Raw genomic sequence first — 57671 nt, 5'->3', positions numbered from 1 at the left:
TTTAACAAAAAATTATTATTTTCGTCTTTGGATTTGGCTTAATATTGGTGAGTCAGAGATGTGAACAATTTTTAACTAAAAAAAACATTACAATGAAAAAATTATTCTTATTAGTTGCTGTATTTGCTTTCGTAGGCATCAGCAGCGCTCAGGAAAAATCAAAAACGAAAGAATCTTCTGCTGTAAAAGTTGATAAAAAGAACAACTTAGATGAGTGGAGCAAAGAGTTAAATCTTACAGAAGCTCAGAAAGTTCAGGTACAGAAAATCAACGATGATTACAAAACCAAAAAACAAGCCATAAGAGCAAATGGAACAGCTACAGATTTCAAAAAACTGAATGACGAAAAACAAGCTGCCATTGATGCGGTTCTTACACCGGAACAAAGAGCAAAACAAGATAAGCTCCATCAGCAAAAAGTAGATGAAAAAAACAAAAAAGCTGACTTGAAAGCTTCAAAATAATAATCATCTGATTATAAACACACTAATCAAATGCCTTATACACATAAGGCATTTTTCTTGAAAAAAAACACCAATAGTACAAAAATCAAAATGTTTACAAAATCCATTTACACGTTCATCATTTCCTTCTTAGCCATTCAATCGATTGCACAAAATGTAAACCTTACAGGAAAAGTAACCGATAATGCCAACGCTCCGTTGGAATACGTTACCGTTTCTATACAAGAACCCGGAACCTACGCAGAATTATTCGCAGGCATCACCGACAGCACAGGCGTATTTTCTATAGAAGTTACTCCCGGAGATTACATTCTTTATTTAGAATCTTTCGGTGGCAGCAAATACGAGCAGCCCATTTCAATTACCCAGACCATGAGTGTCGGGAACATCAAATTAGGTGAAAATTCAGTCGTTGCTTTGGAAGGTGCCAATATCGTCGGAACCAATCAAACTTATAAAATGGAACTCGACAAAAAGGTATATGATCTCTCACAAGACGCATTGGCAAAAGGAGCTTCCATGTCAGACGCATTACAAAACGTACCTTCTGTACAAGTCGACGGCGAAGGAAATGTAAGTCTTCGTGGAAATGAAAACGTAAGGATTTTGATTGACGGAAAACCATCGAGCATGGTTGGGATTTCAGATCCTGCAACCGCATTACAAAATTTACCTGCTGATGCTGTGCAGCGAATCGAAATTGTAACCAATCCATCTGCAAGATACGAAGCAGAAGGAACTGCAGGTATCATCAACATCATCCTCAAAAAAGGAAAATTGCAGGGAATGAATGGTTCCGTAAGCGTTTTCGGAGGAATTCCTGAAACCGCTGGAGCATCCGCAACCATCAATTACCGCACAGGCAAGTGGAATTTATTTACCACTTTAGGGTACAGATACCAGGAAAGAGAAGGAGAAAATAAATCCAACACAACCCGTTTCGACTCCAATGGTACGGCGCGTTATGAAAACATGATTGGAGAATCAAACCGTATAAACAACGGCTATAACATCAATTTAGGAACTGAATATTACCTCGACGACAGAAACACTTTTACAGTTTCAGGTAACTACAGAGATGGTAAAAACGAAAATATTTCAAGCATTGCTTACAATATGTTTGACTCAAACTTCTCACCAACAGGGAATTCCATTCGTACAGAAAACGAAGAGGAAGATGACTACAGCGGAGAAATTAATTTCAATTTCAAGCATGAATTCAACGAACCCGGACACGAATTCACGGTAGATGCAAGGGCTTCATACAGCAAAGAAACAGAAGATGCATTTTTGAGAGAGATCGGCGATGCCGTTAATTCTACAGAAAGATCATTCAGCTATGAGCGTCAGCGCAGAGTATTGATTTCAGCAGATTATATTTATCCATTCGGAGAAAAAGGAAGATTTGAATTGGGTGCAAGAGGAGAAATGGAAGGTACATTGACCAATTTCAGCGTGGACAGTTTAGGCACAGAGGGCTGGATATCAAAACCTGATTTCTCAAACAATACCGACTATTTACAAAACGTATATGCAGCTTATGCACAGTACGGAAACGCTTTTGGTAAATTCTCATTCTTTGCAGGATTGAGAATGGAAAACTCAGACATCACCGTCAATTCCATTTTAAACCAAAGCAAAACCAAGAAAAACTACGTAGATTTCTTCCCGAGTTTATTCCTGAACTACCAATTCGAAAGCGAAGACCAGCTACAGTTAAGTTACAGCCGCCGCATAAGGAGACCGCGCGGATGGGATCTGATTCCGTTTACGTCTTATTCCAACAACAGGATTATCTTCATGGGTAACCCTGATTTAGATCCGCAATACACAGATTCGTATGAACTTTCTTACATCACCAAAATCGGAAAGCTGATGTTGACACCCAATGTTTATTACTCCAATACTACCGACAACATTCAGCGTTACCAGTCCACATTAGACGATATGTCATTAGTTACACGGCCAGTCAACGTAGGTACGGAACAGCGTTACGGGGGAGATTTGACCTTCACTTACCGTCCTTGGAAATGGTGGAACATCATGGGGAATGTAAACGTATTTGGTTACAAAACCGATGGTGAGATTACCGATACACGCACCAATCCCGACACAGGCGAAACCATCACAAGAATCACAAGCTTCGATGGAGAAGGAACCAGCTGGTTCGGACGCTTGAGCAGTACATTTACATTGCCGGCAAGCTTCTCTGCACAGATTGCAGGAAATTACAGAGGAGGACAAAAAACTGCACAGATGGACAGAAAAGCCAACTACAGTGTTGACTTATCACTCAGCAAAGACCTCTTCAATGACCGTGCAACCATCACATTTAATGTACGTGACGTATTCGACACCAGAGGATTTGAGGTAGATTCATGGGGAGAGGATTTCGTTGTCAGCAGTGAAAACCGTTGGGGCGTGCGTACATTCAACCTCAACTTCACTTACCGTTTTAACCAGTCTAAAAGAGACCAGAGAAGACAAGACAGACAAGGCGGTATGGAAGATGAAATGGGTGGCGAAATGTAATTCTTTAGACTTTATAAATTTCATATAATAAACCTCTCCGGCAGATTGTCGGGGAGGTTTTTATTTCTATTAATTTATATTTATTGGTTGAATTATCTGAATTCAGATATACCTCTCTTATAATTAAAAGTCAATTTTTCATATTCCCTGAAACCTTTTCAGGCTTTTAGTCGTCTTATAAAAAAACCAAAAATGCATAAATATTTATATCTGACAATTTCATTAGTTGCAGTTCTCACTTATTCACAAACAACCATCAACGGAATAATCAAAAATCAGGATAATGAACCTCTGGCATATTGTTCTGTCGGAATAAAAGACTCCGATTTGGGAACAATTTCAGATGAAAACGGAATTTACAAAATTATAATCCCTGACAGCATTCACACTCAAATCGTTTTCAGCGCTACCGGCTATTTTGATCAGATTCAAAACAAAAATGATTTGGCAGCCAACGGCAATGTTACTCTGGAATACAATTCTATAGTTTTGGAAACTGCAGTGCTAAGCAATAACAAGATGAAAGACAAAATAATAGGTCAGAAATCTAAGCCGATGCTTACCTTCTCTAAAATGTTTGACGAAAATTTACCTACCGTAGAACAGGGAAATATTTTCAACATTTACCGGAAAACCAAATTGAAAGATTACAATTTCCATATCATTCCAAGTTCGAAATACGAGGAAATCACTTTGAAAATTAATATTTATGATGTAAAAGATAATCTTCCCGGAAAATTAATTCTTGACGAAAACATCATTTATAAAACAACTACTACAGGCTGGCAGAAAATAGACCTGTCACAATATGGGCTTGTATTCAATGATTTAAATCAAATTGCAGTCACATTACAACTTGTAGATTACAAATCATTGGAAAACCATGATTTTGTATTTGGTGTCTCTGCAAAAAATTCACTCTCAAAAAATCTTTTGTTTCGTCGCCAGAGTCAGAGTGAATGGGAGAAAAACGGCGGCATATTTATAGCTAGTTTAGAAATTGCATACCTCAAACAAAAAGGTGAGAAAGATGTGGTTCAGGATGAGCCTGAATAATTCACAGATAAATAATTTACATATTACAAACCCTCCGAGGCAGATTGTCGGGGAGGGTTTTTTGTTTATGAATTACTTACTTCAACCATCCTAATAGATTTTTCAAGTTTTGCATCTGAAAGAACAAATTTCCGCCGTAGATATTTACAATTTCACCCTCTTTATTCAATAAAAAGGTTATCGGATAAGATTCAACTTTTAACTTATTGATTGGTTTTTGGGAGTCAGGAATATGATAGAAGTTAAAAAAAGGTTTTTTCTCTAAAAATTTGTTCACTTTTTTCCTGCTTTCAAAAGTAATGGCTATAAAATTTACAGAATCGTCATACTCTTTTTTCAATTTATATAAATCAGGTATTTCTTCTATGCAAGGCGGACAATTTGTAAACCAGAAATTTACAACCGTCGGTTTTCCTTTTAAAAAATCAGTATCGTAATAGTTATCATTTTCGTCCCGGAATAACTCTATAGGAAAATGGCTCCCGATTAATTTCCTTTGCTCAGCATAAGGATCATAAAACTTTTGATTTTTACCAATTGCAAAAGTTATTTTTTCAAATTTAATTGTCTTAATGATTGTATCGTTCCCATGGTCAGATTTTATGAGGATTTCCTGATACTTACCTACAAGATCTTTTCTCTCATTCATTTCTTTTTTGATCTGGAGGTAATTTTCCTCTGTCATCTTTATACTATCTGTTGTGATATAATAAGTAACCTGCGCATTTAAGATACTACGGAAAATAAAAAAGAATAGCAGTAAAATTGATTTTTTCATTATTAATTAAACTAAAACAGCATCCTTTCAGATGCTGTTATATACATATATTTTATTTACAAACCTCCAAACCCCTGCTTGGTAAGCACCATATTCCAGGGCAAGGTCATATTGTCATAAAAATGGTCGTCATTGGACTGAGGGCAGTCATATTCGGGGTCTATGCTCAGCAAAGTCGGCATCATGTCCCAATGGAGCTTACCGTTCTCTATCCATATCTTAGCTTCTCCCCATATCTCACATTTCAGGTCATCTACAAAAGTAACCAAGTACTTATCTCCCTGAAATATTCCTCCGGAAATCATACTTGTGCCTACAATATTATAAGCTTCATTCAGGTTATCAAAAATAACCATATTATTTACCTCTACTTTATATTTTGCCTCCAGAATATCTTTATAATAGCTGGGATAGCTCATATCAAGATGTAATTTTACTCTTTGAAATTTCAAAGTTACCTTAGTATTTCCGTTTTGGTATACCCAGGTTCCGGTAAAGGGCAAGAGCTCATTCTGGCTGTCTTTTAGATAACAGCCGTTTGTAATGTAATCTCCGTGTGAACGCAGGGGAAGCACAGGGCTTTGAGCATTGGCTATCATACCGGATAAGGATATCATTAATATAATAAATACATTTTTCATAATTCTATTTTTTTAGTTGCAATTGGTTGGTTGGACTTGTCCGCTGGCATTGAGCTGAAGCTTATCCCATCCGGTCAGGTTATCATTGGCTCTGTAAACCCCGATGCCTGTATCAAATTTAATGGTATTCAGAAACTTAAGCAATGCTTTTTCATTATTTGGACGGTCGTTTTCACTTAAAGGACGGTTCTTTACTTTATCGTAATAATTATTTTCGAACCTCTGTACAAAATCTTTCATCAGCTCCCTGCTGAAGCTTCCGTAGCCCGATATGAAATCATCTATATTATCTATTGTGATGGCATATACACCATGGTTACCGACTACGATACTATAAGTATTATTGGTCGGCAATCCCGATTGATAACGGTATTTTACCATTCTCAAAAATTCTATTATGTCTTCCATGGAAGGAATGCCTGCCGTTGATTCGTTGTTAGGATGCGTGTGCATGTAGCCAAATATGTGAGGCCCGGAAATATCTAACTTTACTGCTTTCCTTCCGTCTGGTATCGTTGTTGCTTTTGCAGGATTATACTGGTTGGTTGCACCGCTGCTTACATTTGGGTCTTCACTCGGATTTTGGTTTATGTAGCCCCATTCATCGGGAGAGTTAAATACTTTAGGCTTTAGTTCCTGCAGCCTTGTCTTGAAATTTTGACCATTTTGCAAAGGCTCTGTGAGCTTATTCTTGAGAAACTGGCAGGAATTATGTGCACCATTGTTATTACCCCCGCCGCCTCCTTCAGATGGGTCATAGCCTCCCGGATTTGGGTCTGTAGGATTACCATCGCCTGGGTCTGAGCCACCACCACCACAAGAAATCTGTACATAAATTGTCTGACCATTTCCATCGGTACATGGACAAGAACCTCCATAGCAGGCAATCTGGATTTCCAGCATACAACCGGCTCCTCCCGTTCCTCTTGCTTCTCCATTGATATCCGTTACAGTCAGATCCCCTTCATACGGCAGTCTTTCTCCTCTATTATAGGCTGTCTGCCAATCTGCTGTGGGATTGTAATGCAGTATGGATTCTGTAATTTTACCTTCTTCCAATCTTATAACTAGATTTGAATAGGCATAAAGTTCATCATCCAGCGTATTGACATGCAAAGTAAATGTTGTGATATCCCCACTCACGATCTGGACTATACTGGTAGTATCCACTGCTGTGACAAAAGCATCATTTCCTCTGCTGTAAGCAGGCTCAAAATAAGCGGGTAGTGAGGAATCAGTGTGATACAAAAGGTAGCTTTTCATTTTTTGAAAGCTAACTTTATTCTTTTTCATTGAATGTTCTGCATGTTCATGACCTCTTGTTTCCAGATCATCTTCCTTACAGGAAAACATCACAAACAGCCAGCTGAACAGCAATAGCGGCAGCACTTTTTTCATAGGCGTTGATTTTTAGGTTAAATAAAATTAATTAAATTTTTGATTTTTACAAATTTTTAAGAATTTTCTAGGTTTACCAATCGGAAAATTGATAATTTTAACCGGAAAACCGATAAAATTATGGGAGTAGGAATCAAAATCAAACGTTTACGCGAAGAGAGAAAAATCTCACAACCTGAGCTGGCAGAGCTTTTGAACATTTCACAAAGTACACTCAGCAATATAGAAAGTGAGGCTTCCAAAAAGATCGATTTTCTGCTCATGGACAAAGTCTGTAAAATATTTGACAAGGATTTTGAATATTTTGTTGATGAGAAAACGATAAATAATGTAGATAAAAATGAAGGAGGCGTCGTTGGAATTAATCATGGAACAATAAATAATTTTCCAGAAAATATCATCGAACAAATCAAGAGCCTAATAGAATCCAGTAAAGCCAAAGATTCCCAAATAGAAGAACTGACCAAACGTATTTCAGAGCTGGAGAAAAAGTAATTTTTTCTCCCCATTCATTATATTAAAATAAAAAATCCCCGCCACAAACACATGACAGGGATTTCACTATATATTTTACCGGAAATCTTCAAAAGAATATCCCGTACTCTGTATTAATTTTATCTGATCTTCACATTGAAAGGCATGCGTACCTGTATTCCCTGATGCTCACGGATGGCTTTGAGCTCTGTATAAAGATTGTAATAATCTTCACCCAGTTCTTCCTTTACAAATGCTTCCGATTTCACACCCTGAAACTGCGCCATAAATTCCTCAATACCTCCCTTACGGAACGGATAATCAACGATCGAATATTTATCCAGCTTTGCTTTTTTCGCCGCAGCATCTATTGCATCATTCAATCCCCCGAAAGCATCTATCAGTCCTATTTTCTTAGCCTGTACACCCGACCAGACACGGCCTCCGCCTATCGTATCCACCTGCTCGTAAGTCATCTTACGTGCTTTCATCACATGATTCACAAAGATAGAATAAACACTCTCTGTCATATTGGTCATCGCTTTCAGGCCGCTTGGCGTAAGCGGTTTAAACGGAGTTTTCAAAAAGTCAGAATTTGCATTGGTATTCACATAATCTGTCGTGACACCCAGATTATTTGCCAGTTTCTTAAAATTGGGCATCATCCCAAATACACCTATAGAACCTGTAATCGTTGACGGATGCGCAAAAATAGAATCCGCTTCCATCGCCATATAATATCCACCTGACGCAGCCACATCACCAAAAGAAACAATGATTGGTTTCTTCTTTCTCAATTCTCTCAATTCAAACAAGATCTCTTCAGACGCATCAGCGCTTCCCCCCGGAGAATTAATTCTCAAAACAACTGCCTTTACATTGTCATCTTCTTTCAGATCACGTATGGTCTGCTTGTAAGTCTCAGACTGAATCCCGCTAAAACCTTCGCCAGGCAAGATGGTTCCCGACGCATATAGTATAGCAACCTGGTCTTTCCCACTCTCTGGCTTCAGATTCTCAGCATACTTCTCTATAGTAATAGTGTACTCATCCAGTTTCTCATGCAAACTCTCATCTTCTTTGATCTTAAGTTCTAATTTATTTGCCAGCGCCTGCTCATATTCAGGTTCAAGCGCAATTTTATCAACCAGTTTATACTGAACTGCTTTTTCAGGATTGAAACTGTACAAACTATCTACAGCAGTATTCCATTCTTCCGAAGTCAATTTTCTAGAAGCCATCACTTTGTCTGACATATTTTTCCAGATATCATTTAAAATTAATGACAATTGCTCACGGTTTTCCTCTGACATATCTTCTCTCAGATAAGGTTCTACAGCAGATTTATACTGACCATGACGTATAACCTGAAAGTCAATTCCAAATTTATCTCCTAGATTTTTAAAGAACATCACCTCTGCACTCATACCCTGCACCAACACCATTCCCATAGGATTCTGAAAAACCGAATCTGCTACCGAATTCAAAATATAACCTCCCTGAGAAGAATTGTGTGAATAAGCATATATGAATTTACCGCTTTCTTTGAAATCTTCCAATGCAGTTCTTACATCAGCAAGCTGAGTCGCGCCACCGTTAAAGGTACCTATACGCAGACTGATTCCTTTTATTTTATCGTCTTCTTTCGCTTCTTCAATCGAACGAAGAATGTCTCTCAGGTAAGTACTTGTGCCGGGAGGAGGACCAAACAAAGTAGCCTCATCGTCCATACTGCTTTCTTTGATAGGAGAATTAAGCGTGATTTCAAGTACAGAACCGTCTTTAGGTCCTTTCCCTTTAAAAAATGAAGGTAGAGACGAAACTAAAACAATACCACCGATTACGAGAGCAATCACAGCAAATGTCACGAAATTTCCTACTACAACTGCAGATACATTTCCGAAGAATTTTTTCATTAGTTTAATTTATATAATTTATTACTTTGCAACATATGTCGCACAATCAAGTCATTTTGTTACTCGGAACAAATTTAGGAGATAAAAATTTAAACCTGCAAACTGCGCAGGAGCTTATCGGCAGCAAGATAGGTGAAATCACAAGAATGTCAGAAATTATCGAAACAGAACCTGTGGGTTTTGATTCTGAAAATAATTTTCTCAATCAGACACTATGGATTTCAACTGAATTCTCCCCTATGAAATTACTCACTGAGATTAAACTCATAGAAAATGATATGGGAAGGATTTATACAAGAAACAGAGCCGAAGGAAAATATGAAGACAGGATTATTGACATCGACATACTCATTTTTAACAGTATAAATTTTGAATCTAAGACCTTAAAATTACCTCATAATCAAATATTTTCAAGAAATTTTGTGAAAAAGCTCCTATGATATTTATTAAATAGATAATTTTTCTAAATTTGCAGTTCAAACTTTTAGAAATAATTGTTTGAAAAACAACAACCACCAAAAAACAAATCTATGAAGAAAGAACTACGATTGATTAGTGTTCTGTCCTTACTTATCTTTTCAGGAAACTTATTTTCCCAAAGCACTGAGTTGACAGAGACTAATTTTGAGTCTAGCGCTCAAAATTCGAACAAAAAAAAATTCACCCAAGCAGACAAAAAATTCAACGACTGGTCTATAGCAGTTTATGGAGGAACTAGTCTCTTGCAGGGAGCAGATCTAATGAGTTGGGGTGCAGTAGGATTTTACCCAGGCTATGATGTACAATTACAGCTTACCAAGCAGATGACCCATGCCGTAGGCATAGGAGTTATGTACCAAATGGGACAAACACGTCAGGCAAACGAGGGAACTAGTCATTATGACAGTTACATTCCTTGGGAAGCAAAAACCAAATATCAGGCAATCACGCTTATAGGGGACTTGAATTTAAGTTCCTTATTAAGAAGAACAGACAATCACTCACCATATAGGTGGTCACAACATTTATATGGAGGAGTTGGTATTTTGGCCTATGAAGCAAGTAGAATTGCACCTGGTGCTCCAGAAGGTCATAAATATCATGACTGGTTAGTAGTTGACAAACAAGATCTATCATCTTTTTCTGTATTTTGGCAGATTGGAACGGGTTTAATGTATAAAATCAACAATAGATTTGACATGGAACTTAGAGCTATGTATGTACTTACAGGTGATGAAGAGTTTGACGGATCAGGAAGACCAGATCCAGGCATAGAAACATTGGCTGATTTTGAAGAAGGCCGTGATGATAATATGATAACATTTTCATTAGGTATTCATTACAAATTAGGAAAACACAAAGAACACTTGAGATGGCATGATCCATTAAAAGACCTTGTTACAACAGGGGGTGGTGAATACAAGCCTTGTGTTGACAGTGACAATGATGGTGTCTGTGACGAGCAAGACAAATGTCCGGATACGCCAGAGGGAATCAAAGTTGACGGTGCTGGCTGTCCACTAGATGCAGATGGTGACGGAACTCCGGATTCTAACGATGAATGTCCTACCATCCCGGGTCCTCCGACAAATAACGGTTGTCCACTTCCGGTTGTAGAAGTTAGTATCGAAAACATCATTGACAACTTAAATCAATTGCTTGAAGGAATTGAATTTGACTATGACAAAGATGTAATCAGAACTGTATCATACTCTAAATTGAATGCTGCATTTGACGTATTGGAAGCTCACCCTAACTACAGATTCTACGTAGAAGGTCATACTGACGCTGCTGGTAGTGCACAATACAACCAGAATTTATCTGAAAGAAGAGCTGCTTCAGTAGTACGTTATTTAGTTAACAAAGGAGTCCCTGCAAACCAATTATACCCTGTAGGAAAAGGAGAGTCTGACTTGAAGCACCCAGAGTGTGACCCAATAAGCAACTGTCCACCTTGGAAAAACTTAGAAAACCGTAGAGTTATCTTCAAAGAATATGGCGCTAAGATTGATAACTTAGAAATCAAAAACTAATAAAATAAATTAATCATATAAGCGGCATCTTAATCGGTGCCGCTTTTTTTGTTCTATATCTTAATCTCATTTTCAATAAAATCACTCAATATGAGAGTTGCGAAAAGAACGAAATTAATTGACATAGCAAACGGGTAGAAATATGATTACATTGACTATTGATTAAGTTTTTATTTCTCTCAGACTTAAATAATTTGCTTTTCCAATTTCAAAAACAAAAAAAGCCCATCCAAAGATGAGCTTTTTACTTTTATAGAATCCTTAATTAATTCTTCTCTTTCAGTAAATCTCTGATTTCTGTTAAAAGAACTTCTTCTTTTGTCGGAGCAGGAGGTGCAGCTGGTTCTGCGGCTTTTTTCTTTTGAAGCTGATTAATTCCTTTAATAATCAAAAACAAAGCAAAAGCAATGATCATGAAAGAAATTACATTCGAAATAAAATTACCGTATTTAATTGCCGTTCCAGGAATCACCAATTGACTTAAATTGTCAAGATTGGCAGCATTGAGTGCTGGAGTCAAAATCGCAGGTGTGATGACATCATCCACCAACGAAGTAACGATCTTACCAAATGCACCACCAATAACCACACCCACTGCCAGGTCGATTACATTTCCGCGCATTGCAAACTCTTTGAATTCTTTCAACATTCCCATATTTATGAATTTTTAGTTAAGGTTTAAATTTATGAATTATTTTTAATTCACTGTATTCCAGCGGATTTTTGTTTCTCCTTCTTTGATTCCCCAAACATCAGCCAAACCACCATTGATTTCAACTACAAATTTCGAATCAGAAGCTGCTCCGGCAACCGTTCCGCCTCCTTGTTCAGAGTCCGCGCCGGGTTGTGCGTTCCTTGCAATATTTATCAAAACGGAATCTTTTGAGAAATACATAATGTCCAAAGGAATTCTTGTATTTTTCATGTAAAAAGTATGCGGTCTGATTTCATCATCTCCGAAAATGAAGATCATTCCATTGTTTTCTTCCATTTTTGAGCGATCCATCAAACCACGCGCACGCTCGTTGTTTGTTTCTGCAATTTCGATGTCTATTTTTTTGAAAGCTTCGCCCTTTGCGTTGATGAATTCCAATTCGCCTTCTTTCTTGAATGGGATCTCTACAACCTCATTAGCCCCATCAGAAACTGCAGCATCTTTTTTCTCGCAAGAAATTACCAATGAGATGATGCCTAACGCAAAAAATATCTTTTTCATTTATGTTAAATTTTTAATCTTTATAAATTCTGTTTTTGGAAGTAATCATGATAATTAATCCCAATAAAATAAAAGGAATGCTCAGGATCTGTCCGTTATTCAATCCAATATCAATCGTTTTAGCAACAAATTCACCCGAAGATTTATTCTGGCTTTCTTTGAAAAATTCTACAAAAAATCTAACCGACCAAAGTAAAACGAAGAACAATCCGAAGATAAATCCAAGCTGAAATTTTTTGTTTGTCCTTTTATAAAAATGCCAAATAATAAAGAAAATAATTACATATCCAATTGCTTCATATAATTGAGATGGATGGCGACCTACGATTTCCCCATATTCTGCACTTTGATTTTTAAATTCAACAGCCCAGGGTAAATTGGTAGGAGTCCCCACAATTTCGCCATTGATAAAATTCCCCACACGAATAGCAGCACCACCCAACGGAACTGTAAGCGCAACCCTGTCAAGCAACCACAACAAATTCTTTTTCAAATATTTTCGGTTGAACAAATAAGCGGTAATCAAAAACCCACAGGCCGCACCATGACTAGCCAACCCTCTGAAACCGGAAAATTCATAGCCTTGCAACAATCCAAACATCGTCGATGCTTCCGGATTTTTCTGAACCGGTAAGAAAACTTCAATCAAAACTTGTCCGATGGGCTGTCCCCAGTATGAGTCTATATTGTAAAATAATTCTCCTAACCTTGCTCCAATAACTACTCCCAAGAAAGCATAAAGAAACAAAGGATCAAGGATTTTGATATCCACTTTGTCTGTTTCAAATATATGTTTCATCACATACCAACCCATGACAAATGCCAAAATCCACATCAAACTGTAATAATGGATTTTGATGAATCCAATGTCAAATAAAACCGGGTTGATATCCCAGACAATTGCTAAAAAATTACTCATATTTTTTCTTTTTTCGGTACCGGATCATAGCCGCTTCCGCCCCACGGATGGCATCTGAAAATCCTTTTCGTCCCCAAATATAAACCTTTTATCAATCCGTGCGTTTTCAAAGCTTCAATCATATAATGCGAACAAGTCGGGCTGAACCTGCAATTGCTTCCCATCCACGGAGATATCGCAAGTTGGTAAAACCTTACCAAGCCGATAAAAGGATAAATTAAAATTTTCTGAATTAAATTCATTTCTACGCAAAAGTAAGAAATATCAGTTTCGGATGGATTTAACTTCCGCAACTTTGAAGAAGAATTTATATTTGCACATGCAAATTTACAATCCAAAAGAATGGTTTCACTCGGTTTTGTTCGTTCACAAATCCGATACTTTACGCAAACTCTATCCATATCTTATTTTGACTGCGGCATTTTCTGCAGGAGTCGCCTATCTTGAATTGGAATACCTGAAAATGGCTCAAAAAAGCTGGGTAGGAAACATTACCGTAGTGCACAGTTTGCTCGGTTTTGCATTGTCATTATTGCTTGTTTTCAGGACAAATACTGCTTATGACCGTTGGTGGGAAGCACGAAAGCAATGGGGAAGTCTGACTAATATCAGCCGCACATTTGCCATCAAGATGAATGCTATGCTCGATGAAAATGATAAAAATAACCGTCATTTTTTCAGAAAAATAGTCCCGATGTTTGCCAGTTCTTTGTTTACTTATCTGCGTTCAGATTATACAACTTTTATGCTGGACGATTCTGAAGAATTGGAGCACAAATTTGAATCGCAAAAACATGGTCCGAATCAAATCGCTGCTTTGATGTACAAAAAAATAAATAATCTATATCAGGAAGGAAAAATTTCAGGTGATCAATTGATTACACTAAATAACGAAATTCAGGATTTTACCAATATTTGCGGTGCTTGTGAAAGAATTAAAAACACACCCATCCCGCAATCTTACACTTCCTTTTTGAAAAAATTCATCGTGATTTACGTTGCTACTTTACCAGTCGGATATGTATTTTCCATCGGTTATTTTGTGATCTTGGCGGTTCCCTTTATTTTTTATGTTTTGGCTTCGCTTGAATTAATCGCCGAATCCATTGAAGATCCATTTGGAACGGATTCAGATGATTTACCAATTGAGAAAATTTCAGAAAACATTAAAAAACATGTGCAGGAGATTTTGCATGCATGATATTAGGCGGGATGATGGATGTTTATTTTTTTTCTAATTTAACAAAAAACTCCCACAAAACAATTCCTGCACAAACACTTACGTTAAGCGAATGTTTCGTTCCGCCCTGCGGAATTTCCAAACAGAAATCGCTTTGGTTAATTACCGATTGCTGTACGCCATCGACTTCATTTCCAAAAATGACCGCATATTTTTCATTTGGGTTTAATTTAAAATCAGAGAGATTTGTGCTTCCTTCAGTTTGTTCAATCGATAAAATTTTAAATCCATACGATTTCAATTGAGGAATTAATTCATTAATTTCTTGTACATATTCCCAATCTACACTCTCTGTCGCTCCCAGAGCTGTTTTGCGAATTTCTTTGTTAGGCGGTGTTGCCGTAATTCCGCACAAATAAATTTTTTCGATGAGAAAAGCATCACTCGTTCTGAAGACTGAACCGATGTTATGCATACTTCTGATGTTATCCAAAATAACCACAACCGGGATTTTTTCCACACTCTTGAAATCATCCACCGAAATCCGTCCTAATTCTTCTAACTTTAGTTTTCTCATTTTGCAAAATTCGTTAATTAATCGCATTTCACAATCAATCTTCTTTTTATAATTTTATAAACACTCAAAGGTTAAACGCTATAATTTGGTTAAATTAGCAACCTCAAAATCAAAAAAAATTGGCAAAGCAAGAAACCCCACTAATGAAGCAATACAATGGTATCAAAGCAAAATATCCAGACGCTTTGCTCCTATTTCGTGTGGGTGATTTCTACGAAACTTTTGGTGAAGATGCCATTCGTGCATCGCGGATTCTTGATATAGTTTTGACTAAAAGAAACAACGGTTCAGAACAAAAGGAACTCGCGGGATTTCCGCATCATTCCTTAGATACTTATTTGCCGAAATTGGTTCGTGCCGGATTGCGCGTCGCTATTTGCGACCAATTGGAAGACCCGAAAATGACCAAAACCATCGTCAAACGTGGCGTTACGGAATTAGTTACGCCCGGAGTTGCACTAAATGATGAAGTTCTTTCTGCCAAAACCAATAATTTTTTGATGGCTATCCATACAGAAAATGAACTGTATGGAATTGCGCTTTTAGACATTTCAACCGGAGAATTTTTGGTTTCTGAAGGAAATTTGGAACATCTGAAAAAACTGATGCAAAGTTTTCGTCCGAGCGAAGTGATTTACCAAAAAAGAAAAAAAATCGATGTTTCTGACATCAAAAGTTCGTTTCAGATTGAAGATTGGGCATTTCAGTATGATTATGCTTTGGACAAATTGACACAACATTTCAAAGTAAAATCCTTGAAAGGATTCGGAATTGAAAATCAGTTATTGGGAACAATTGCTGCAGGTGCAGTTTTTTCTTATTTAGATGAAACGCATCATTTTGAAATTCAGCATATCACACAAATCCAACGATTGGATGCCAACAGTTTTGTGTGGATGGATCCGTTTACGATTCGAAATTTGGAATTGATCCATTCACCACATCTCAACGCCACGACGTTGCTTCATATTTTAGACAAAACATGCACGCCGATGGGCGGGCGTTTGCTCAACCGATGGATGGTAATGGTTTTGAAAGATTTAGAAAAAATTAAATTGAGGCAAACCATCGTTGAATTTTTCCTGAAAAATGATGAAAAAAGAAATTTCGTCAGAGAAAACTTGGGCAAATTATCTGATTTGGAACGGATGGCAGCCAAGATTTCTACTGGGAAAATAACACCAAGACAATTACTTTTGGTGGGTCAAAGTTTAGAATTTATCCAAGAAATTAAATCCAAATTAAATAAAGACAAAAAAATCAGTTTTCTAATTGATGCTTTGAAGGATTGGGAAGATGTTTACAGAAATTTATTTCAAACGCTTTCTGCCGAGCCTCCACACCAGCTGGTCAAAGGAAATGTAATCGCAGAAGGAGTTTCAGAGGAATTAGACAAACTCAGAAATTTACAAACCAAAGGGAAAGATTACCTCGAAGATTTACGCATTCGTGAAACAAATCGAACGGGAATTCCAAGTATAAAAGTTTCATTTAACAACGTTTTTGGGTATTACATAGAAATCCGAAATACGCATAAAGACAAAATTCCGGAGGACTGGATCCGCAAGCAAACTTTGGTAAATGCAGAGCGATACATCACCGAAGAATTGAAAGAATACGAAACACAAATTCTCGGTGCAGAAGAGAAAATCCTGAGTTTGGAAACACAATTATTTCAGAATTTATTGGCAGAAATGCTGGAACATTTAGATGAATTGCAGAAATCTGCACAGGTCATCGCGCAGTTGGATGTACTTTCTTCTTTTGCTGAATTGGCGGAACAAAATCATTACATAAAACCCGAAATCAATGAAAGTTCAGATTTGATCATCGAAGACGGTCGTCATCCGGTCATCGAAAAACAATTGAAAATCGGTGATACTTATATTGCAAATTCTGTTTCATTACTTCCAAATGAACAGCAAATCATCATGATTACCGGACCGAATATGTCAGGTAAATCCGCTTTATTGCGACAAACTGCTTTGATTGTTTTGATGGCGCAAATGGGAAGTTTCGTTCCGGCAAAAAATGCAAAAATCGGGTTAGTTGATAAAATTTTTACACGTGTCGGTGCCTCGGATAACATTTCTTCGGGCGAATCAACTTTCATGGTGGAAATGAATGAAACAGCGAGCATCCTCAATAATTTATCAGATAAAAGTTTAATTCTTTTGGATGAAATCGGGCGTGGAACCAGTACCTATGATGGGATTTCGATTGCGTGGGCGATTTCAGAATTCATCCATGAACATAAATTTAAACCGAAAACATTATTCGCCACGCATTACCATGAATTGAATGAAATGACGAAATCATTTCCACGAATTAAAAATTTCAATGTGAGCGTCAAAGAAATGCAAAATACGATTTTGTTTTTGCGCAAATTGGTTCCGGGCGGAAGCGAACACAGCTTTGGAATCCACGTTGCAAAACTGGCTGGAATGCCCGAAAAGGTTTTGAAAAGAGCAAATGAAGTTTTGGGAACATTGGAAAATTCTCATTCGAATGAAAAAATTTCAGACAAGACAAAAAAAATTACGGAAGAAAATATGCAATTGAGTTTTTTTCAATTAGATGACCCGATTCTGGAAACGATTCGCGAAGAACTTTTAGGAATTGACATTAATACACTTACACCTGTTGAAGCATTGATGAAACTAAACGAAATCAAACGTAAATTAGGCCGTTAGTTTTGGAACAATAATTGTAATTTTGACACTATAATAAAAACCTAATAAGATGAAAAAAATTGCAATTTTACCTTTAATGATTCTTCTGATCTGGAGTTGCGCGACCAATCCTTTGACAGGAAGACAATCACTTTCTTTGGTATCAAACGCACAACTTTTCCCACAAGCATTTGCTCAATATGATCAGGTTTTAGGAGAAAGTAAAATAGATAAAACTTCTGCCGATGCAAAAATGATCAACAATGTAGGGCAAAGAATCAAATACGCAGCAGAAAAATTTTATAAAGAACAAGGACTTTCACAATCGTTACAAGGCTACGAGTGGGAATTTACTTTAATCCAAAACAATCAATTGAATGCCTGGTGTATGCCAGGGGGAAAAGTTGCTTTCTATTCAGGAATTCTACCTGTTTGTAAAAATGAGACGGGGGTTGCTGTGGTAATGGGGCATGAAGTTTCGCATGCATTGGCAGGTCACAGTGCAGAGCAAATGAGCCAAGCGGTAGTTGCTCAATACGGCGGCCAAATTGCCAGCGGTGCGATTTCAAATGATCAATGGGCAAATATTTTCAATCAGTATTACCCAGCCGTTGCACAAGTTGGTTTGTTACGCTATGGAAGAAAAATGGAATTGGATGCTGATGAAGCAGGGCTTTATTTGATGGCTATGGCTGGATACAATCCGCAGGAAGCTACGGCTTTTTGGGAAAGAATGCAACAAGCATCGGGAAGTTCAGGAACTCCTGAATTTTTGAGCACGCACCCAAATCCGGGAAATAGAATTGCACAGATTCAGGCTATCATGCCAAAAGCCTTGGCATATTACAACGCGAGCCCATACAAAGGAAAATAATCAAAAAATATAATATTAGTTTGAAAGATTCTCTCAAAAGGGGAATCTTTTTTATTTTGATAAAATTTAAACAATTGCATTTTCAAATGCCTGCCTTACAAGATCAGAAGTATTTCTTGCATTTAATTTTTGAAGTAAATTTTTACGATGTGTACGCGTGGTATGCTCAGAAATATTGAGAATGTTTGAAATTTCTTTTCCTGTGAAGCCTTTTGCGAGAAAAGTAAGTATCTCAAGTTCTCTTTTGGTTAATTTTTTATGAATACCTGAGGTAATAGTTTTATTGGCTTGGTAATTCATCTGATGAAAATCGTTCCTCTCTCCTATTCCGGAAATCAAAACGGTGTACGAATTTTCCTGCGTAATATGCTGAATATTTGTGTGAATGTTAATTGCCTGCAACAATCTGTCATTTTCATCTTTGAGAGTGTGCAATGCCTGATGGTAAAAAAGTTCATAATTTCCTTTTCCGGTTTTCATGCGGAAACAATAAGAACTTTTCAAATTTAACTGATGCTCGAAACCAATTTCCATCATTTTTTCAATTGCCATTCTTTCTGCTTCGATTACAAATGGAATATCGTCAGGATGAATCAAATCAATTATATCTTTCAAATGCCTAGGATACTCTTCCAATCCATGCATTTTCAAAATGTTTTCATGGTGGTGGGAAAGCGAACTATCACCGATGCTGAGCACGTAGAAATAAAATTCTCCTGCCGCAAATATTTCTGCGATGTAACGTTGAATAGAAGGTGACTTAATCGACTTATTTTCATAGTTCATCACATTCGGATAATTGCTCCAAACTTTATTCAAAACATGTTCCTTACTTTCAGAAATAAAATTGTCTTCGTTTTCCATTCTTGATAATCCCACAAAACTAACAAAAAAATCCCCCTTTTGAGGTATTTTTTGATGTTATCAATTTACTGAGATTTGCAAAAAAATTAATGTCATGAAAACTCAACTACCTTTTGTTTGAGGCAAAAACATAAGATTTTTTACATTAATTATGATTTGAAATATTTTTAACCCACTATTATACTTGAATCTAAGAAAACCTTGTCGGAAACCCTAACCCGTACAAGGTTTTTTACTTTAAGAATAAACAACTATACAAATGCTAAATTAAAAATCCAATTTCTACAAACTAAACGTTTTGGCTATTTTTAATTAATTTAGCAATAACTTAAAATCATAAAATAGTGTCAATTACAAATGAATCTGAATTAACTGGAATGCAAGAAGCCTGCAGAGCTGTTGCTTACACTCTGAAGCAGATGATGAATTATGCCCAGCCAGGGATGGATACAAAAGAGCTGGATGAATACGGCGCAAAAATTCTGGAAGAATTCGGAGCGAAATCCGCGCCTCATCTCACTTATGGATTTCCGGGATGGACTTGTATCAGTGTGGAGAATGAATTTTGCCACGGAATTCCTTCTAATAAAAGAATTTTTAAAGAAGGTGACCTCATCAACATCGATGTTTCTGCTGAATTGAATGGTTTTTGGGCTGATAATGGTGCTTCGTTTGTGCTTGGAAATGACATCCATCAACATCAGAAACTGGTAGATGCATCCAAAGAAATTTTAAAGAAAACGCTGAACAACATAAAAGGTGGCGTAAAAATTTCAGACATTGGTCACATCATGGAAACCGAAGCCAAAAAGAAAGGTTTCAAAGTCATCAAAAATCTGGGTGGACATGGCATCGGCAGAAGCCTACATGAACAACCGGATGAATTAATGAATTATAAAAATAGAAATGACCAAAGGCGTTTTAGAAAAAATTCGGTTGTAGCGATTGAAACTTTCATTTCGACTTCTTCCACTTATGCGGTAGAACTCAATGACGGCTGGACTATGGTAGGTGATAAAGGCGGATACATGGCACAACATGAGCATACAATTGTCGTTACGGATGGAAAACCAATCATATTGACTGAAATGAATGAAATTTTGAATTAAAATTCTTTTTTCACGTTATATATCTGAATCATTTCCATCTCGAGATTAATTTTAAGATATATGAAAACAAATATCGCAATCCTATTCGTCGTCTTTTCATTCATTTTTTCCTGCCAAAAAGATGATGACAATAGTTCCGGAAGTGAAAATGAAACAGAATACAAACAAGAAATGCGTGAGTTTGTAATTGGCATCAGCCAATATGCAAAATCCATCAATCCCAACTTCAGCATCATTCCTCAAAATGGAATTGAGCTCGTTTCTGGCAATGGTGATATTTCGGGACAGCCGCATCAGTCTTATCTGAATGCGATTGACGCCAACGGTCAGGAGGATTTGTTTTTCGGATATGATGAGGATGATGTCGCGACACATACCCGGGATAATAATTATTTGCGTGAATTATTGGATGTCTCGAAAAATGCGGGAAAGGTGATTTTGGTTACAGATTATTGTTCTACGCAATCAAAAGTTGAAAGTTCATATAATCAAAACTTAAATGCTGGTTTTATTTCATTTGCTGCGAATGAAAGAGAATTAAATGTTATTCCAACGTTCCCAAATCCAATTCATCAGGAAAATGCAAATGTTGTTACGCAGATTTCTCAGGTAAAGAATTTTCTTTATCTGATTAATACTTCTAATTTCAATACAAAAAATGAATTCATCAATGCAGTAGTCTCTACAAATTACGACCTTTTGATTATGGACTTATATTTCAAAGATGGAACATCTTTTACACAAAATGAGATTAATTACCTAAAAAGTAAGTCCAACGGCGGAAAAAGATTGGTTATTTCTTATATGTCCATCGGTGAAGCTGAAAATTACAGGTACTATTGGCTAAGCAGTTGGAACAATAATCCACCCGAATGGTTAGACGCAGAAAATCCAGATTGGGCAGGCAATTTCAAGGTTAAGTATTGGAATACTGATTGGCAAAGCATCATTTACGGAAATGAAAATTCTTACCTGAAAAAAATTATTGACGCAAATTTTGATGGTGTATATTTAGATATCATTGATGCTTTTGAGTATTATGAGAATTAAAATCTATAAATTCACTCAACAACAAACCCTTACCTCCACATAAATAAGGGTTTGTTGTTATTTTATCTATCCAAAATAGTTTTCAAATCTGCAGGCGAATAATTGATGGATTTCAAAGTTTTGTGATCTCCTTTTCTGAATACCAAAAACAATCCGTCCACTTCTTTATAATAACTTTCTGTTCCGTCCTTTTGAAGATAATGTTGCATCGTTGCCTCTGCTTCTTCGACCGTTTTACAGGCTTTGCTCATGTTGGAACGCTGAACTTCGTCAAATAAATCGGAGAATTTATCTTTCAATCCAAATTCCAGAATCGCGCCGGAAAGTACATATTGGATGTCGCAAAGAGCATCTGCAATTTCTACGATGTTGTTGTCAGCGATGGCTTCTTCGAGTTCTTTTAATTCTTCTTCGATGAGGGAAACGCGTAGGTTGCAACGGGCTTCAGAAGGAATTTGAGGTGTATCTAATATAGGGTGCTGAAATGTTTTGTGAAATTCGGCTACGGAAGTTAAACTTTTTGGGTCTTGCATCTTGTTATTTGAATTTAGTTTTACAAATATAATGGTCTTTGGTCTGCTTTATTTATAATGTTCATAAAACTTATTGCTGAAAATTTCTTGTGAATCGTATTTCTTTTTTTGTTCAAAAAATATATCTGCTTGCGGATAAACTTTTCTCATCTTTTCCTTGTCAATGTGCAATCTGTAAGGCAAATAAAATGTTCCCTGATTCTTTATCGCTGCATCTGCCAAGTGATTTGTAAGGATTTTCATTTCACTTTCTTGTTCCGATGTTTTCTTTTGGTTGAATAAAAACACAAAACCGAAAACGTCTTCTCTTGCAAAATTCATAAAAGCATCTTCATCTTTATGAACACGACGGATTGTGATGTTGAGTAAATCAAGTTTAGATTTTTGGAGAATGGGTTTAATATCTTGAATGAATTGCACAAAATTTCTTTCCGGGATGAAGTATTCCTGAAGTAAATCTGTAGAATTTGAATCTTTATTTTCAATTAATGATACATGGTCATTGAGCAATTCATTTCTAGAGTAAATACTATTTTTCGTTATTTTATTCATTCCTGTTTCCAAATCCCAACGTAATCTTTTTCCATATTCACTATCTACACTGCCTCTGAATACCAGTCGCTTTGCTTCAAAATTTTTAGCATTTTGCTCAACTATTGGTAACGGTTTATCATATGTTTTTTCAAAAAAATTGATTGTTGCCTCCTCTAAAAAATGTTTATCTGAAATACGGAGCCTTCCAAAAACGAGATTTACATCAGGATTTTGCGAAACAAACTTATGATAATGAGCCACGTAATTTTCAGGACTTAAACGAATATATTTGTATTTCAACGCAACATTGTCTACAACTTTTAATTTGATATCCAAGATAATTCCAAAAAGCCCATAACCTCCCACCACAAGCTTGAATAATTCAGGATTTTCTTCTCTGCTACAATTCAATATTTCGCCTTGAGCATTCATCAAAGTAAATGAAAGAACACTTGAGGAAACCGGCGGTAAATCTTTTTGCCAGCCATGTCCGTTTACGCTTATGGAACCACCTACGGAAAATGAACTAAAAGCCTGCATGACCATAATGGACTTCCCATATTGATCCAAATATTTTATGGCGTCTTCCCAAAGTGCACCAGAACCTATAGTCAAAACATCATTTTCTTTATCTAATTGCATGTGATTATACGGTAGCATATTGAGTAGGATCCCATCAGGATAAATCGTATGACCGCCCATGCTATGCTGTGCGCCAGCAATTGAAATTTTAAGATTATTTTGCTGTGCGTGTTTCAAAATGGAGCGCAATTGTAACTCCATTTCCAACTTATCCGCAGGAACTTTTATAATAGTATCAACTTTAGTAAGATTTAACCGACTCGCATCATTTGTATATCCTGCGGATAAATTTATAGCGGCATCTGATTCTTTCAATTTTGTTTTCAAAAGATGAAATAACGGAAAGGATATGAAAACCAGAGTCAATAAAATACTGAGAATCCAGATATATTTTTTCTTCATTTAGGTATAGTATTTTCTTTGGTTAAATTAATAAAAAAAGGAACCCGAATTGAGTTCCTTTTAAATTTATACTTGTAATTTTTATTTCTAAAAAATTAAGCAACCACAGCTTTTACGCGGTCTGCTGCTTCTTGCAAAGTGATTGCAGAAAGAACTTCTAATCCTGAATCGTCAATCATTTTCTTAGCGATTTCAGCATTGGTTCCTTGCAAACGAACGATGATTGGAACTTTGATAGCGTCGCCCATGTTTTTGTAAGCATCTAAGATCCCTTGTGCCACACGGTCACAACGAACGATTCCTCCAAAGATATTGATCAAAATTGCTTTTACGTTTTCGTCTTTCAAGATGATACGGAATGCTTTTTCAACACGCTCTGCGTCAGCCGTTCCTCCAACATCCAAGAAGTTTGCAGGGTTACCGCCAGAAAGTTTGATGATGTCCATAGTAGCCATCGCCAATCCCGCTCCATTTACCATACAACCTACGTTTCCGTCTAATTTTACGAAGTTCAAACCTGCTTCATCCGCCTCAACTTCTGTTGCATCTTCTTCTCTTTTATCGCGCAATGCAGCCAAATCTTGGTGACGGAAAAGTGAATTTCCATCCAAAGTTACTTTTGCATCTACTGCGATTATTTTGTTGTCTGAAGTTTTCAATACCGGATTGATTTCAAACATAGAAGCGTCGATTCCGATAAATGCTTTGTACAATGCATCGATAAAAATCACACAATCTTTGAAAGCCGCACCGCTCAAACCTAAGTTGAAAGCAATTTTACGAGCCTGGAATCCTTGTAAACCTACACCCGGGTCGATTTCTTCTGTAAAGATTTTTTCCGGTGTGTGTTCAGCTACTTCTTCGATGTCCATACCACCTTCAGTAGAATACATGATCATGTTTTTACCCGTCGCTCGGTTCAATAAAACTGAAACATAAAATTCTTCCGTTTCAGACTCGCCAGGATAATAAACATCTTCAGCTATCAAAACCTGATGAACCGTTTTCCCTTCAGCAGAAGTCTGAGGTGTAATCAACTGCATACCGATGATTTCGGACGCTTTTTGTTTTACCTCGTCAAGGTTTTTAGCTAATTTCACTCCTCCGCCTTTTCCGCGTCCACCAGCATGGATTTGGGCTTTCACTACGTGCCACCCTGTTCCGGTTTCCTCGGTTAATTTTTTAGCAGCTTCTACAGCAGCTTCTGGAGTTTCGGCTACAATTCCTTTTTGAATTTTTACGCCATATTTGCTTAAAATCTCTTTGCTTTGGTATTCGTGAAGATTCATCTTATTTAATTTTGTGTCGCAAAAGTAAGAATTCTATTGGATTTTAACTATTTATTGCGGGTTGATTTTGGTCAGGTAGCATAAGTTTCACACCAAAAATCGAAAACCTACTCCTCTTACGCTTTCAATCTGGATGGATGGGTCTTCTGAAAGATATTTGCGAAGACGGCTGACAAAGACATCAAGACTTCTGCCGCTGAAAAAATCTGCTTCTTCCCAAAGATGGCTGAGTATCTCATTTCTTTTGATCAGTTGATTTTTGTGCTGGATGAAATAACTCAACAGCTGCACTTCTTTTTCGGTCAAAGTTTTGGTTGAATGATGAGAAATCAATGCAAAATTTTCCGGTTCGAAAGTGAAAAGCCCCATTTGATACGTATCAATTTTTGGCGGAATGGCATTTTGTTTTCGTTTCAAAATGTTTTTAATTCTGAGAATTAATTCGTCGGCATCAAAAGGTTTTGTGATGTAATCGTCAGCGCCCAATTTCAATCCGGTCAAAACATCTTCTTTTAATTTTCGCGCTGTTACAAACAAAAATGGAAGATTTGGGTGTTGAATGTGGATTTTTTGTGCCAATTCAAATCCGTCTTCCCGCGGCATCATGACGTCTAAAATGGCGATGTCATATTCGTTTGATTTTAATTCTTCGCGTGCTTCAATTCCATCAAACACACGGTTAACGGAAAAACTATTTAATTCTAGATATTGTTTGAGCAGATTACCCAAATCCAAATCATCTTCCACAATCAAAACACGAATCATACAACAGGAATTTTTAAGATGAATGTACTTCCTTCGCCTAATTTACTTTTGACCGAAATCGTTCCGCCAAGGCTTTTCATAATTTGTTTACTCAAATACAAACCTAATCCCAAACCTTTTATATTGTGCTGATTCCCTTCTGAAACACGGTGAAATTTGTCAAATATTTTTGTTTGTTCATTAGCTGGAATTCCTTTTCCTTGGTCATGAATTTCGATTATATATTCAGAATTATTTTCATAAGATTTCAATAAAATCTCTGAATTTTTCGGGCTGTATTTCTGTGCATTTTCCAAAACATTTTGGATAACTCTTTCTAGCTGGCTTAAATCTGTTTTTGCATAAAATTCTTCAGGATTAATATCGGTTTTGAACGAATGCGTTTCAGAATTAAAATCAGAAGAAGTTTCTTTTAAAAACTGAACGATATTTTCTTTTTTTAATTCATTTTGATAATTCATCGAACTTTCTAAAACGCGGTCAGTTATATTTTGAATACGTTTATTTTGACGTTCTAAAGCTTGGATCAATTCCATTCTTTTTTCAGCATCTTGATTGATTTCTTCATTTTTCAAAGATTTGATAATCAATGCTAGCGAAGCCATTGGCGTTTTGAGTTCGTGGGTGATATTGTTGGCGAAATCTGTTTTTATTTCCGCAATTTTTTTCTGTTTGATTAATGAACGATACATCCAGAAAAATAGAAAAATAACTGCTAAAATCAATCCGACAGCGGCAATGAGCATCCACATCATTTTTCCCCAAACTTTTTGTTGAAAGTTGGAAATGTCAATATCTGCCGTTTGCGTATGTTTGTAAAAGTATTTGATTCCGTTTTTGATAGAATCGTTTTCAAGATCAACGGAAGAATGTGAGGTTCCTATATTGATATTAAAAGCTTTATTTTCAAAAGATTTACCGATAAAAACAATCGGTTTGTCTTTGATCTTTAGTAAAGTATCGTAAACACCGTTCGAATCAAATATAATTTGCGTCAACTGTATGCGGAGTTTGATTTCATTTAAAATCGGATAATCACTGACCTGCGATTGTAAAAAATTATCACTCAACCTGCGGATGGAATCTGCTGTGTAATAAATACTTCTCTTGAATTCCGCCATAGAAATGCTGTCTTGAGATTGTTGCAAACAGAGTTTTTTGACCCTTTCCATAAAATGGTCTTCGAGACTGTCCAATTCAGGCGCTTCCACAACAGGTGCAATTTCCTTTTTGACGTCATTTACATAGGTTTCCGAAGTCAACTGATAAGTATTGCGAATCAAATAATATTGAATGGAAATAAGTCCCCCTAAAATCAGAAAGCAGGTGATTATTAATAATTTGACTTGGTTTTGTTGTTTCATTTTAAATTATCAGGACAAAATTAATTAAGAAAACCAATTCTCCATCAGCAATTTAAGCCATTAACTCATCATTAACCTAGGATTAACCCATTTTGTTTTTGGGATGTATGAATTTTGTCTCATCAAATTTAAAACACATCAATTATGAAAAACATTATCACCATTATTGCTTTGACATTGCTTTCTGCGATGTTGGGCGCACAAACTTCAAAGTCGAGTTCAAGTTCTACAACTTCATCTTCTAATTTATCTATTTCCGTTCACAGTGATGACGATGATTATTCTTACACTGCAAAATTTGACGGTGATAAAACGAAAGCGGCTCAAAATGTAATCATTAAAAACTTAGGAGAACCAACCCAAAAAACAGATAGAACGGCAATCTGGGAAGGGAAAGGATACAGCGTAAGCGTTCGTACGGGTAAAATCGAAATGGAAATGGATTTTGAAAAAGTAACGAAATCTTTTCGATTGAAATTTGAAGATATGGGCGATCAGATTTCAGAAGCTTTAGGTTCACCAAAGGCTCCAACCCCGCCAAATCCACCTAAAAAATAATGAGTTCGTTTCAATCCATTTTGCTTTGTCTGATAAGTTTTTCAGTTTTCGGACAAAGCAATTCCATTTCAGTTGTTCCTTTCACTTTGGAAAATAATGGGATTTACATTTATTGCAAAATCAATGAAACGGATAGTTTGAAATTTCTTTTTGATACTGGAGCAGATGGAACGGTGATCAATGGACAATCGCTCGAGAAATTAAATCTGAAAATTGACAGTCAAACACTCAACATTGGTTCAAACGGAAGCAATATGGTTGATGTAAGTTCGAGCAATACAATTTTGTTTGGTGGAATTACAGCAACGGGTGTACCATTGCCGATTATCCCTTATGAAACTACTCAATTTGACGGTGTTTTTGGGACAAACCTAATGAGCAAACACATCATTGAAATCGATTATGACAAAAGTGAATTGAGGTTTTATGAAATTTCAAGTTATCAAAATGATTTAAAAAGTTATGAAAAATTTAAAATTCATTACGTAGAAAATTATCCCACAATTAAAAGTGCATTGTGGGTGAATGGTAAAAAATATTCCGGATTTTTTGGTTTGGATACAGGCGCCGATAATACATTGACGATTTCGCCTTTTTATTCCGTTAAAAATAAATTTGAAGAAAAGATGAAAAAAATCGGATTGGCCATTTCACAAGGTTCAGACGGATCAAAGTACGAAAGTCCTGTTGTTCTCGCACCGGAAATACATTTAGGCAATAAGTCTTTGTACGAAGTTCCAATCGATTTGTCACAATCAGCGAGTGGCGTTCATGCTACCAAAGAAATTGCAGGATTTTACGGGAACAGCATCTTGAAAAGGTTCAACATCGTTCTGGATTTAAAGAATGAATTCATTTACCTAAAATTGAACAAAAATCTGTACACTGCTTTTTATTAATTTATTCCTTTTAACATTTAAATTTTCTCATCATTTATTAATAAACTATAATCCAATGAAATACAGAATAATCATAGCCTTACTTTTTGTTTTTTCTTTTAAAGCTTCTGCTCAGAAAACTGAAAAAATTCAACTCCAAAATTCGGAAGATTATTATTTAAAAATCATCCCTAAAAACAAACCAACTGCTATTTTGTTTTTATTTCATGGTGGTGGAGAAATTCCAGAAGATGTTCTCAAACAAATTGAACTTCCAAAATTGGCTTCTAAAAATAATTTTTTGGTAATTCTCCCTCATTTTTCTAATGACACTACGAAAATGATTGAAGAAGTAAATTATACAAATAAAATTGCGATTCAATTGATGAAAGAATATAATATTGAAAAAAATAAAATTGTTTTGGGTGGTTTTTCTGGAGGCGGTATGCTTTCCATAACCTTTGCTGAAAGAGCGGTTAGAGATCAAAATACCTCGTTCATTCCTAAAGCGATTTTTGCAATTGATGTTCCTTTGGATTTTGAACAAATGTACCAAAGAAGCGAACGAGAAATCAAAAGAAATTTTTCTGAAATTGGGGTAAGCGAGGCAAAATTTATCTTGAATGATTTAATTCAAAATTTTGGAGGAAGCCCTTCTGAATTTCCGAAAGAATATGAAAAATATTCTATGTTTACTTATCGAAAAGAAGATGGCGGAAATGCAAAATATTTACTTAATATTCCCATCAGAATTTACACAGAACCGGGTATCGAGTGGCAATTAGAACAAAGACACAGAGATTTATATGATTTGAATTGCACCAATATTTCCGCAATGATAAATTTACTTCAACTCAAAGGACACAAAAACGCAGAATTAATAACAACTTTCAACAAGGGAAAAAGACTTAACGGACTTAAACATCCACATTCTTGGAATATAATGGATTCAAAAGATACCATGAGTTGGATTTTAAAACAATTCGAATAATTAATTTGTAACATTTCAAATTTCCCATCGTCTATTAAAAAACTAAAATTCAATGCACCTGATTTTGAAAACCGTATTTGCAATTACCATATTATTACTGGCAATTTTTGTCAAAGGACAGGAATTGGATTCCATTTCCAGAAAAAAACTGAACATCACAAAGATTTCAGATGCACCAAAAATTGATGGTGTTTTAGATGATTTGGCATGGCAAAATGCGGCAATTGCTAAAGATTTTGTAGAAAGAAATCCTACCAACGGAAGACCTATTCCTGACAGCCTACGTACCGAAGTGAAAGTGGTTTACGATGATTTGGGAATTTATTTTGGTGCAACAATGTACGATCCAGAACCCGATAAAATCCTGAAAGAACTAACCGAACGCGACGGCATCGGAAATGATGATTTCTTTTTCATTTTGTTAAATGGTTACAACGACCGCCAGCAAAGTTTACAGTTCATCGTGACGGCAGCAGGTGTTCAGTATGATGCCAAAATGACCAATGGAAATGAGGATAGTTCTTGGAATGGCGTTTGGTACAGCGCGGTGAAAATCAATGCGGACAGCTGGGTAGCGGAATTGTTCATTCCTTATTCAGAAGTTCGATTTCCGAAAAAAGATATCCAAACCTGGGGACTACAGATAGAACGTGAATTTAGAAGAACGCGAAGCCGTTACAGCTGGAATTTTGTTGACAATACCAAAGGTGCATTTTCAACTTATGACGGAGAAATTCATGGGATCCAAAATATAGAAACCCCTACCAGACTTTCATTTCAGCCCTATGTTTCGACTTATTTGAATAGTTATGATGGTGAATCTGAGTTCGTTTTCAACGGCGGAATGGATTTGAAATATGGAATCAATGATGCTTTCACGTTAGACATGGTTTTGATTCCAGATTTTGGACAAACCAAATTTGACAATGCGGTTCTGAACCTTTCTGCATTTGAAGTTCAATATGCGGAACAGCGTCCATTTTTTACGGAAGGAACGGAATTGTTTAACAAAGGAAATTTATTTTATTCCAGAAGAATTGGCGGTTACCCGACCGGTTATCCTGACTTGGGTGAAAATGAAGAAATAACTGAATTTCCTGCAAGAGTAGATTTGATCAATGCATTTAAAATTTCAGGGAGAACTGAAAAGAACCTAGGAATCGGGATTTTCAATGCGATTACAGAAAAAACTTACGCCAAAATTTACGATTCACAAAGTCTTCAATCCCGAAAATCGGTTGTAGAACCACTTGCCAATTACAATGTTTTGGTTTTGGACCAACGATTTGGCGACAACAATTCCATTTCATTTGTCAACACAAATACACTTCGTGAAGGCGATTTCCGAGATGCAAATGCTTCTGGTGTTTATTTTGATTTGACAAATAAAGCCAAAACCTGGAATTACTGGGGAAATCTGGAAGGAAGCTGGGTAATGAACGGAAAAACGAAATTCGGAACTGAAGGTAGCATTGCGGCGGCAAAAATCAGCGGTGAACACCGCTATCAAGCGAGTATATTTTTCAGAACCAAAGATTACAACATTGATGATTTGGGTTATACCGGACAGACGAATTACATCAATTATTACGCTTATTACGGTTACAGATATTTGCAGCCAAAAGGATTTTTAAACAATTTGAACCTTAATTTTAATTTTAATTACAATAGAAGACTGGAACCTGATTTGTTCAACAACTTTGTATTTAATTTTAACTCAAGTTTTACAACTAAAAAATTCTTTGGATTTGGTGGTGGATTTGAAAGTACAATCTTTGAAAATTATGACATTTACGAACCACGCGTGCATGGGCGTCACGTAAAAGTTCCTGCTTATTACGATCCTTGGGTTTGGATATCAACGGATTTTCGCAAAAAATTCGCATTAGAGTCTACGGTAGATTGGTATAAATATGACCAGCATGGAAGAGGAAAATTGTATTTTGAATTTGAGCCGCGTTACAGAATTTCAGACAAATGGAAATTGTATTATTTCTCAAATGCAACTTTCTCTGACAAAGAACAAGGCTATGTTTCCAGAGATGAAAGCAATATTTATTTTGGTGAACGTGACAGAAACACACTCGAAAACACTTTGGAATCTCAATACATTTTCAATGATAAAATGGCTTTGAGCCTAGCATTCAGACATTATTACACTGAAGTGACTTATGATAAATATTTCACATTAGAAGAAAACGGAGATTTGACTCCAGATGAAAATTATACTACCAACCACAATGCCACTTACAACAGTTGGAACATCGATTTGCGTTTCAGCTGGTGGTTTGCGCCGGGAAGTCAGTTATCATTACTTTACAGAAATTCGATGGAAAGTTATGATGAAATTTCAAGGATGAGTTTCCGAGAAAATTTTGATTATTTGTTTGACCAACCGCAATTGAACAGTTTTTCGGTTCGCGTGAGCTATTTCCTTGATTATAACCGTATGAAAAACTGGTTTAAAAAACGTCCTCAAATCGAAGAAAACACAACCAAAAGTTCTTACCGAGAATACAAAAGTATGGCGTACAGGAGGAATGGATGATTTGTTTGATTAAATTTGGATTCAATAAACTCAACTATGAAATTCTTACCAGTCCTAATTTTATTGTTTTCAATAAATGTATTCAGCCAGAAAATCATCACTTCTGACATCGGTAATTTTTGGAATGCTTATGACAAAATTATTGTGGAAAAAGATTCTGTCAAACAATTAGATTTAATAAACACACTTTACATCGACAAAGGAACGCCGGGTTTGGATGGAATAATGAGAGCTAGAAGATATTCTGCGGAAGAATATATTTATGCCATCAATAATTATCCGAAATTCTGGCAATCTATCAGAAAAAACACTTTAAAATCGAATCAATTTTCCAAAGACATTCAAAAAGCGGTAAATAATTTGAAAAATATATATCCGGATTTGAAACCTGTCAATATCTATTTTGAAATCGGGATTTTGAGAACCGGTGGTACGACCATAGATGGAATGTCGCTTATCGGTAGCGAAGTTGCCTTGGCAGACAAATCCGTTATAACATCTGAATTTGATGTAGTTTATCCGCACCTGAGAAGTTATTTCGATACAGAACCGATCAAAGACGTCATATTTTTGAATGTTCACGAATACATCCACACACAGCAAAAAGAAACTATCGGAAATACGCTTTTGTCACAAACGATTATGGAAGGTATTGCGGAGTTTTTAGCTGAAATTGCTTTGAATCAAAAATCTCCGAATCCGCAAATTGAATTTGGATTTAAAAATCAAAAAAAAATCAAAACTGCATTCCAAAAGGAAATGTTTTCTCCAAATATTTACAATTGGATAATGAATGATGCCAATAATCAATTTGGAATGCGCGACTTAGGATATTTTGTAGGATATGCGATTTGTAAAAAATATTACGAACAATCTTCCCATAAAGAATCTGCAGTAAAGGAAATGATCGAATTGGATTACAACAATGAAAATGATTTAATCAGATTTGTAGAGAGAACGAAATATTTTGATCATCCTTTGTCATTTTACAAAAAGGAATTTGAAAACTCAAGACCCAGAGTGATTGGAATCCACCAATTTGACAATGGAAGTCAAAATGTAAATCCTGAAATCAAAACTTTCACGATTAATTTCTCGGAAGAAATGAACAGCGATTTTAGGAATTTTGAACTGGGACCGCTTGGAGAAAATAACTTACTTAGAATTTCAAAGATTATAGGATTCTCTGATGATAAGAAATCTTTTACTTTTGAATCAAATCTCGAACCCAATAAACAATATCAAATCTTAGTTGACTTTGGATTTCGTTCAGCAAAAGGTTATCCGTTGGTTCCTTATTTGATTGGTTTTTCTACTTTTAAATAATTATATTTAAACAAAAAAAATGATTACATCCATCTGCCCCAAACTTCCGATGCGCGATAAATCGGCGACCAAAAATTATTACCTCAACGAATTGGGTTTCCAGCAATTTGGAAGTGATGAATTTCCGGATTATCTGATGGTCAAAAAAGGAAATATTGAAATTCATTTCTTTTTGTTCAAAGAATTAAACCCGAAAGAAAATTACGGTCAGGTTTACATTCGTGTAGAAAATATCGAGAAAGTTTATCAGGATTTTTTAGATGAGAAAACATCCATTCACCCCAACGGTGCATTGAAAGCTACTCCTTGGGGAATGAAGGAATTTCATTTGCTTGACCCTGATAATAATTTGTTGACTTTTGGAGAGTCCATTTAAAATTTAAAATTCTTCATTCAAAATAAACTACGACTGCGCGTCCTTCAAAAGCTTCTGCGACAAATCTTTCCCTAAAAAAGTATCCACAATTTTATGAATGATATAAAGCAAAGGCGTCAATAAAACCGCAACCGTAAATTTATAAATATATCCGACCAGACAAATCGCCAGAACCGTCTGCCAAGTCCAGTCATAAGCGGGGTTTAAATAAAAAGCAATGAAAGCAACCACAAAAGAATCAATCAGTTGAGAAACCACTGTGGAACCCGTCGCTCGCAGCCAAAGTTTCTTTTCGCCTGTTACCTTTTTAATTTTGTGGAAAATATAAACATCTAAAATTTGTCCGATGATAAATGCTGTCAGCGACCCGAAAATAATCCACATTCCCTGACCGAAAACTTTATTAAATGCCAAGTGCATATTCAGATCCTGCCCGTCCACTTTTTCATTTACCCAAAAATCTGCAGGAATAGTTTGAATCGAAATCCAAGTCATTCCAAACAAAAATAAAATCAACGCAGCCGTCATCACAGAGAGAAATTTCACTTGCTTTACTCCGAAATATTCATTGATAATGTCCGTCATGATGAAAACCAACGGCCAGGTCAAACTTCCTGCCGACATATTGAATGACAAATCCTTCACACCGAAAAGTTCCCAATTGACTGGTTCAAAACCGAAAGTTCTTTCTACTGAAAATATTTTCACGCCGATGAATTCGGACAAAACAGTATTGGCAACGAAAAATGCAGAGAGAATGATGAGCAGCCGGCTTTCTTTGGTTTTGAATGTCATGAATCAAATATAAAAAAGAATTTCGTGAAAAACCTTTTAGGTTTCTAAAACCTCAAAGGTTTAAATGCTTGATATTTACAAAAAATCAACTTATTTTGTACTAATTAAATCTACACGTGCCAGACAAACGACTCATCATAGGAATTTTGATAATGCTAACTGTAAATATTTTGCAGGCATTTTTTACGCCTATCAGCGAAGATGAAGCTTACTATTGGCTATGGTCGCAAAATTTGGATTGGGGATATTTTGACCATCCGCCTATGGTTGCCTGGTGGATTTCTTTAGGATACAGTATTTTTCAAAATGAATTGGGTGTAAGATTGGTCACAGTTTTACTTAATTCTTTTTCGTATTTCTTTTTGTGGGAAATATTAAAACCTAAAACACGGAATCAAGTCAAACTTTTCTGGACTTCGGTTTTATCGGTTTTGATTATTCATTTTTTCAGCTTCATCACTACACCTGATGCGCCTTTGCTGTTTTTCACTTTGCTGTATTTGTATGTTTTGCAGAAATTTATTTCAAACCAAAATTTAACCAACACGTTATTGCTGGGATTCTCCATGGCTGGATTGGTTTACAGCAAATACCATGGGATTTTGGTGATTATTTTCACGCTGATTCCATTGATTAAAGATTTTTACCAAAATAAAAAATTATACGGAGCAATTTTGTTTGGAATTGTACTTTATCTCCCGCATACTATCTGGATTATCACGCATGATTTCTCGCCGCTTCGTTACCATTTTATGGAGAGAAGCGCTGATGACAGCTTCCAGTGGCAAAGGGTTTTGAATTATTTCGGAATGTATTTTATGGGAGCTGCACCAATGTTAAGTTATTTTATTTTTAATTCAATTTTTAGGTTTAAATCCAAAGATTTGTTCAGAAAAAGTATTTTATCTCTTGCAGTGATTCCGGGTATATTTTTTCTTTTTTCTTTGCTCAAAGATAACGTACAACCTCAATGGCTGCTCATCAGTTTTATCGCGATGATTCTTTTGATGTATTGGAATTACTCAGAGACGCAAGACACAAGCATTGAGTATCAGGACGTTGAATTTTTAAATCAAAACGCAAGGGGCAAAAGGCAAAATAATTTGCTTATCGGATTGGGTATTGCAGGAATCGCTTTGGTTTTGGCATTAAGAATTTTGATTGCGGTTCCGTCCATTTCTCCTTTTACTAAAAATGAAATATTTGCTGAAAATGCGGGAAAGTTAAATCCTGTAAATCCTGTTTTTGAAAAATATCAGGAAGCTTCTGTATACAACTTCTTTCATCCGGATCAAAGAGCAGTAGTGCACAGAACGCTGGGCAACCGCAAAAGCCAGTTTGACCTTTGGAACTGGGAGGAAGAAATGAATGGCAAAACAATTACTTTCATTTCACCGTGGACGCAAAGTGAAAATTCATTCAAAGGATTTAAAAACCGTGATTATTTTCTCAAAGTAATTCCTGAATACGAAACTTACCATCTGGTGGAAGTAAAAACCCTGACAAATCTGGAAACGGCAGCGGGCGAAAAAATAAATTTAGGACTGAAAATTACCAACTACCACAGCCGCGAAATCGAAATCGGCGGCAATTCCAATCTGCAGTTTACAGTAAATTATTACCAGGATTTTCAGTACAATATCCTTTACAGTCCGCTGGTGGAAATGGGAAAAATCATCCTCGCTCCGGGAGAAGAACTGGACATTCAGATTTCATTTCTGAACATTTCAAAACCGGGAGATTACAAAGCCTGCGTGGGCATCAACAATTCACAAATCGGAACGACTTATGTTTCTAATGTGGTTAATTTAAATGTAAAATAATTTCGGATTGAAATATTTCATTTTTATTACAATTCTTTCATGCCTTTGGCGTTTTATTTAAACTTCATGACATGACTTAAAAGAGGAATTTTATTATTTTTTTGAATTTAATTTTTGGTCAAAATCATCCAGCATTTCAATCAAATTCTGAATTCTTAACTCATTTGATTTAGAACAATCACCCTCAAGATAATCAACCATCGTTCTTACATCATAAAATTGTTGATTAGTTTTGATTTTTCCTTGTTTTACAATCTTATCAATTTTCTCGAAAAAGGATTGAAAAATATCCACATCATAATTGGTTTTTTCTTTAATATATTGGTTGAATTTAAAATCTCTGCCTTCAATTGGCACTTCGGTTAAATCTCTGAACCAACTTTTTAAACGTGTAAGTTGACCTAATTCAAAAAACTTTTCTGTAATAAGCTTTAGTTCAAGAAAATGAGTTTCTGAATCAAAATCCACAGTTTTGACTTCGAGTTGTTTATTGTCTAGGTAATAATCAATAGTAGCCAAAACCAATGCTCTGTATTTTAGAAGTTCTTTGTGCTTTTCGTCTTGATTTAATTTCATGCTCATTGAAAGCCTTTGAACCTCCTACCTAATATTATTATCTTCCAACCACTTACGGTATTTCTCTGCATTGCGTTTATGTTCCTCATAATCATTTGTAAAACTGTGGTAACCCGGTCTATCAGGGTCGGCACAGAAGTAGATAAAATCGTGTCCGTCAGGGTTGAGCACTGCATCTATGGCCGTCATGTTAGGCATACAAATGGGCGCAGGCGGAAGGCCTTTCACGCGGTAGGTATTGTAATCGGAAGGGATCGCCAGATGCCCGTGGTAAACACGCTGAATTTTATTGTTAAATCCGTTCTGCAGACGATATGCATAAATGGAAGTCGGGTCGGCTTCGAGGCGCATGTCCTTGGCAAGTCGGTTGAGGTAAGCCTGTGCGACTTTGGGTTGTTCGTCTACTTTAGAAGCTTCCAGCTGAACGATTGAAGCCAATGTAAAAACCTGAAGCGATGTGAAGTTCATCGATTTGGCTTTGTTTTGCCTTTCTTCCGTCCAGACTTTGTCGTATTCTTTCATCATTTTCTCTACGAAAGTATCGGCAGACGTTGCCCACCAATAGTTGTAAGTATTGGGGATGAAATATTGTTTGACCGTTTCGGCATCAAGGTTTTTAGATTTTGCCAATTTGACAATTGATTCTACAATTTGTACTGAATCCGCTTCAATTTTTTTGGAAACCGAACCCGCCAGATGGAAAATAGTCGGTTCATTTTTAACCATAAGATGAACTTCTGTTTGTTTTCCGTCTATCAATTTATCTAATAAACTACTGTTGGATTCTCCTTTTTCGAGCTTGTATTTTCCGGGTTTGATTTCCGAAGCATAATCTTTGGCTTCGGCATATTTACGAAAAGATTTGATGTCTTTTAATTTTCCCTGAAGTGAGTCCATCACGGCATCCATAGTGGAATTTGTTTTCACATATAGAAACCCATCTTCTTCTACATTGCTTTTTAATCCTGTAAAAAAGTTACAACTCGTCAAAGTCATAACTGCTAAAATTCCTAAAATTATTTTTTTCATATTTTTAATAAGCAAAATAAGTACTTACCCAGAATCCGTTGATTTTAATAGAATTCCTCAATAATTTCTCCAAAAATCTGGAGCCATAATCCCAATCTGTAGTACGTTTGTTCATCACAACACCTTCTTTTATGGTCATATAATCCATAACGTTTATGAGGTGGCTTCTGTTGTATCTGTATTCCTCCGGAATTTTGTCACTCCATTCGGAATGTTTAAATTTCAGCAATCCTTCGTAGATTTTTTGTATTTCATATTCAGGACTTATATATTTGAATTCGTCACGCATCTTGTTGGGATAATTTTTTAGGAAATAAACCAAATGCTCAGATGGCGTTATCTTTTCTGCAAATTCAAGCAAAGCATTGTCATCTGGATTATCGAGCACTTTTATCAATTCCATTTTGAGGTCATCAAATTTTGCAAAACCTTTATGAGGTTTCATAGATACTGGTTGGGTTTTGAAATTTCCGTTGTCATCTATGATACGCATTTTTCCTTCTTTGAAGGTGAGGGCGATGCGTTCTTCACCATATTCATTTACACGTTCGAAATTGGCCACTTGATCAAATAATTCATTACTGATTGGTTTACCACTTCCATTAATAATTGAAAACAATTTATCTTTTTTCGCTTTGTAAAGATTTGTATTTGAAATCTTGGACATTTCGTTGTACTGGAATGGAATGATTGTCTCATTTTTTAAATTAATTACACCAAATTTTTCACCTTTTTTGGCTATAAATTGTAAGTCTTTTTCATGCTTAGCCAGATAATCCAAATTGAAAAAATCAATAAAGGAATAATCCATGGGAACGATGATTTGATGTTCTTGGTTTACGATACCATATTTCTTTCCTTGTTTTACAATGAAGTAAGCAGTTTCGCCAGGGTCATATTTCTGAGTGATTTCGTCATATACAGCCGGCACAATCATTTCTGCAGTATTTTCATCCAGCAATCCATATTTTCCATCTTTCTTCTGGATTAATATAGCCTGAATTTTTGAACGATAGGGAGCAAGCCAATAATTTTCGTTGTGCAAATAGGATACGTTTATGATTTCATTCTGGTATTTCAAATTACCATTTTTATCGAGCACACTGTAAAATTTATCTTTCATAGGAAAGATCATCTGGCTACCTTCAGTATCACTGCGTTTGAACCCATCATAGCTTACTTCAGTGATTTTCTTCCCATTTGTATCATATAGGCCTCTTTTTTTGTCCTTCTCAACCAGCAAATATCTGTCGTAATATTCATAGATTTCATCAAATTGAAATGGTATTATTATTTCATTATTTGCTATGCTCAAAATACCGTATTTACCATCGAGCAATCCTTTGGTAAATGAAGATTTATCGTAAAAATTGTCCAGTTTATCATAAATAGCAGGAACAAGCACTGAGCCATCAGCATTCACCCACCCATATTTTCCGTCTTTTTTGACTTTAAAATTTGAATTTGTGCTTTGATAAAGGGTTTCTTCATATATCATTGGAAGTACTTCCACTCCTTTGTAGTTGATGAGTCCGTATTTATTATTCTTTTTCAGAGTGATATAAGAAGTTCCATCTGTGTGTATAGCCTGATATTCCGGTTTTAGGTAAACTTTACTGTTTTCTATATAAAGTCCCTGCAGGTTTTGCTCATGAGTTAAAAAATAAAGCCTGCGATGCTCATCATAGCGTATGGTTTTATATTCCATAGGAATGACCATTTTACCATTCGTATCATAAACACCAAATTTACCATCCTTGGAAACAATAAAATTTCGCGGAGCAAAACGTATCTGAGAATATTCTAAATTTCCTTTCAGCGGTTTTTCATCCGATTTATAATTTATATCTTCATATTCGAAAGGAATGACCGTTCTCCCATCTATGAGCAACCCATATTTTCCGTCTTTGAGTGCTTTGATTCCATTGTTATAAACTGTAATTTGTGAGAAGTCTCCTTTTATTTCCTTATCCTTGAAATATATTCCAATTTTTTCTTTTTCCTTAACGATGGAATAAGAATTGGCAGCACTAGAATAAAGTATATCATCAAATTTAATGGGAAGCATCAGCTTGCCGGATTTATCAAAACTTCCTTTTTTACTTTTTTTGACGGCTGTAAAAAATTCATCAGCATATGAATAATAAAGCGAATCATTTTCCAATGGAATAATGAAATTTCCTTGTTTATCCAAGAAACCGAATTTTTTATCTTTCTTCACAAGAAAACCACTGTTTACGGTATTTATATAATCATAGACAGGTTCGACTACGACAACATTGTTAAATTTCCCGCCTTTTTTATTGCCTTCGGTAAATACCCTAAAACTGTCACCACCCGGAGGAACGACTTCTTTATCTCCTAAATATTTGGTTCCATCTGGAACTTGTGCTTGAATAATTGAAAATAAAGCCAAAACAAAAAAAGATAATTTGCTTTTCATAATAAATCAAAAAATGTAATTAGAAATAGATTTCCCCTTTGAATACAAATTCCGCAGAACCAGTCAGCCATATATTTTCGTAATGCCCGGCAAGCGTTCTTTCAAATTTGACTGAAAGATTTCCGCCAACTGCTTTTACCTGGATTTCATTTTCATGTAATTTCCCTGTTTCAAATGCTGCAATTGCCGCTGCCGTCACGCCCGTACCACAAGCCAAAGTCTCCCCTTCTACTCCTCGTTCGTAGGTTCTTATGCTTAATGAGTTATTGCCCGTGATTTCGATGAAATTTACGTTGGTGCCCTCTTCAAAATAAGGTTCACCCGAACGGATTCTCGCTCCTATTTTTTGAACATCAACCTTTTCTACATTCTTCACAAATTCCACATGGTGCGGTGAACCGGTATTGAGAAACACAAAATCCATATTTGCGAAGACTTCCAGAACATCCGTCATTTTCAAGTGAATTTTATCTTCTTCTATTATAGCTTCATGGATGCCGTCAATTGCATGGAATTTTGTTTCATTTTGAATTAAACCCAAATTATGAGCGAAGCGAACGACGCATCTACCACCGTTTCCACACATAGTACTTTCTCTCCCGTCAGAATTGAAATAAACCATTTTGAAATCAGACTCCGCATCATTCTGCAATAGAATCAAACCATCTCCTCCTATTCCGAAATAACGGTTGCAAAGTTTCGCAATCGTTTCCTCACTGACAGGAAAAGTCTGGTTTCTGTCATCTATCATTACAAAATCGTTTCCTGCACCTTGGTATTTATAAAAATTAAAACTCAATGGATAAATTTTACTTACAAAATTAGTTAAATTTAGTTGGAATCATAAACAATGCTATGTTTCTGCTTAACAATTTGATAATCTTTGTTAAAACAGCGTTAAACCATTTGTCAATAAGGAAACTTTGGTGTTAAATTTGATTCGAAGAACAAGAAAATATTTTAAACCATTTATGAAAAAATATATCGGCTATTTAAGTGTTGGACTTTTCAGTGCAGCATTTACAATTTTAGGAATGCAATTTTTCTCTAACAGCCAAGACGGAGAAATTACAACCAATGCAGACAAACAAAACGGAGCGTTCGACTTCGTAGATTACAAAGGAAATTACGGATTCAATGCGCCGGATTTTGTGGATGCTTCACAAAGAACTGTAAATGCTGTTGTGAGCATCAATAACTTTTCAACCAATACACAAAGACAAAGGTCAAACGACCCTTTTGAGTATTTCTTCGGATTTCCTCAACAGGAGCGTGACCCCAATCAGCCTACTGGCTCGGGTTCGGGTGTGATTATTTCTGATGATGGTTACATCGTGACGAACAACCACGTGATTAAAGGTTCGGACAAAATTGAAGTCATTCTCAACAATCAAAAATCTTATACGGCAGAATTAATCGGAACGGATCCGAATACAGATATCGCTTTGATTAAAATCGAGGAAAAAGGTTTGCCATTCATCAAATTCGTTGATTCAGATGCAATTAATGTAGGAGATTGGGTATTGGCAGTAGGAAATCCATTCGGGTTAAACTCTACCGTAACTGCTGGAATTGTTTCTGCAAAAGGAAGAAGCATCGATATTTTAAGAAGAAATAACGCATCAAGTCCGATTGAATCATTCATCCAAACGGATGCGGCAATCAACCCTGGAAACAGCGGTGGTGCTTTGGTCAATCCAAACGGAGATTTGGTTGGAATCAACACAGCAATTTCATCTCAAACAGGAAGTTATGTAGGATACGGTTTTGCAGTCCCATCAAATCTTGTGAAGAAGGTTGTGGAAGACATTAAGAAGTATGGATTGGTTCAACGCGGTTATTTAGGAATCGAAGGAATGGATTTGTCTGATGAAGCGTTAGTAAGAGAATACAATAAACGCAACAGCGAAAACCTAAAAAGCCAGCCGGGAGTAATCATCCAGAGAATTACTGACAACGGAGGCGCATTGGATGCAGGATTGGAAAAAGGTGACATCATCACTGAAATTGACGGCGTGAAAATCACAAGTTTCAACAAATTGACATTAGCAGTAGGAAGCAAATATCCGGGCGACAAAGTAAAAGTGAAAGTCTTGAGAGCCGGAAAAGAGCGTGAATACACTGTCACGTTGCGAGATACAAAAGGAAACACGACCACACGTTCTCTTTCTGACCTTACGGTTACAGAAAAATTAGGGGCAGAATTTGAGCCTTTGACAGACCGACAAAAAGTAAGTTTCGGAATCGATCATGGTTTGATGGTAAAAGGAACAGAGCAAGGTGGAAAGCTCAGCAGCATTGGGATTAGTGATGGATTTATCATCTTGAAGGTAAATGAGAAAAATGTGAGTAAAGAAGATGACATTGAAAAAATTCTCAAAAGCCACAAAGGAAAAGTTTCTATCAGCTATGTAGATCCGTATGGAAGAATCTATACGAGAGGATTTACACTAGATTAAACCCATAATTTTCATAGTTTTTGGATCGGCACAACACAAGCGGTTGTGCCGATTTTTTATATCTTTGAATTCATGAAAAAATTATTCATAATTGTTTTCTTATTCATGTTAGGATTTGGAAAAGCGCAGGAAGATAAAGGAGGATTGATGAGCCATCTGCTGGTAAATGTCGGTTACGCCAACCTCAACGGAAATTATTTCAAGCTAGGTCCCGAAGTCTATCTGACACAACCCAATGGTAACCTCATCGATTTAAGTCTGACCGCAAACATGGCCTATTTTTCCAAACATTTTGTGGTCGTTCCTGAATTAGGAATCGGCTATCAGTTCAATTCAAAAAAAGTCGGCAACCGTGTCGACCCTTACCGCGAATATGTCAACAGTACTTTTTATTCTGCGCGTATAAATGTTTCTCCATGGAATGTTACCCCCGAGATCGGAATTGCATTGATTGGAATTGTAGAAGCGAATATTGGTTATTCATTTGAATTCAACAAACATGATTATGCAAGTTTTGACGGAATTAAATTCGGACTGACGATTCACATTCCGACGATTTATTTCGTGAGCGAAGCGGGGTTGTATTAAATTAATTCTAAATTTAATGAAAATGTCCTTCCGACGAAGTCAATGACAATAGTTATTTAAAAATTAATTGGAAATGGAATCAAAAAACTATAGCAAACGCGAATTTTTGAAAATAGCAGGATTGGGAAGTTTAAGTTTAATTTTCTGGCAATGCTATGATTTCAAAAAGGAAGAAGAAAATGAATTATTGACAGAATCAGATTCCGAACCAAAATTAAATTCAAATCCCGAACCAAAATTAGAATTCACTGACAAAGACGTCATTTTCATTACCCGAAATGATGAAAAATACAATACACTACGACAAGGGTTTAACAAACGTTTCGATAAGTTCCCAAAAACAATCGCGCTGTGTTTAACTACAATTGGCGTACAAGCAGCGGTTCAGAAAGCAAAAACTGATAAGCTCAAAATATCTGTAAAAAGCGGTGGACACAGCTTTGAAGCTTTCTCCTGCGGAACAGACTCAATGCTCATCAATCTTTCTCAGATGAACAAAACCCAGTGGCTCGAAAACGATGAAGTGATGCTACAGCCGGCTTGTCTTTTACAAGAAATTTATGCAGAATTTTTACCAAAAAAACGAATAATTCCTGCCGGTTCATGCGGAACTGTGGGTATCGCAGGATTAGCATTAGGTGGCGGATATGGATTTTTCAGTCGGAAATATGGATTGACCTGCGACAATTTAACACGCATAAAAATGGTTGATGGAAACGGAAATTTGATTGATTCCAAAGAAAATCCAGAATTGCTTTGGGCTTGCCGCGGCGGCGGAAACGGGAATTTTGGTGTAGTGACCGAAATGTATTTCAAAACTCATTCTGCTCCCAATTCATTCAGCAGTTACCGTTTGAAATATCGAAATCTGAATCAGGAAAGGTTTATGCAGCTCATCCAAGCTTGGTTTAATTTTACAGGAAATTTACCACAAGAGGCTTTTTCTGCTTTTGTTTTGAATGGAAAAACTTTGACGATTCTCGTTACTAATTTCCTCAATCACAATGCTACTTTTGAAAGTTCATTTGATGAATTAAAAAATCTTTCTGACGAGTATAAACCGACTTACAATCAACCTCTGGCAAATGCACTGAAAAGATACTACGGGCGCAAAGAACCTTTGTTTTTTAAAAATGCTTCTGCAGGCTTGTACAAAGGAATTGAAGAAATTCAGGATTTTCTTCCGAAGGTTTTTGAAAAAGTAATTTCCAATTCAGGAATGATTTATCAAATCAATACTTTGGGCGGAAATATTCAGAATTCTGATTTTGAGAAAAATTCATCTTATCCACATCGTGAATATCCTTATTTAAGTGAATTGCAGTCTTATTGGGACAATGCTTCAGCAGAAAATAAATTTTTGACAGCATTTGAAGAAATTCAGCAATTGTTTCATTCGAAAGGGATTTCAGCGCAATACAGAAATTATCCTGACATCAATTTTCCGAATTGGGAAACGGCTTATTATGGAAATAATTACAAAAAATTACAGGAAATCAAATCGAAATTTGATCCGGAAGATTTATTTAGTTTTGAGCAGAGTGTGCGGTTGAAATAATTCAAATTTTATTTTCTACATTTATCATGGTAAAATTTGAAGCTGAACTCACCATGAAAACTACATTTATTTTCTTTCTTTTTTTATTGATTCTGTGCAATAATACATTAGCTCAATCCTATTTTTTTGAAGACTTTGAAAATGGAGTTGATCATTGGGATTTTGTAGATTATAATAATGACGGCAGAAACTGGGGTACATATGTTCCCGGAGCATATCCCAGTTTCGGAACTAAATCCATTTCATCCCGTTCAATTTCGATCACCCCTGATAATTTGGCTGTCTCACCTGCTGTCAATTTATCAAATATTTCGCTTGAGAATGGAAATTATATTGCTTTAGATTATCAAATTGCTACTTCGGTTTCTAATCCATACGAAAAATACAGTGTATATATTACCCATTCTTCAAATCCTGAAGACATTGTAAATGCCGTACCAGTTTATACAGAAACAGTTCAAACGGGAGGGATTATTCATAAAAAAAGACTGGATATTTCTGGTTATATCGGGCAAATAGTTTACATCACATTCCGACACTATGATTGCAGTCAATTCTCTATTTTACTCGACAACATTGAAGTAAGAAAAATGGGGACTAATAATGTAAAGCTAAATAACTATCAATTAGAAAGATATACATTGCCAAATCAAGATAATACCATTGAATTATCATTGACCAACAGAGGCGAAAATAATATAACTTCTGTCAACATTATGTGGAATGATGGAACCAATGATCATACTTCCAATATTCCGATAAATATCTTACCAGACGAAACAGTTTCTTTACAACATCCTTTTGCCGTTAATTATTCGGACATAAGACAAGCAGATATCTCCATTACAGCGACTCATGTCAACGGGGAGATTGATTTCGACCAAGCGGACAATATTTTACATGCAAAAATTAATACACTCTCCCAATCCATTACTCCGAAGATTCTTATTGAAGAAGGAACGGGTACGTGGTGCGGCTGGTGTCCGAGAGGGATTGTAGCCATGAAATATATGGATGCACATTATTCTAATCAATTCATAGGTATTGCTGTACATGACGGAGATGTCCTTGAGAATGAGGAATATGCCTCTAATTCCAATTTTGCAGGTTTTCCTTTAATGCATGTTGACAGAACCTTATTTAACCAGCATGTTAGTTCAGAATCAATGGAAGAATTGTTCAACCTCAGACGTCAAAGAAAAAATCCAGCGGCTCTGCAATTAGTACCAGATATAACCGGAAGAGAACTATCAATCCGGGTAAATACTACTTTCTATTCAAATTTTTCTCAATCTGATTTCAGATTAGCGGTTCTTGTAATGGAAAATAATCTTCCAGGTTATGGTCAAGTAAATTATTATGCAGGAGGAACTAATGGTCCAATGGGAGGCTTCGAAAGTCTTCCGGACCCTATTCCCGCTGATATGATTAACCACGATCATGTTGCCAGAGAGATTATCGGAGGATATCATGGAACAGAAAATTCCATTCCTGAAAACATAACAGACGGACAATCGGTTGAATATACATTTAACTATACAATTCCAGAAGAATACAACCTTCAAAACTTACAATTTGCTGTTGTTTTAATTGACAATGAAAATGGAGAAATCGTCAATACAGAACTTGTTTCTTTAGCGGAAATGTCTGTAAATGACATTGAAGTTTTACAAGGATTTTCATTTTCTCCAAATCCTGCATCTGATTTAATTTATCTTAAAAACAATGAGGAAGGGCTTTACAGTGTAAAAATTTATGATAATTCAGGAAAAGCTGTATATAGTATTGCGCAGAAGTTGATTAGCAAAAATCAAACGATCGCGATTCAACTATCAAATTTTCCGGCTGGAATTTACATAATCAGTATGGAAGGAAAAACGAATTCTTACAGTAAAAGATTAATTATCAAACATTAAAGTTCTTTTCAAACTACTATGACAATTTCAAAACCTCGTGATAGATGATTTCTTCGGTTTCATCTTCATAGTTTACCTCTACCCTTTTCTCAGAATCAATCCATTCCTGAATTTTCCGCATATTGAAATCACGGCTGGCATCAACTCCCATTTTTTCCAATGCTACACAATTACATTCTTGTTCGTATTGATTTTTAATTGGAATCACGAATAATTTCTTTTGCAGAAATAATGCTTCTGCAGGCGTTTCAAATCCGGCATTGCAGAGAATTCCTTCACAGCTTTCAAATGCTTTCAGGTATTTTTTCTGGTCAATGGGATAAATTTTCACATTCCCGTTTTCATAAATTTCTTTCGAAGTTTTGGAAAAAACTCTCCAATCGACATGGGTTTCATTTAATCTTTCAATTAAAAATTCGTCCGAATAACTCGGCAGATAAGTCATATAAAATCCTTTATTTTCGGGATTTAATTGTCGGATTGAAGAACGAATAACAGGTTTAAAAATCGATGGATTGTATTCGTGAAAGTGAAATCCAAATTTATTTTCCACCGGAGCATAACGCTGCAAAACCAATTCGCCAAAGAAATCTTTGCTCTCAGGCTTAGGCGTTTCCGAAAAAAGCATCGATGCTTGATGACTGAATCCTAATATTTTATCAAACTTTTTCAATTTACAGGCCCAAGCAGAAATTGGTTCAAAATCATTTAAAACCAAATCATAATTTTCTACAGGAACACTCTTAATATCTTTTATCGCTTTCAAAAAATTATTCTTAAAAGCCGTGTTCCAATAAGACAATCCGCCTTTGCTGTCATACAAAAGCGAAATTCCTTTGAATGAATATTTAGGATCTTTCGGTAATGCAATTTGTGACTGGTGACCGCTTACGAGCAAATCTACTTCTGCATATTTTTCCAGAATGGGGATTATTTCCTGCGCGCGTGCGATGTGTCCGTTTCCGGTGCACTGCAGGGCATATAATATTTTCATTTTTTTATTTCAAGTTGGTTACCGAAGAAATCAATTCTTCCAATGTCATGTCCGCTACTTCTTCCTCTTCTTTCAATCCTAATTTATGTTTATTTTCTTCGTAAGAAAACAAAGACCATTTTCCTTTGTGGTATTCCAAAGCGCTTAAGTTCTCAATCCAGTCGCCGGAATTCAGATAGATACATTTTCCTTTTTTAGTTTCCACTTCGCGCATTTGCGGCTGGTGAATGTGACCGCAAATTACGTAATCATATCCATTTTCTATTGCCAATTCTGAAGCTGTATTTTCAAAATCTGAAATGTATTTGACTGCTTTTTTTACGCTTTTTTTAATTTTTTTCGAAAGTGAATATTTTTCTCTTCCAAATTTTGCCAAAATCCAATTGATTGCATTATTGAGCTGAATCAGCAAATCATACCCTACTCCGCCTAATTTTGCAATCCATTTGGAATGCTGAACCGATGCGTCGAAAACGTCTCCATGGAAAACCCAGGCTTTCTTTCCGTCTTTCAGATCGAGTACTTTTTTATTGACCAAAGTAATTTTCCCCAATTCCAAATCGGTAAATTTGCGAAGCATTTCATCATGATTGCCGGTGATGTAAATCACTTCGGTTCCTTTTGCAGCCAAACCGATGATTTTTTTGACAACGCTGAGGTGTTTTTTGGGGAAATACCTCTTTTTGAATTGCCAGATATCGATGATGTCGCCGTTTAGAATTAGCATTTTGGGCTGTATCGAATCGAGGTAATTATTCAATTCTTTTGCACGGCAGCCATACGTTCCGAGGTGTACATCAGACAGGATGACTAAATCCACTTTTCTACGCATAGAGTGTTTCTGCAAAATTAAAGCAGCCACGTATCTTTATGATTACGCCAATGTTAGAATTAGATTAAATTCTAAATGATTTGAATTTGGAAAACCAATATTAAACTTTGAGGCTTAAACTTTAAACCTTAATTTAGCCCTATGATTTCAGCAAAGAATATTTACAAGAAATACGGAGAATTAGAGGTATTAAAAGGTGTTTCTCTAGATGTAGGTGAAGGCGAAGTTGTTTCAATTGTAGGTGCTTCGGGTGCAGGAAAGACAACACTTTTACAGATTTTGAGTAGTTTGGAAAAGAGTTCTGACCCTGCCGGGCATTATACTGAAATACTCATCAAACGTGAAGACATTACCCATTTGTCTGATCGAAAATTATCTGAATTTCGAAATGAAAACATCGGATTTATCTTTCAATTTCATCAATTACTACCTGAGTTCAATGCTTTTGAAAATGTTTGTATTCCCGGCTACATAAGCAATTCAAAGAAATCTGCGGTGCATGAAAAAGCAAAAGAACTTTTAAACTTCCTGGGTTTAGAAAAAAGACTGCACCACAAACCTTCTCAACTTTCAGGCGGAGAACAGCAGCGTGTTGCCGTTGCAAGGGCTTTGGTCAATCAGCCAAAAGTTATTTTCGCGGATGAACCTTCGGGAAATTTAGATTCGAAAAATGCGGAAGAGCTTCATCAATTATTTTTCCGATTGAGGGATGAATTCGGGCAAACTTTTGTATTGGTAACACACAATGAGGAACTAGCCAACATGGCTGACCGCAAACTCGTGATGACTGACGGAAGATTTGAGATTTAAATTCTTATGGCATTAATTCTATTTAGCTGGATTTATAGCTTCTTTATCCTTTTAGCAATGGGAACTTTAGGAGTTGCATTATTTAGAATTAAAACTCAGAATTTATTTTACATATTGATTTCTGGAATGTTTTTAGAAATGTTGTTTCTGCATTTCACCTTAATTTTTCTGCCCACAGACTTCATTTTTTATTTAATCAATTCATTCGTAAGTATTCTTATTTTATACCAGCACCGTCAATTTGCTTTGGAAATTTTAAAAAAAACTATCGAAGAATTCAATAATTGGTCTGTTCCAATAAAATTTTCTGCTTTTATTATTTCATTTTCTGTATTAGCAAAATCAGCAGGAATCCCTTATCTGGTTGACAATGAATCTTATTATATCCAAACCATCAAATGGCTAAATGAATATGGATTTGTAAAAGGCTTGGCTAATCTGCACATTTATTTTGGACAAATGTCAGGTTGGCATATTCTTCAAAGCGGATTGAATTTTGGATTTATTTCCAATCGATTAAATGATCTGAATGGCTTTTTGATGCTGATATTCAGTTTTTTTTCTTTGAATCATTTTCATTTGTATTTAAAGAAAAAAGAGTTGACAAATCTTTATTTAGCTTTGATTCTTTGTGCAAATCTTTTCTTTTTCCAATTTGTAACTTCTCCTTCTCCTGACCTGCCTGTATTTTTGATAAGCCAGGTGATTTTTTCTTTATTTATTTTGAATTATAAGAAAAATCGCGGCGATTTCAATTTGATACTTGTATTATGCATCATGTTGATTTTGATTAAAATAACTTCTTCTATTATTTTATTATTTCCTTTGATTTTGGCTTTCCGTCATAAAATTATTTCTGAAAAATGGAAAATTGTTGCAGCGATTGGCATTATTTCAGGGATTTTATTTATCACTAAAAATTATATAATTACAGGATATCCGCTCTATCCTTTTAATATTTTAGGAAAATTTCTGACTCCAGACTGGCAAGTTCCTGAAAGTTTACAATCTTTATATGTACAGATAACCAATGATTCCGGATGGAAGCATATAAGTCCGCGGGAATTGAAACATCATAATTTCCAAGACAAATTAATTGCGTGGACTATAGAAAATAAAGGCTTAGAGTTAATTTTCAATAATTTGTTTTTAATCATCTTGATTTTATTTCCATTCATCGCAAAAAAAGAAAAATCATTTTGGTTGATTTGGGGAATCGCAGTCATCAATCTTATCATGTTATTTTTGACTTCTCCTCAGTATCGCTTTTTCTTTCATTTTATGATAGCGCTGAGTTTAATTTCATTTGCGATTATTTCATTAAAAAACTCAAATCTTGTTCAAGGTTTCATAATGATGAGTATATTGATTGCCTTTGTAAGTTTGTTTCTCAATTTTAAAATTATAAAAGTAAATTCCCAGCCTCAGCCATTTAATTCATTTGAAGCAAAACAAATCATAATTCCTCATGAAAACTCCCGCTACAAACTGGAATTCAAAATAATAAAAGAGGGAAACCTCAAATACAATACGCCAAAAGAAATTAACGATTTTACTTGGGGAAGTTTTGATGGAGAGCTGCCAAGTCTCAATGAAAAACATATCATTTTAATTAGAAAAAAATGCAAGGTCCGGCCACAGCTTCGCACTTCGAATTTGAAAGACGGATTTTACAGTGAAAACATAACCGAATGAATTCAAATGAATTAAAAGAATTTCTGGACGAAAAAGTCATACAATACAATCATCCTAATTTCATAGAATCTGATCCGATACAGATTCCGCATCGATTTTCGATTAAAGAAGACATAGAAATTGCAGCATTTTTTGCGGCGACGATGGCTTGGGGAAACCGGAAAATGATCATCAACAAAGCGACGGATTTGATGAACCGCATGGGAAATTCCCCCTTTGATTTTGTAATGAATTATTCTGAAAATCAATTTGATAAAATCGAAACATTCAAACACAGAACCATCAATTCTACAGATTTAAGCTTCTATTTAAAATCGCTTCAAAACATTTATAAAAATCATCGCGGATTAGAAAATTCATTTCATTTTAAAAAAGATGAAACGGATAGTTTTCATGCAATAGAAAGATTTAGGGAATTGTTTTTGGAAATTTCGCACGAAAAACGTTCAGAAAAACATTTGTCTAGTCCGGCTAATAATTCTGCGGCGAAAAGATTGAACATGTTCCTCCGCTGGGTGGTCCGCCAGGACAACCAAGGCGTTGATTTTGGAATCTGGAAAAATATCTCCTCTTCACAATTAGTTTGTCCGTTAGACATACATTCCGGAAATGTGGCTCGCAGCTTAAAAATTCTTACTCGTACACAAAATGATTGGAAAGCTGTATCTGAACTTAATTTAAAATTAAAAGAGTTTGATGCAGAAGACCCGGTAAAATATGACTTCGCTTTGTTCGGACTGGGCGTCTTCGAAAATTTTAACAGGGTTTCTCCTGTTAAATAAACAGGTTTAATCTTCTGAAAATTCAGGTTATATCCTCTTGAATGCCATAATTTATAGAGCTAATTTTACAATGCTAATAATTATAAATGACATCAAGAAAATATAACTAAAACAAAAATGATTTTATTAAATTTATCTCAAATGAATAAATTTTGACCCTTTTGAAAACTCTAAACCTTTTGTTATTTGAGTAGCAATTTCGTAACGTTTTTGTTCTAGTGCACTTATTGTTTGACACTAAAAACTAACGTTATGACTAAATTAATCACTTCTTTAATAGTAGTTCTCTTAGGAGCAAATTTAAATTATGCACAAGTAGGAATAGGAACAGAGACACCACAAGCCATGCTTGATGTAGCAGGAACTGTATTGGTACAAGGCGAAACAACCCTTCAGCAACCTCTAAAACTTGAATATATACATAGTGAAGCGGTTACACAACTGACAGGAAATGAGATTGTTTTGATCGCAGACTTAAATGATCAAAATATTGTAAAGGAAGTAAGTTTACAAAATCTTAGCAATGGTCTAGGAACTTATGATTTAAACAGGCCTAATACATCCATTTATGCCGCTAAAAAGACAAGTGGTTTCACACTGCTGAGCATAGGTTTATTGGTTGCAGGGTTTCGTCCTATTGATTTTACAAATGCAAATCGAACAATTGGAAATCAAGCTTTGTTTTCAGATACTACTCATGCTTATACTGTTCCATCGAGTGGAGTTTATGAAATAGACTTTGATTTTAAAATGGGAACAGGGTTACAAGCCTCGCTTCTAACTGGAAACCCCGGAATTGGAATTGTTCGTACTCGCGGTGGAAGCAGTATATTATTAGATAGTAAATCTTTTAGTGGATTGGGCGCTCTGTTAAACATAACAATCACCGACACAAAAATGAATTTCGTTTATTCCTTGCAACAAGATGATCAATTGACTTTTGGAATGACAAATTCTTCTGTAATTACTTTAAGTTTATTAACCAGCAGCATTGCATCTTTTCACATTAGAAAAATCGCTGGTTCTCCACAATAACAATACACAATCGAAACCAAACCTGTGAAAAGGGAATGAATTGAGAAATCAATCATTCCCTTTTTTTATTTAACAGAAATAATTATTCCGCATACGAATCTTTACTAAATTTGATTTGTATGACACTCCTGACCTTATTCAAAAATCTTTGGCCTTATGTAAAACCATACAAATGGCTAGTTTTCGCTGCATTATTTCTGACATTGATTGGCTCATTTACCGCACAAGTAAATGCTTTGACACTTCAATATACTGTTGATGAAGTGAATAAATTGGTAGAATCGGGCAAAGGTTTAAATTCAGGACTAAATCTTCTTGTGACCATCACCTTAATTCTTTTGGTCAAAGAAGTTGTCAACGTTGTCATCACTTTCGGACAAAAATTTTATGGAGAAAAACTGAGAATTTATGTTTCACGCGATTTGGCACAAGCAATCGTTGATAAAATACTTACTTACCGCATGGCATTTTATACTGCCAATGACAACGAATCGGGAAAACTACAAACCCGAATCGATCGCGGAATTGAAAGTTTAACGCGTTTAGTTCAGAATTTCTTCATCAATATTTTACCACTTTTTGCCAATTCATTTATTGCATTGATTTTGATGTTCAATGCCAATTTTTGGGTTGGATTGGTAGGTTTGATGATTGTTCCGGTTTACATTTTCATCACCATTAAACAAGCCAAAACATTGAGCGGATGGCGCAGAAACATGCGTCAATTCCGGGAAAGTAAAAGCCAGGGAATCGTCAATATTATCCAATCCATCACGGTAATCAAATCATTTAACCGGGAAAAAATTGAATCTGAAAAACAAAATCAAATCCAAATTGATTTAACTGAAAACCAATTAAAAACCCAAAAAACCAGTTTTGTTTTCAATGGAATTAAAACTTTTGTAGAGCAAATCGGTGTCGTGATTATTATCATTCTCACGGCATATTTGGTTTTGGATGGGAAAATGAGCATCGGCATGATTATGTTTCACATCTTACTTTTCAGCAATGTAACTGCGCCAATTGGGCAATTGCACAGGATTTTTGACGAAATGAATGATGCGATGATTTATTCGGAAAGTTTCTTTGAAATTTTACATGCAGAAAATGAAATTGAGAATTCAGGAACTTACAAACCGGAAAAAATTACAGGAAAATTTGAATTGAAGAATGTTGATTTCATTTATCCAAACGGAACACAGGCACTTTTCAACGTCGATATGGAAATTCTTCCTAATAAAATCACAGCGTTGGTGGGGCTTAGCGGCGCGGGAAAAAGTACTGTAATCAATTTACTCGATAAATTTTATGAACCTTCTTCGGGCGAAATTTTCCTTGATGGAATTAATTTAAAAGAATACGACACAGATTTCCTCCGAAATAATATCGGTTTGGTTTTACAGAAAAACCACATTTTCAGCGGAACTATTGAAGAAAACATCCGTTATGGAAATCCAAGTGCTTCTGAAAATGAAGTTCATGAAGCTGCGAAACAAGCATACATCTACGACCAAGTAATGGATTTGCATGACAAATTCGACAGTAATGCTTTGCTTCTTTCAGGCGGTCAGCAACAGCGAATTGCCATTGCCAGAATGTTTTTGAAAAATCCTCCGATTATTTTCCTGGACGAACCAACTGCAAGTCTTGATGCAATTGCAACGGAGCAAATAAAAAATAGTTTAGATGCTATTAAGAAAAACCGCACAGTTATCATAATTTCGCACAGCATTTCACAGATTATAGATTCGGATAAAATTTATGCGATGGAACAAGGAAAAGTGATGGAATCTGGCGCACACGAAGAAATCTATGAGCAGAACGGAATCTATAAAAACATTTTCGATGCGATGGCGAGAAGTTTAAACATTGATAAAATCGCGAAAACTTTAGAAGACGAAGAAGAAAATTTTTAATACATGAAAGAATTAAACGGAATCAATTATCTGGAAAGAAAACCAAAAAAAGCTTTAGACAAAAATCCTCTACTCCTACTAATTCACGGTTACGGAAGTAACGAGCAGGATTTATTCAGTTTTGCGGATGATATTCCCGATGAATTTCATGTGATAAGCGTGCAGGGAATTCATACTTTGAGCCTGGGAATGTATGCGTGGTATGAAATTGATTTTGTCAATATGCAGAAATTCAACAATGTTCCTCAAGCCATCGAATCAAGAAATAAATTGGTTGAATTCATAGATGAGATTACTTCAAAAGAAAATTTAGACAAAGAAAATGTAACGGTTTTTGGATTCAGTCAGGGAGCGATTTTGAGCTATTCGATTGCGATGAATTATCCCGAAAAAGTAAAAAACATTGCTTGCCTGAGTGGCTATCCCGAAATGGATTTCATCGGAGAAATCAATCCTGAAAAAGATTATTCGAAATTAAATTTCTTCATCTCACATGGTATCGAGGATATGGTCATTCCAATCGAATGGGCACAAAAAAGCAAACCGTTTTTAGATAACTTAAACATCAAAAATCAATACCATGAATACAGAAGCGGACATGGATTGGTTCCTCAAAATTATTTTGATTTGATGAAGTGGTTGAAGGAGATCTAGATTTGTCAGATCAAACAACCAACTTTAAAATAGTCGAAATCGAGATTAGGGTTTCTTCCACTCCAAAAATAAATCTTTAACACAGCGCTCAGGACTACAACACTCTTTGAAAAACAAATCGCTCTGCAGTTCAATCTTTTGAGGTGAATTCTTAAATCTAAGTTTTTTCTTTCGACTGAATTGGTTCCAAAACGGGTAGTTTGATCAATACTTTTATCTATAAGGTATTTATATTTATCATTCTTTATAATTTGATTTTCTTTACAATGAGGGCTGATTCTTGTATCACTAACTTTGAAACACTTGGTCTCAGTTTTCATGTTTTTCAGGCAGTTTAAGATGCTAAAAATAGAAAGAGTGGACGTTATGTCCACTCTTAAATTAAAATATTATGAAAATTATTTTCTGATTTTCAGTGATTTAAAATAATTATTTATTTCATCACTAACTCTGATACATCGCCGAACGTAGATATAAATAACTATCTTCATTTTTTTATTTCTTTTTCAAATTAATAATTGATTTCCAAGTAAATACATTTACAAATAAGTTTCCTACCAATAATATAATAAAACCATATTTTCCTCCAAAGTCTAAATTATCAAATAAAAATTTCAAAGGAATAAGTATTATAACTGGCAATATGAAAGAAACAAAAGGTGTTCCTTTGAATATTATATTACTTATAACAGTTATAACAAAATTGTAAATGTATAGAGTTACAGAGACTAATAAAACCAAAAAAAGAAAGAGGAAAATAGTATTTTTATCTTCATTTGTGGCAAATAATGAGTAAACGATACTCAAAGGAAAATATGAAAGGTGCAATGCATAATATTTTGCAACGATACGGTTTTGATTCATTTTTTTATTTTTTACAATCTGTACAATCCCACTGGTTTGTTTTATCATTCCACTTATAGGTTCCTTCTTTTAATTTTGAAATATCATCAAAGAATGTAGATATTGAGTGTTCTCCTTTTTTTTCATGATATTCATCTACTCCCTCTTGCTCTTGATCTGCAAGTCCGAATGATCCTCCTATATGAGTAAATTGTTGAGTAAATATATCGGGATGCGCATTTGTATATGAACTAGCTGCTTGAAATGGATCAAAGTCTGCCACTAATGTAATTCTTACGCTTTTTTCATACCCTTTTTCTTTAATGTATTTCAATAGGCCTTTTACATATCCTTTTCCGTAAGTTCCACCCATGCTATGAGTTATTATTTTTATGGTTTCAATAATTTCTCCTGTTGTTTTATCTCTTTCTAAATTTTTGATAATTTGTTTAGCATCTAAATACCCCTGCTTTTCACCTCCATCATGCCTACTTTTGGCTCCGGATCCTCCCCATCCTCCTAAAGAACCATCTCTATATATAGCATTATTATCATTTAAATGAGATTGTACTTTATTATCAAAACTTCCCCAATAAGCTGACGTTCCATTAAAATTGTAATCCTTTGGATTCCCATATATAGTATTCTTGGAATCTTGGGGTCTCCTGTATCCTTTAGAACCCTCACCAAAATGATTGCCATTAATAAAAATAACTAAATTCCCATCTGGATCTATTGCTTGTATAGGAGTATTTTTGGCATAAGCATACGCGGAAGTATCAAAATATAATTCCGATAATTTATCCATTGTATTCCACCTTCCCAAAGCAGCATCATAATTCCTTGCGCCATAATCATAAAGGTTCAGATTCAACTCATCCTGGTATTCTTTTCCGTTGTACTTATACTGGTAATCGGTTTTCAGGACATAAGTAGGCCTTGCGGTGTTCTCCATATTGTCTACAAGCTCATACTTTTGTTTGGGGTCGGCGTATGTGGAGTGCTTCAATCCGAATGGGTAATAATGGTTCTCTTCCATTATTTT

At 35.6% G+C, this 57671-nt stretch carries 52 protein-coding genes and 1 pseudogene; 28 read left to right on the top strand and 25 right to left on the bottom strand.

Going from position 1 to position 57671, the window contains the following annotated elements:
• Positions 1-92 precede the first annotated feature (92 nt).
• The 3 genes from B8977_RS11815 (at position 93) to B8977_RS11805 (ending at position 4052) form a co-directional block, all read left to right on the top strand.
• Entirely contained in the window at positions 93-464 is a 372-nt protein-coding gene (locus B8977_RS11815) for a hypothetical protein (protein WP_084017933.1), read from the top strand.
• 90 nt (positions 465-554) lie between these two features.
• Positions 555-2996 carry a TonB-dependent receptor domain-containing protein gene (locus B8977_RS11810; protein WP_084018030.1) on the top strand — a complete coding sequence of 814 codons (2442 nt, stop codon included), beginning with the start codon at positions 555-557 and terminating at the stop codon, positions 2994-2996.
• 192 nt (positions 2997-3188) lie between these two features.
• On the top strand, positions 3189-4052 hold the full coding sequence (locus B8977_RS11805; protein ID WP_084017932.1) for a carboxypeptidase-like regulatory domain-containing protein: 864 nt from the start codon (positions 3189-3191) through the stop codon (positions 4050-4052).
• 76 nt (positions 4053-4128) lie between these two features.
• Here the strand turns inward: B8977_RS11805 and B8977_RS11800 are convergent, their stop codons facing one another.
• The 3 genes from B8977_RS11800 to B8977_RS11790 are packed head-to-tail and all read right to left on the bottom strand — an operon-like array spanning position 4129 to position 6869.
• Positions 4129-4830 carry a TlpA family protein disulfide reductase gene (locus B8977_RS11800; protein WP_084017931.1) on the bottom strand — a complete coding sequence of 234 codons (702 nt, stop codon included), beginning with the start codon at positions 4828-4830 and terminating at the stop codon, positions 4129-4131.
• Positions 4831-4886: 56 nt separating this feature from the next.
• Positions 4887-5471 carry a DUF6705 family protein gene (locus B8977_RS11795; protein ID WP_084017930.1) on the bottom strand — a complete coding sequence of 195 codons (585 nt, stop codon included), beginning with the start codon at positions 5469-5471 and terminating at the stop codon, positions 4887-4889.
• Between the two features lie 12 nt (positions 5472-5483).
• Positions 5484-6869, bottom strand: a complete 1386-nt coding sequence (locus B8977_RS11790) for a hypothetical protein (RefSeq protein WP_084017929.1) — start codon at positions 6867-6869, stop codon at positions 5484-5486.
• Between the two features lie 120 nt (positions 6870-6989).
• Between B8977_RS11790 and B8977_RS11785 the strand changes: the two genes are divergently transcribed.
• Positions 6990-7364, top strand: coding sequence for a helix-turn-helix domain-containing protein (locus B8977_RS11785; RefSeq protein ID WP_084017928.1), 375 nt, complete (start codon positions 6990-6992; stop codon positions 7362-7364).
• Positions 7365-7483: 119 nt separating this feature from the next.
• Here B8977_RS11785 and sppA read toward each other — a convergent pair whose 3' ends face one another.
• Positions 7484-9259, bottom strand: a complete 1776-nt coding sequence (gene sppA / locus B8977_RS11780; protein WP_084017927.1) for a signal peptide peptidase SppA — start codon at positions 9257-9259, stop codon at positions 7484-7486.
• 35 nt (positions 9260-9294) lie between these two features.
• Here sppA and folK point away from each other — a divergent pair, with 35 nt between their 5' ends.
• Positions 9295-9699 (top strand): 2-amino-4-hydroxy-6-hydroxymethyldihydropteridine diphosphokinase, encoded by a 405-nt coding sequence (gene folK, locus B8977_RS11775; protein ID WP_084017926.1) that lies wholly within the window; start codon positions 9295-9297, stop codon positions 9697-9699.
• Positions 9700-9999: 300 nt separating this feature from the next.
• On the top strand, positions 10000-11271 hold the full coding sequence (locus B8977_RS11770) for an OmpA family protein (protein WP_159447494.1): 1272 nt from the start codon (positions 10000-10002) through the stop codon (positions 11269-11271).
• A gap of 265 nt (positions 11272-11536) precedes the next feature.
• Here the strand turns inward: B8977_RS11770 and mscL are convergent, their stop codons facing one another.
• From mscL to yidD, 4 genes are read right to left on the bottom strand one after another with little or no spacing between them, the layout of a single operon-like run.
• Positions 11537-11926, bottom strand: a complete 390-nt coding sequence (gene mscL / locus B8977_RS11765; protein ID WP_084017925.1) for a large-conductance mechanosensitive channel protein MscL — start codon at positions 11924-11926, stop codon at positions 11537-11539.
• 42 nt (positions 11927-11968) lie between these two features.
• A complete protein-coding gene (locus tag B8977_RS11760) occupies positions 11969-12487 on the bottom strand; it encodes a DUF192 domain-containing protein (protein ID WP_084017924.1) in 519 nt (172 codons plus the stop codon).
• Between the two features lie 13 nt (positions 12488-12500).
• Positions 12501-13406 (bottom strand): prolipoprotein diacylglyceryl transferase, encoded by a 906-nt coding sequence (lgt, locus tag B8977_RS11755; RefSeq protein WP_084017923.1) that lies wholly within the window; start codon positions 13404-13406, stop codon positions 12501-12503.
• Positions 13403-13648 carry a membrane protein insertion efficiency factor YidD gene (gene yidD, locus B8977_RS11750; protein WP_084018028.1) on the bottom strand — a complete coding sequence of 82 codons (246 nt, stop codon included), beginning with the start codon at positions 13646-13648 and terminating at the stop codon, positions 13403-13405. The genes lgt and yidD overlap by 4 nt, the downstream gene beginning before the upstream one ends.
• A 77-nt stretch (positions 13649-13725) precedes the next feature.
• Here yidD and B8977_RS11745 point away from each other — a divergent pair, with 77 nt between their 5' ends.
• Positions 13726-14607 (top strand): bestrophin family protein, encoded by an 882-nt coding sequence (locus tag B8977_RS11745; protein WP_084017922.1) that lies wholly within the window; start codon positions 13726-13728, stop codon positions 14605-14607.
• 22 nt (positions 14608-14629) lie between these two features.
• On the opposite strand, the gene B8977_RS11740 is transcribed toward B8977_RS11745, so the two are convergent.
• Positions 14630-15163 (bottom strand): RNA methyltransferase, encoded by a 534-nt coding sequence (locus B8977_RS11740; RefSeq protein WP_084017921.1) that lies wholly within the window; start codon positions 15161-15163, stop codon positions 14630-14632.
• A gap of 143 nt (positions 15164-15306) precedes the next feature.
• Here B8977_RS11740 and mutS point away from each other — a divergent pair, with 143 nt between their 5' ends.
• Complete coding sequence (gene mutS / locus B8977_RS11735; RefSeq protein ID WP_084017920.1) at positions 15307-17856, top strand: DNA mismatch repair protein MutS; 2550 nt, start codon at positions 15307-15309, stop codon at positions 17854-17856.
• Between the two features lie 49 nt (positions 17857-17905).
• Positions 17906-18709: a M48 family metallopeptidase gene (locus B8977_RS11730; RefSeq protein ID WP_084017919.1), complete on the top strand. Its 804-nt coding sequence runs from the start codon at positions 17906-17908 to the stop codon at positions 18707-18709.
• Positions 18710-18775: 66 nt separating this feature from the next.
• Here B8977_RS11730 and B8977_RS11725 read toward each other — a convergent pair whose 3' ends face one another.
• Positions 18776-19573 carry a LuxR C-terminal-related transcriptional regulator gene (locus B8977_RS11725; protein ID WP_084017918.1) on the bottom strand — a complete coding sequence of 266 codons (798 nt, stop codon included), beginning with the start codon at positions 19571-19573 and terminating at the stop codon, positions 18776-18778.
• Between the two features lie 344 nt (positions 19574-19917).
• On the opposite strand from B8977_RS11725, the gene map reads away from it, so the two are divergent.
• A complete protein-coding gene (map, locus tag B8977_RS11720) occupies positions 19918-20682 on the top strand; it encodes a type I methionyl aminopeptidase (RefSeq protein WP_084017917.1) in 765 nt (254 codons plus the stop codon).
• Positions 20683-20742: 60 nt separating this feature from the next.
• Positions 20743-21732 (top strand): endo alpha-1,4 polygalactosaminidase, encoded by a 990-nt coding sequence (locus B8977_RS11715; RefSeq protein ID WP_084017916.1) that lies wholly within the window; start codon positions 20743-20745, stop codon positions 21730-21732.
• A 62-nt stretch (positions 21733-21794) separates the two neighbouring features.
• Here the strand turns inward: B8977_RS11715 and B8977_RS11710 are convergent, their stop codons facing one another.
• The 5 genes from B8977_RS11710 to B8977_RS11690 form a co-directional block, all read right to left on the bottom strand.
• Complete coding sequence (locus B8977_RS11710; protein ID WP_084017915.1) at positions 21795-22265, bottom strand: pyrophosphohydrolase domain-containing protein; 471 nt, start codon at positions 22263-22265, stop codon at positions 21795-21797.
• A gap of 48 nt (positions 22266-22313) precedes the next feature.
• Positions 22314-23783, bottom strand: a complete 1470-nt coding sequence (locus B8977_RS11705) for an FAD-binding oxidoreductase (RefSeq protein WP_084017914.1) — start codon at positions 23781-23783, stop codon at positions 22314-22316.
• 95 nt (positions 23784-23878) lie between these two features.
• Positions 23879-25072, bottom strand: coding sequence for an ADP-forming succinate--CoA ligase subunit beta (gene sucC, locus B8977_RS11700; protein ID WP_084017913.1), 1194 nt, complete (start codon positions 25070-25072; stop codon positions 23879-23881).
• A gap of 87 nt (positions 25073-25159) precedes the next feature.
• A complete protein-coding gene (locus tag B8977_RS11695) occupies positions 25160-25837 on the bottom strand; it encodes a response regulator transcription factor (RefSeq protein WP_084017912.1) in 678 nt (225 codons plus the stop codon).
• The gene (locus B8977_RS11690; protein ID WP_084017911.1) at positions 25834-27201 is read right to left on the bottom strand and encodes a sensor histidine kinase; all 1368 of its coding nucleotides are present in this window, start codon (positions 27199-27201) and stop codon (positions 25834-25836) included. Before B8977_RS11690 ends, B8977_RS11695 begins: the two co-directional genes overlap by 4 nt.
• 144 nt (positions 27202-27345) lie before the next feature.
• Here B8977_RS11690 and B8977_RS11685 point away from each other — a divergent pair, with 144 nt between their 5' ends.
• The 6 genes from B8977_RS11685 (at position 27346) to B8977_RS11660 (ending at position 33878) form a co-directional block, all read left to right on the top strand.
• Positions 27346-27759, top strand: coding sequence for a hypothetical protein (locus B8977_RS11685; protein ID WP_084017910.1), 414 nt, complete (start codon positions 27346-27348; stop codon positions 27757-27759).
• Positions 27759-28658, top strand: coding sequence for a retropepsin-like aspartic protease (locus tag B8977_RS11680; RefSeq protein ID WP_084017909.1), 900 nt, complete (start codon positions 27759-27761; stop codon positions 28656-28658). Before B8977_RS11685 ends, B8977_RS11680 begins: the two co-directional genes overlap by 1 nt.
• A gap of 55 nt (positions 28659-28713) precedes the next feature.
• Complete coding sequence (locus tag B8977_RS11675; protein ID WP_084017908.1) at positions 28714-29628, top strand: alpha/beta hydrolase; 915 nt, start codon at positions 28714-28716, stop codon at positions 29626-29628.
• Positions 29629-29692: 64 nt separating this feature from the next.
• Positions 29693-32176, top strand: coding sequence for a DUF5916 domain-containing protein (locus B8977_RS11670; protein WP_185116613.1), 2484 nt, complete (start codon positions 29693-29695; stop codon positions 32174-32176).
• 36 nt (positions 32177-32212) lie between these two features.
• Complete coding sequence (locus tag B8977_RS11665; RefSeq protein WP_084017907.1) at positions 32213-33502, top strand: DUF2268 domain-containing putative Zn-dependent protease; 1290 nt, start codon at positions 32213-32215, stop codon at positions 33500-33502.
• Positions 33503-33521: 19 nt separating this feature from the next.
• Positions 33522-33878 carry a bleomycin resistance protein gene (locus B8977_RS11660; RefSeq protein WP_084017906.1) on the top strand — a complete coding sequence of 119 codons (357 nt, stop codon included), beginning with the start codon at positions 33522-33524 and terminating at the stop codon, positions 33876-33878.
• A 27-nt stretch (positions 33879-33905) separates the two neighbouring features.
• On the opposite strand, the gene B8977_RS11655 is transcribed toward B8977_RS11660, so the two are convergent.
• Positions 33906-34673, bottom strand: coding sequence for a queuosine precursor transporter (locus B8977_RS11655; RefSeq protein WP_084017905.1), 768 nt, complete (start codon positions 34671-34673; stop codon positions 33906-33908).
• A 116-nt stretch (positions 34674-34789) separates the two neighbouring features.
• On the opposite strand from B8977_RS11655, the gene B8977_RS11650 reads away from it, so the two are divergent.
• Positions 34790-36496 carry an ArnT family glycosyltransferase gene (locus B8977_RS11650; RefSeq protein WP_084017904.1) on the top strand — a complete coding sequence of 569 codons (1707 nt, stop codon included), beginning with the start codon at positions 34790-34792 and terminating at the stop codon, positions 36494-36496.
• Between the two features lie 93 nt (positions 36497-36589).
• Here the strand turns inward: B8977_RS11650 and B8977_RS11645 are convergent, their stop codons facing one another.
• From B8977_RS11645 to dapF, 4 genes are read right to left on the bottom strand one after another with little or no spacing between them, the layout of a single operon-like run.
• Positions 36590-37078, bottom strand: a complete 489-nt coding sequence (locus B8977_RS11645; protein WP_143736487.1) for a hypothetical protein — start codon at positions 37076-37078, stop codon at positions 36590-36592.
• A gap of 18 nt (positions 37079-37096) precedes the next feature.
• Positions 37097-38101, bottom strand: a complete 1005-nt coding sequence (gene mltG / locus B8977_RS11640; RefSeq protein ID WP_084017902.1) for an endolytic transglycosylase MltG — start codon at positions 38099-38101, stop codon at positions 37097-37099.
• A 4-nt stretch (positions 38102-38105) separates the two neighbouring features.
• Positions 38106-40544: a WG repeat-containing protein gene (locus B8977_RS11635; RefSeq protein WP_084017901.1), complete on the bottom strand. Its 2439-nt coding sequence runs from the start codon at positions 40542-40544 to the stop codon at positions 38106-38108.
• Positions 40545-40563: 19 nt separating this feature from the next.
• Positions 40564-41343: a diaminopimelate epimerase gene (gene dapF, locus B8977_RS11630; protein ID WP_084017900.1), complete on the bottom strand. Its 780-nt coding sequence runs from the start codon at positions 41341-41343 to the stop codon at positions 40564-40566.
• A gap of 172 nt (positions 41344-41515) precedes the next feature.
• Here dapF and B8977_RS11625 point away from each other — a divergent pair, with 172 nt between their 5' ends.
• The 4 genes from B8977_RS11625 to B8977_RS11610 all read left to right on the top strand — a co-directional run bounded on the left by B8977_RS11625 (position 41516) and on the right by B8977_RS11610 (position 47065).
• Positions 41516-43003, top strand: a complete 1488-nt coding sequence (locus B8977_RS11625; protein WP_084017899.1) for a Do family serine endopeptidase — start codon at positions 41516-41518, stop codon at positions 43001-43003.
• A 72-nt stretch (positions 43004-43075) separates the two neighbouring features.
• Positions 43076-43591: a hypothetical protein gene (locus B8977_RS11620; RefSeq protein WP_084017898.1), complete on the top strand. Its 516-nt coding sequence runs from the start codon at positions 43076-43078 to the stop codon at positions 43589-43591.
• Between the two features lie 73 nt (positions 43592-43664).
• Positions 43665-45149 (top strand): FAD-binding protein, encoded by a 1485-nt coding sequence (locus tag B8977_RS11615; RefSeq protein ID WP_084017897.1) that lies wholly within the window; start codon positions 43665-43667, stop codon positions 45147-45149.
• 53 nt (positions 45150-45202) lie between these two features.
• Positions 45203-47065 (top strand): T9SS type A sorting domain-containing protein, encoded by a 1863-nt coding sequence (locus B8977_RS11610; RefSeq protein WP_159447493.1) that lies wholly within the window; start codon positions 45203-45205, stop codon positions 47063-47065.
• Positions 47066-47081: 16 nt separating this feature from the next.
• On the opposite strand, the gene B8977_RS11605 is transcribed toward B8977_RS11610, so the two are convergent.
• Together B8977_RS11605 and B8977_RS11600 are read right to left on the bottom strand one after the other, a co-directional pair.
• Positions 47082-48059: a glycosyltransferase family protein gene (locus B8977_RS11605; protein ID WP_084017895.1), complete on the bottom strand. Its 978-nt coding sequence runs from the start codon at positions 48057-48059 to the stop codon at positions 47082-47084.
• 4 nt (positions 48060-48063) lie between these two features.
• Positions 48064-48891: a UDP-2,3-diacylglucosamine diphosphatase gene (locus B8977_RS11600; protein WP_084017894.1), complete on the bottom strand. Its 828-nt coding sequence runs from the start codon at positions 48889-48891 to the stop codon at positions 48064-48066.
• Between the two features lie 141 nt (positions 48892-49032).
• Here B8977_RS11600 and B8977_RS11595 point away from each other — a divergent pair, with 141 nt between their 5' ends.
• From B8977_RS11595 to B8977_RS11570, 6 genes are all read left to right on the top strand, one after another.
• On the top strand, positions 49033-49701 hold the full coding sequence (locus B8977_RS11595) for an ABC transporter ATP-binding protein (RefSeq protein WP_084017893.1): 669 nt from the start codon (positions 49033-49035) through the stop codon (positions 49699-49701).
• A 6-nt stretch (positions 49702-49707) separates the two neighbouring features.
• On the top strand, positions 49708-51396 hold the full coding sequence (locus tag B8977_RS11590; protein ID WP_143736485.1) for a DUF8201 family protein: 1689 nt from the start codon (positions 49708-49710) through the stop codon (positions 51394-51396).
• Complete coding sequence (locus tag B8977_RS11585; protein ID WP_084017891.1) at positions 51393-52178, top strand: TIGR02757 family protein; 786 nt, start codon at positions 51393-51395, stop codon at positions 52176-52178. Before B8977_RS11590 ends, B8977_RS11585 begins: the two co-directional genes overlap by 4 nt.
• A gap of 252 nt (positions 52179-52430) precedes the next feature.
• Complete coding sequence (locus B8977_RS11580; RefSeq protein ID WP_084017890.1) at positions 52431-53213, top strand: hypothetical protein; 783 nt, start codon at positions 52431-52433, stop codon at positions 53211-53213.
• A gap of 119 nt (positions 53214-53332) precedes the next feature.
• Positions 53333-55129, top strand: coding sequence for an ABC transporter ATP-binding protein (locus B8977_RS11575; protein ID WP_084017889.1), 1797 nt, complete (start codon positions 53333-53335; stop codon positions 55127-55129).
• A 3-nt stretch (positions 55130-55132) separates the two neighbouring features.
• Entirely contained in the window at positions 55133-55783 is a 651-nt protein-coding gene (locus tag B8977_RS11570; RefSeq protein WP_084017888.1) for an alpha/beta hydrolase, read from the top strand.
• Between the two features lie 5 nt (positions 55784-55788).
• Here B8977_RS11570 and B8977_RS11565 read toward each other — a convergent pair.
• The 3 genes and pseudogenes from B8977_RS11565 to B8977_RS11555 form a co-directional block, all read right to left on the bottom strand.
• Positions 55789-56016, bottom strand: a pseudogene (locus B8977_RS11565) (IS1 family transposase); the annotation flags it as partial.
• 262 nt (positions 56017-56278) lie between these two features.
• Positions 56279-56647, bottom strand: coding sequence for a hypothetical protein (locus tag B8977_RS11560; RefSeq protein WP_143736483.1), 369 nt, complete (start codon positions 56645-56647; stop codon positions 56279-56281).
• Between the two features lie 4 nt (positions 56648-56651).
• Positions 56652-57671 (bottom strand): RHS repeat-associated core domain-containing protein (locus B8977_RS11555; protein WP_317043211.1); only part of this gene is annotated, 1020 nt, incomplete at its 5' end.

Source organism: Moheibacter sediminis (assembly GCF_900176425.1).
GTDB lineage: Bacteria > Bacteroidota > Bacteroidia > Flavobacteriales > Weeksellaceae > Moheibacter > Moheibacter sediminis.
This window is presented reverse-complemented; position numbering and strand designations above follow the sequence as displayed.

What these genes read in the sequence shown, in the direction of transcription:
- B8977_RS11815 (WP_084017933.1), top strand. Translation starts at nt 93, where the DNA reads ATGAAAAAATTATTCTTATTAGTTGCTGTATTTGCTTTCGTAGGCATC.
- B8977_RS11810 (WP_084018030.1), top strand. Translation starts at nt 555, where the DNA reads ATGTTTACAAAATCCATTTACACGTTCATCATTTCCTTCTTAGCCATT.
- B8977_RS11805 (WP_084017932.1), top strand. Translation starts at nt 3,189, where the DNA reads ATGCATAAATATTTATATCTGACAATTTCATTAGTTGCAGTTCTCACT.
- B8977_RS11800 (WP_084017931.1), bottom strand. Translation starts at nt 4,830, where the DNA reads ATGAAAAAATCAATTTTACTGCTATTCTTTTTTATTTTCCGTAGTATC.
- B8977_RS11795 (WP_084017930.1), bottom strand. Translation starts at nt 5,471, where the DNA reads ATGAAAAATGTATTTATTATATTAATGATATCCTTATCCGGTATGATA.
- B8977_RS11790 (WP_084017929.1), bottom strand. Translation starts at nt 6,869, where the DNA reads ATGAAAAAAGTGCTGCCGCTATTGCTGTTCAGCTGGCTGTTTGTGATG.
- B8977_RS11785 (WP_084017928.1), top strand. Translation starts at nt 6,990, where the DNA reads ATGGGAGTAGGAATCAAAATCAAACGTTTACGCGAAGAGAGAAAAATC.
- sppA (WP_084017927.1), bottom strand. Translation starts at nt 9,259, where the DNA reads ATGAAAAAATTCTTCGGAAATGTATCTGCAGTTGTAGTAGGAAATTTC.
- folK (WP_084017926.1), top strand. Translation starts at nt 9,295, where the DNA reads ATGTCGCACAATCAAGTCATTTTGTTACTCGGAACAAATTTAGGAGAT.
- B8977_RS11770 (WP_159447494.1), top strand. Translation starts at nt 10,000, where the DNA reads ATGAGTTGGGGTGCAGTAGGATTTTACCCAGGCTATGATGTACAATTA.
- mscL (WP_084017925.1), bottom strand. Translation starts at nt 11,926, where the DNA reads ATGGGAATGTTGAAAGAATTCAAAGAGTTTGCAATGCGCGGAAATGTA.
- B8977_RS11760 (WP_084017924.1), bottom strand. Translation starts at nt 12,487, where the DNA reads ATGAAAAAGATATTTTTTGCGTTAGGCATCATCTCATTGGTAATTTCT.
- lgt (WP_084017923.1), bottom strand. Translation starts at nt 13,406, where the DNA reads ATGAGTAATTTTTTAGCAATTGTCTGGGATATCAACCCGGTTTTATTT.
- yidD (WP_084018028.1), bottom strand. Translation starts at nt 13,648, where the DNA reads ATGAATTTAATTCAGAAAATTTTAATTTATCCTTTTATCGGCTTGGTA.
- B8977_RS11745 (WP_084017922.1), top strand. Translation starts at nt 13,726, where the DNA reads ATGCAAATTTACAATCCAAAAGAATGGTTTCACTCGGTTTTGTTCGTT.
- B8977_RS11740 (WP_084017921.1), bottom strand. Translation starts at nt 15,163, where the DNA reads ATGAGAAAACTAAAGTTAGAAGAATTAGGACGGATTTCGGTGGATGAT.
- mutS (WP_084017920.1), top strand. Translation starts at nt 15,307, where the DNA reads ATGAAGCAATACAATGGTATCAAAGCAAAATATCCAGACGCTTTGCTC.
- B8977_RS11730 (WP_084017919.1), top strand. Translation starts at nt 17,906, where the DNA reads ATGAAAAAAATTGCAATTTTACCTTTAATGATTCTTCTGATCTGGAGT.
- B8977_RS11725 (WP_084017918.1), bottom strand. Translation starts at nt 19,573, where the DNA reads ATGGAAAACGAAGACAATTTTATTTCTGAAAGTAAGGAACATGTTTTG.
- B8977_RS11715 (WP_084017916.1), top strand. Translation starts at nt 20,743, where the DNA reads ATGAAAACAAATATCGCAATCCTATTCGTCGTCTTTTCATTCATTTTT.
- B8977_RS11710 (WP_084017915.1), bottom strand. Translation starts at nt 22,265, where the DNA reads ATGCAAGACCCAAAAAGTTTAACTTCCGTAGCCGAATTTCACAAAACA.
- B8977_RS11705 (WP_084017914.1), bottom strand. Translation starts at nt 23,783, where the DNA reads ATGAAGAAAAAATATATCTGGATTCTCAGTATTTTATTGACTCTGGTT.
- sucC (WP_084017913.1), bottom strand. Translation starts at nt 25,072, where the DNA reads ATGAATCTTCACGAATACCAAAGCAAAGAGATTTTAAGCAAATATGGC.
- B8977_RS11695 (WP_084017912.1), bottom strand. Translation starts at nt 25,837, where the DNA reads ATGATTCGTGTTTTGATTGTGGAAGATGATTTGGATTTGGGTAATCTG.
- B8977_RS11690 (WP_084017911.1), bottom strand. Translation starts at nt 27,201, where the DNA reads ATGAAACAACAAAACCAAGTCAAATTATTAATAATCACCTGCTTTCTG.
- B8977_RS11685 (WP_084017910.1), top strand. Translation starts at nt 27,346, where the DNA reads ATGAAAAACATTATCACCATTATTGCTTTGACATTGCTTTCTGCGATG.
- B8977_RS11680 (WP_084017909.1), top strand. Translation starts at nt 27,759, where the DNA reads ATGAGTTCGTTTCAATCCATTTTGCTTTGTCTGATAAGTTTTTCAGTT.
- B8977_RS11675 (WP_084017908.1), top strand. Translation starts at nt 28,714, where the DNA reads ATGAAATACAGAATAATCATAGCCTTACTTTTTGTTTTTTCTTTTAAA.
- B8977_RS11665 (WP_084017907.1), top strand. Translation starts at nt 32,213, where the DNA reads ATGAAATTCTTACCAGTCCTAATTTTATTGTTTTCAATAAATGTATTC.
- B8977_RS11660 (WP_084017906.1), top strand. Translation starts at nt 33,522, where the DNA reads ATGATTACATCCATCTGCCCCAAACTTCCGATGCGCGATAAATCGGCG.
- B8977_RS11655 (WP_084017905.1), bottom strand. Translation starts at nt 34,673, where the DNA reads ATGACATTCAAAACCAAAGAAAGCCGGCTGCTCATCATTCTCTCTGCA.
- B8977_RS11645 (WP_143736487.1), bottom strand. Translation starts at nt 37,078, where the DNA reads ATGAGCATGAAATTAAATCAAGACGAAAAGCACAAAGAACTTCTAAAA.
- mltG (WP_084017902.1), bottom strand. Translation starts at nt 38,101, where the DNA reads ATGAAAAAAATAATTTTAGGAATTTTAGCAGTTATGACTTTGACGAGT.
- B8977_RS11635 (WP_084017901.1), bottom strand. Translation starts at nt 40,544, where the DNA reads ATGAAAAGCAAATTATCTTTTTTTGTTTTGGCTTTATTTTCAATTATT.
- B8977_RS11625 (WP_084017899.1), top strand. Translation starts at nt 41,516, where the DNA reads ATGAAAAAATATATCGGCTATTTAAGTGTTGGACTTTTCAGTGCAGCA.
- B8977_RS11620 (WP_084017898.1), top strand. Translation starts at nt 43,076, where the DNA reads ATGAAAAAATTATTCATAATTGTTTTCTTATTCATGTTAGGATTTGGA.
- B8977_RS11615 (WP_084017897.1), top strand. Translation starts at nt 43,665, where the DNA reads ATGGAATCAAAAAACTATAGCAAACGCGAATTTTTGAAAATAGCAGGA.
- B8977_RS11610 (WP_159447493.1), top strand. Translation starts at nt 45,203, where the DNA reads ATGAAAACTACATTTATTTTCTTTCTTTTTTTATTGATTCTGTGCAAT.
- B8977_RS11605 (WP_084017895.1), bottom strand. Translation starts at nt 48,059, where the DNA reads ATGAAAATATTATATGCCCTGCAGTGCACCGGAAACGGACACATCGCA.
- B8977_RS11600 (WP_084017894.1), bottom strand. Translation starts at nt 48,891, where the DNA reads ATGCGTAGAAAAGTGGATTTAGTCATCCTGTCTGATGTACACCTCGGA.
- B8977_RS11595 (WP_084017893.1), top strand. Translation starts at nt 49,033, where the DNA reads ATGATTTCAGCAAAGAATATTTACAAGAAATACGGAGAATTAGAGGTA.
- B8977_RS11590 (WP_143736485.1), top strand. Translation starts at nt 49,708, where the DNA reads ATGGCATTAATTCTATTTAGCTGGATTTATAGCTTCTTTATCCTTTTA.
- B8977_RS11585 (WP_084017891.1), top strand. Translation starts at nt 51,393, where the DNA reads ATGAATTCAAATGAATTAAAAGAATTTCTGGACGAAAAAGTCATACAA.
- B8977_RS11580 (WP_084017890.1), top strand. Translation starts at nt 52,431, where the DNA reads ATGACTAAATTAATCACTTCTTTAATAGTAGTTCTCTTAGGAGCAAAT.
- B8977_RS11575 (WP_084017889.1), top strand. Translation starts at nt 53,333, where the DNA reads ATGACACTCCTGACCTTATTCAAAAATCTTTGGCCTTATGTAAAACCA.
- B8977_RS11570 (WP_084017888.1), top strand. Translation starts at nt 55,133, where the DNA reads ATGAAAGAATTAAACGGAATCAATTATCTGGAAAGAAAACCAAAAAAA.
- B8977_RS11560 (WP_143736483.1), bottom strand. Translation starts at nt 56,647, where the DNA reads ATGAATCAAAACCGTATCGTTGCAAAATATTATGCATTGCACCTTTCA.